Annotated in this window: 42 protein-coding genes and 1 other RNA gene (2 of these 43 running past the window's edge); 31 read left to right on the plus strand and 12 right to left on the minus strand. The window is 53.1% G+C overall.

Annotated elements, in window-relative coordinates; all coding sequences use genetic code 11:
• The 3 genes from IEY39_RS00955 to IEY39_RS00965 form a co-directional block, all read left to right on the plus strand.
• Window positions 1-533 carry the 3' portion of a succinate dehydrogenase/fumarate reductase iron-sulfur subunit gene (locus IEY39_RS00955; RefSeq protein WP_188927595.1) on the plus strand. The gene continues 232 nt to the left of window position 1, outside the view, so the window shows 533 of its 765 coding nt (coding positions 233-765); the start codon falls outside the window, past its left edge; the stop codon is at window positions 531-533.
• Window positions 534-557: 24 nt separating this feature from the next.
• The gene (locus IEY39_RS00960; protein ID WP_188927601.1) at window positions 558-2,210 is read left to right on the plus strand and encodes an ABC-F family ATP-binding cassette domain-containing protein; all 1,653 of its coding nucleotides are present in this window, start codon (window positions 558-560) and stop codon (window positions 2,208-2,210) included.
• 126 nt (window positions 2,211-2,336) lie between these two features.
• Window positions 2,337-6,251 carry a DUF8818 domain-containing protein gene (locus tag IEY39_RS00965; RefSeq protein ID WP_188927602.1) on the plus strand — a complete coding sequence of 1,305 codons (3,915 nt, stop codon included), beginning with the start codon at window positions 2,337-2,339 and terminating at the stop codon, window positions 6,249-6,251.
• 50 nt (window positions 6,252-6,301) lie between these two features.
• On the opposite strand, the gene IEY39_RS00970 is transcribed toward IEY39_RS00965, so the two are convergent.
• The gene (locus IEY39_RS00970) at window positions 6,302-7,282 is read right to left on the minus strand and encodes a DUF8428 domain-containing protein (RefSeq protein ID WP_188927603.1); all 981 of its coding nucleotides are present in this window, start codon (window positions 7,280-7,282) and stop codon (window positions 6,302-6,304) included.
• A gap of 167 nt (window positions 7,283-7,449) precedes the next feature.
• Here IEY39_RS00970 and holA point away from each other — a divergent pair, with 167 nt between their 5' ends.
• Window positions 7,450-8,448 (plus strand): DNA polymerase III subunit delta, encoded by a 999-nt coding sequence (gene holA / locus IEY39_RS00975; protein ID WP_188927604.1) that lies wholly within the window; start codon window positions 7,450-7,452, stop codon window positions 8,446-8,448.
• Here the strand turns inward: holA and IEY39_RS00980 are convergent.
• Entirely contained in the window at window positions 8,438-9,385 is a 948-nt protein-coding gene (locus tag IEY39_RS00980; protein WP_188927605.1) for a bifunctional riboflavin kinase/FAD synthetase, read from the minus strand. The genes holA and IEY39_RS00980 overlap by 11 nt on opposite strands.
• 96 nt (window positions 9,386-9,481) lie before the next feature.
• Between IEY39_RS00980 and IEY39_RS00985 the strand changes: the two genes are divergently transcribed.
• The 5 genes from IEY39_RS00985 (at window position 9,482) to IEY39_RS01005 (ending at window position 14,201) form a co-directional block, all read left to right on the plus strand.
• Window positions 9,482-10,702 carry an AIR synthase related protein gene (locus tag IEY39_RS00985; RefSeq protein WP_188927607.1) on the plus strand — a complete coding sequence of 407 codons (1,221 nt, stop codon included), beginning with the start codon at window positions 9,482-9,484 and terminating at the stop codon, window positions 10,700-10,702.
• A gap of 344 nt (window positions 10,703-11,046) precedes the next feature.
• A complete protein-coding gene (locus IEY39_RS00990) occupies window positions 11,047-11,904 on the plus strand; it encodes a sigma-70 family RNA polymerase sigma factor (RefSeq protein WP_188927610.1) in 858 nt (285 codons plus the stop codon).
• 124 nt (window positions 11,905-12,028) lie between these two features.
• A complete protein-coding gene (gene trxB, locus IEY39_RS00995) occupies window positions 12,029-12,976 on the plus strand; it encodes a thioredoxin-disulfide reductase (protein WP_188927612.1) in 948 nt (315 codons plus the stop codon).
• A gap of 73 nt (window positions 12,977-13,049) precedes the next feature.
• Entirely contained in the window at window positions 13,050-13,409 is a 360-nt protein-coding gene (locus IEY39_RS01000) for a dihydroneopterin aldolase (protein ID WP_188927614.1), read from the plus strand.
• A gap of 45 nt (window positions 13,410-13,454) precedes the next feature.
• Window positions 13,455-14,201: a tetratricopeptide repeat protein gene (locus IEY39_RS01005; RefSeq protein ID WP_188927616.1), complete on the plus strand. Its 747-nt coding sequence runs from the start codon at window positions 13,455-13,457 to the stop codon at window positions 14,199-14,201.
• Here the strand turns inward: IEY39_RS01005 and IEY39_RS01010 are convergent.
• On the minus strand, window positions 14,194-15,558 hold the full coding sequence (locus tag IEY39_RS01010; protein ID WP_188927618.1) for an MATE family efflux transporter: 1,365 nt from the start codon (window positions 15,556-15,558) through the stop codon (window positions 14,194-14,196). The two genes, IEY39_RS01005 and IEY39_RS01010, sit on opposite strands and share 8 nt — an antisense overlap.
• Window positions 15,559-15,686: 128 nt before the next feature.
• On the opposite strand from IEY39_RS01010, the gene IEY39_RS01015 reads away from it, so the two are divergent.
• Genes IEY39_RS01015 through IEY39_RS01040 form a run of 6 tightly spaced genes read left to right on the plus strand, consistent with a single transcriptional unit; the run spans window position 15,687 to window position 21,863 of the window.
• Entirely contained in the window at window positions 15,687-16,541 is an 855-nt protein-coding gene (locus tag IEY39_RS01015; protein WP_188927620.1) for a DUF3822 family protein, read from the plus strand.
• Window positions 16,532-17,080, plus strand: a complete 549-nt coding sequence (locus IEY39_RS01020) for an RsmD family RNA methyltransferase (RefSeq protein ID WP_188927621.1) — start codon at window positions 16,532-16,534, stop codon at window positions 17,078-17,080. The genes IEY39_RS01015 and IEY39_RS01020 overlap by 10 nt, the downstream gene beginning before the upstream one ends.
• A gap of 1 nt (window position 17,081) precedes the next feature.
• Window positions 17,082-17,741 carry a dethiobiotin synthase gene (gene bioD, locus IEY39_RS01025; RefSeq protein ID WP_188927623.1) on the plus strand — a complete coding sequence of 220 codons (660 nt, stop codon included), beginning with the start codon at window positions 17,082-17,084 and terminating at the stop codon, window positions 17,739-17,741.
• A complete protein-coding gene (gene lpxK, locus IEY39_RS01030) occupies window positions 17,701-18,798 on the plus strand; it encodes a tetraacyldisaccharide 4'-kinase (RefSeq protein ID WP_229688717.1) in 1,098 nt (365 codons plus the stop codon). Before bioD ends, lpxK begins: the two co-directional genes overlap by 41 nt.
• Window positions 18,795-20,888 carry a ribonuclease R gene (gene rnr, locus IEY39_RS01035; protein ID WP_188927629.1) on the plus strand — a complete coding sequence of 698 codons (2,094 nt, stop codon included), beginning with the start codon at window positions 18,795-18,797 and terminating at the stop codon, window positions 20,886-20,888. Before lpxK ends, rnr begins: the two co-directional genes overlap by 4 nt.
• 9 nt (window positions 20,889-20,897) lie before the next feature.
• Window positions 20,898-21,863: a polyprenyl synthetase family protein gene (locus tag IEY39_RS01040; protein WP_188927631.1), complete on the plus strand. Its 966-nt coding sequence runs from the start codon at window positions 20,898-20,900 to the stop codon at window positions 21,861-21,863.
• On the opposite strand, the gene IEY39_RS01045 is transcribed toward IEY39_RS01040, so the two are convergent.
• Window positions 21,860-22,969: a DUF695 domain-containing protein gene (locus tag IEY39_RS01045; RefSeq protein ID WP_188927633.1), complete on the minus strand. Its 1,110-nt coding sequence runs from the start codon at window positions 22,967-22,969 to the stop codon at window positions 21,860-21,862. The two genes, IEY39_RS01040 and IEY39_RS01045, sit on opposite strands and share 4 nt — an antisense overlap.
• Window positions 22,970-23,031: 62 nt before the next feature.
• On the opposite strand from IEY39_RS01045, the gene IEY39_RS01050 reads away from it, so the two are divergent.
• Together IEY39_RS01050 and IEY39_RS01055 are read left to right on the plus strand one after the other, a co-directional pair.
• Window positions 23,032-24,789: an amino acid permease gene (locus tag IEY39_RS01050; protein WP_188927635.1), complete on the plus strand. Its 1,758-nt coding sequence runs from the start codon at window positions 23,032-23,034 to the stop codon at window positions 24,787-24,789.
• Window positions 24,790-24,875: 86 nt separating this feature from the next.
• The gene (locus IEY39_RS01055) at window positions 24,876-25,925 is read left to right on the plus strand and encodes a Smr/MutS family protein (RefSeq protein WP_188927637.1); all 1,050 of its coding nucleotides are present in this window, start codon (window positions 24,876-24,878) and stop codon (window positions 25,923-25,925) included.
• Between the two features lie 17 nt (window positions 25,926-25,942).
• Here the strand turns inward: IEY39_RS01055 and IEY39_RS01060 are convergent, their stop codons facing one another.
• A complete protein-coding gene (locus tag IEY39_RS01060; protein ID WP_188927639.1) occupies window positions 25,943-26,665 on the minus strand; it encodes a hypothetical protein in 723 nt (240 codons plus the stop codon).
• A gap of 214 nt (window positions 26,666-26,879) precedes the next feature.
• Between IEY39_RS01060 and rnpB the strand changes: the two genes are divergently transcribed.
• Both rnpB and IEY39_RS01070 read left to right on the plus strand, forming a co-directional pair.
• Window positions 26,880-27,321: RNase P RNA component class A (rnpB, locus tag IEY39_RS01065), an RNA gene on the plus strand.
• Between the two features lie 149 nt (window positions 27,322-27,470).
• Window positions 27,471-29,885 (plus strand): ABC transporter permease, encoded by a 2,415-nt coding sequence (locus IEY39_RS01070; RefSeq protein ID WP_188927641.1) that lies wholly within the window; start codon window positions 27,471-27,473, stop codon window positions 29,883-29,885.
• Between the two features lie 4 nt (window positions 29,886-29,889).
• Here the strand turns inward: IEY39_RS01070 and IEY39_RS01075 are convergent, their stop codons facing one another.
• The 4 genes from IEY39_RS01075 to IEY39_RS01090 are packed head-to-tail and all read right to left on the minus strand — an operon-like array spanning window position 29,890 to window position 32,629.
• Complete coding sequence (locus IEY39_RS01075) at window positions 29,890-30,882, minus strand: CPBP family intramembrane glutamic endopeptidase (RefSeq protein WP_188927643.1); 993 nt, start codon at window positions 30,880-30,882, stop codon at window positions 29,890-29,892.
• Window positions 30,882-31,829: a phosphate acyltransferase PlsX gene (gene plsX / locus IEY39_RS01080; protein WP_229688718.1), complete on the minus strand. Its 948-nt coding sequence runs from the start codon at window positions 31,827-31,829 to the stop codon at window positions 30,882-30,884. Before plsX ends, IEY39_RS01075 begins: the two co-directional genes overlap by 1 nt.
• A 12-nt stretch (window positions 31,830-31,841) precedes the next feature.
• Window positions 31,842-32,033: a 50S ribosomal protein L32 gene (rpmF, locus tag IEY39_RS01085; protein ID WP_188927645.1), complete on the minus strand. Its 192-nt coding sequence runs from the start codon at window positions 32,031-32,033 to the stop codon at window positions 31,842-31,844.
• Window positions 32,034-32,074: 41 nt separating this feature from the next.
• Window positions 32,075-32,629, minus strand: a complete 555-nt coding sequence (locus tag IEY39_RS01090) for a YceD family protein (protein ID WP_188927647.1) — start codon at window positions 32,627-32,629, stop codon at window positions 32,075-32,077.
• A gap of 99 nt (window positions 32,630-32,728) precedes the next feature.
• Here IEY39_RS01090 and IEY39_RS01095 point away from each other — a divergent pair, with 99 nt between their 5' ends.
• The 8 genes from IEY39_RS01095 to IEY39_RS01130 all read left to right on the plus strand — a co-directional run bounded on the left by IEY39_RS01095 (window position 32,729) and on the right by IEY39_RS01130 (window position 47,112).
• On the plus strand, window positions 32,729-33,976 hold the full coding sequence (locus tag IEY39_RS01095; RefSeq protein WP_188927649.1) for a sensor histidine kinase: 1,248 nt from the start codon (window positions 32,729-32,731) through the stop codon (window positions 33,974-33,976).
• Window positions 33,977-33,985: 9 nt separating this feature from the next.
• Complete coding sequence (locus IEY39_RS01100; protein ID WP_188927651.1) at window positions 33,986-34,612, plus strand: hypothetical protein; 627 nt, start codon at window positions 33,986-33,988, stop codon at window positions 34,610-34,612.
• Window positions 34,613-34,800: 188 nt separating this feature from the next.
• Window positions 34,801-35,541: a hypothetical protein gene (locus tag IEY39_RS01105; RefSeq protein WP_188927653.1), complete on the plus strand. Its 741-nt coding sequence runs from the start codon at window positions 34,801-34,803 to the stop codon at window positions 35,539-35,541.
• A gap of 36 nt (window positions 35,542-35,577) precedes the next feature.
• Complete coding sequence (locus tag IEY39_RS01110) at window positions 35,578-37,038, plus strand: hypothetical protein (protein ID WP_188927655.1); 1,461 nt, start codon at window positions 35,578-35,580, stop codon at window positions 37,036-37,038.
• Window positions 37,039-37,061: 23 nt separating this feature from the next.
• On the plus strand, window positions 37,062-40,595 hold the full coding sequence (locus IEY39_RS01115; RefSeq protein WP_188927657.1) for a hypothetical protein: 3,534 nt from the start codon (window positions 37,062-37,064) through the stop codon (window positions 40,593-40,595).
• 15 nt (window positions 40,596-40,610) lie between these two features.
• Window positions 40,611-46,052, plus strand: a complete 5,442-nt coding sequence (locus tag IEY39_RS01120; RefSeq protein ID WP_188927659.1) for a DUF6443 domain-containing protein — start codon at window positions 40,611-40,613, stop codon at window positions 46,050-46,052.
• Window positions 46,053-46,081: 29 nt separating this feature from the next.
• A complete protein-coding gene (locus tag IEY39_RS01125) occupies window positions 46,082-46,297 on the plus strand; it encodes a hypothetical protein (protein WP_188927661.1) in 216 nt (71 codons plus the stop codon).
• Window positions 46,294-47,112 (plus strand): LamG domain-containing protein, encoded by an 819-nt coding sequence (locus tag IEY39_RS01130; protein WP_188927663.1) that lies wholly within the window; start codon window positions 46,294-46,296, stop codon window positions 47,110-47,112. The genes IEY39_RS01125 and IEY39_RS01130 overlap by 4 nt, the downstream gene beginning before the upstream one ends.
• A gap of 59 nt (window positions 47,113-47,171) precedes the next feature.
• On the opposite strand, the gene IEY39_RS01135 is transcribed toward IEY39_RS01130, so the two are convergent.
• Window positions 47,172-47,921 (minus strand): LytR/AlgR family response regulator transcription factor, encoded by a 750-nt coding sequence (locus IEY39_RS01135; RefSeq protein WP_188927665.1) that lies wholly within the window; start codon window positions 47,919-47,921, stop codon window positions 47,172-47,174.
• A 2-nt stretch (window positions 47,922-47,923) separates the two neighbouring features.
• Window positions 47,924-50,905 carry a sensor histidine kinase gene (locus IEY39_RS01140; RefSeq protein ID WP_188927667.1) on the minus strand — a complete coding sequence of 994 codons (2,982 nt, stop codon included), beginning with the start codon at window positions 50,903-50,905 and terminating at the stop codon, window positions 47,924-47,926.
• Between the two features lie 138 nt (window positions 50,906-51,043).
• Here IEY39_RS01140 and IEY39_RS01145 point away from each other — a divergent pair, with 138 nt between their 5' ends.
• From IEY39_RS01145 to IEY39_RS01155, 3 genes are read left to right on the plus strand one after another with little or no spacing between them, the layout of a single operon-like run.
• Window positions 51,044-52,285 carry a TolC family protein gene (locus tag IEY39_RS01145; RefSeq protein ID WP_188927669.1) on the plus strand — a complete coding sequence of 414 codons (1,242 nt, stop codon included), beginning with the start codon at window positions 51,044-51,046 and terminating at the stop codon, window positions 52,283-52,285.
• Window positions 52,282-53,289 (plus strand): efflux RND transporter periplasmic adaptor subunit, encoded by a 1,008-nt coding sequence (locus IEY39_RS01150; RefSeq protein WP_229688719.1) that lies wholly within the window; start codon window positions 52,282-52,284, stop codon window positions 53,287-53,289. Before IEY39_RS01145 ends, IEY39_RS01150 begins: the two co-directional genes overlap by 4 nt.
• Window positions 53,286-56,345 (plus strand): efflux RND transporter permease subunit, encoded by a 3,060-nt coding sequence (locus IEY39_RS01155; protein WP_188927671.1) that lies wholly within the window; start codon window positions 53,286-53,288, stop codon window positions 56,343-56,345. Before IEY39_RS01150 ends, IEY39_RS01155 begins: the two co-directional genes overlap by 4 nt.
• 10 nt (window positions 56,346-56,355) lie before the next feature.
• Here the strand turns inward: IEY39_RS01155 and IEY39_RS01160 are convergent, their stop codons facing one another.
• On the minus strand, window positions 56,356-57,474 hold the full coding sequence (locus IEY39_RS01160) for a T9SS type A sorting domain-containing protein (protein WP_188927674.1): 1,119 nt from the start codon (window positions 57,472-57,474) through the stop codon (window positions 56,356-56,358).
• A gap of 77 nt (window positions 57,475-57,551) precedes the next feature.
• On the opposite strand from IEY39_RS01160, the gene IEY39_RS01165 reads away from it, so the two are divergent.
• On the plus strand, window positions 57,552-57,671 hold the beginning of the coding sequence (locus IEY39_RS01165) for a GNAT family N-acetyltransferase (RefSeq protein ID WP_188927675.1). The gene runs 408 nt beyond the window's last position; only the first 120 of its 528 coding nucleotides appear in the window; it begins with the start codon at window positions 57,552-57,554; its stop codon lies beyond the right edge, outside the window.

Below are 57,671 nucleotides of genomic sequence, written 5' to 3' on the forward strand. Positions count from 1 at the left end.
GGCCGCACGGGCCCTGGGAGGGGACGACGACCTGCCAGCTGCATATGCGGGCTTTCAAGGACGGCGACACCATCGTGGTAGAGCCCTGGCGGGCCAATGCCTTCCCGGTGGTGAAAGACCTCGTCGTCGACAGGAGTGCTTTCGATCGCATCATCCAGGCCGGGGGATTTATCTCGGTGAATACGGGTAATGCGGTGGACGCCAATGCCATCCCCATCGAGAAGGACAAGGCGGATACGGCGTTTGCCGCCGCGGCCTGCATTGGCTGCGGAGCTTGTGTCGCAGCCTGTAAGAACAGCTCTGCTTTGCTTTTTGTCTCGGCGAAAGTGTCCCATCTGGCCTTGTTGCCACAGGGTGACCCTGAGCGCAAGGCACGGGTGGTGGATATGATCGCGCAGATGGATAAGGAAGGGTTTGGCAGTTGTACGTCCACGGGCGCCTGCGAGGCTGTATGTCCCAAAGAGATCTCTATTACGAATATAGCCCGGCTTAATGCGGAATATGCACGGGCCGGTTTGACGACGGATAAATAAAGAGAAAGTGCTACTTTTGCACCCATGATCAGAGTGAACAATGTCACCCTTTCCTTTGGGAAACGGGTTCTTTTCGATGAAGTCAATCTAACATTTACCAAAGGAAATTGCTACGGGGTGATCGGGGCCAACGGCGCCGGTAAGTCGACCTTCCTGAAAATACTGGCGGGAGATATAGAGCCTTCCAAAGGGTCGATCGAGATTGCTTCCGGGCAGCGCATGGCCGTTTTGAACCAGAACCACTTTGCCTTTGACGAGGACACCGTGCTTCATACCGTGCTGAAGGGACATCAGAAGATGTGGAAGGTGATGCAGGAACGGGATGCCATTTATGCCAAAGCGGATTTCTCTGAAGAGGATGGGCTCCGTGCCGGGGAGTTAGAGGGTGAGTTTGGTGAGATGGGCGGTTATACGGCGGAGAGCGATGCCGCGGCGTTGTTAAGCGACTTGGGCGTAAAGGAATCTCTCCATAGCAGCCTGATGAAGGAGCTGGCGGGCGTGTTGAAGGTGCGGGTGCTGCTGGCGCAGGCTTTGTTTGGCAACCCGGATATCCTGATCCTGGACGAACCTACCAACGACCTGGACGTAGAGACCATCAATTGGCTGGAGAACTTCCTGGCCGACTATGAGAATATCGTTATCGTCGTCTCCCACGACCGTCACTTCCTCGACGCGGTGTGTACGCATGTCGCGGATGTCGACCGGCAGAAAATAAAGATCTTTACGGGTAACTATACCTTCTGGTATGAGTCTTCGCAGCTGATGGCGCGGCAGCTGTCGGATAAGAACAAGAAGACGGAAGACAAGCGCGCGGCCCTGCTGGAGTTTATCGCCCGATTCTCCGCCAACGCTTCCAAATCCAAGCAGGCCACCTCCAGGAAAAAAGCCCTGGAGAAATTGACGATCGAGGAGATCGAGCCTTCCAACCGGCGTTATCCGGGGATCATCTTCAAACAGCTGAGAGAGGTAGGCAACCAAATCCTGAATATCGAAAAATTGGCCAAGAAGGCCGAAAACGGGCGCTTCCTGTTCTCCAATGTAACCTTTAGCGTCAACAAGGGAGATAAGATTGCTTTTGTCAGCAAGGATCATCTTGCCCTGAGCACGTTCTTCCGCATCATCAGCGGAGAGGTTGTTCCCGATGGCGGGAAATACGAATGGGGGACAACTGTGACGAAGGCCTATTTGCCAAATGACAATTCCGAATATTTCGAGGGCGAGCAGATCAACCTGATGGACTGGCTACGACAATTCGTGCCGCCTCATGTGACTGATGTGGACGAACCTTTCCTGCGAGGATTTCTCGGCAAAATGTTGTTTAGTGGAGAGGAGGTGCTGAAAAATACGCATGTCCTGTCGGGGGGCGAAAAGGTCCGCTGTATGCTGAGCCGGATGATGTTGCAGGACCCGAATGTGGTGATACTGGATGAGCCGACCAATCACCTCGACCTTGAATCCATTCAGTCTTTCAACGAAAGCATGAGCAATTTTAAGGGTATCGTTCTGTTGACCTCCCATGACCATACTTTCCTGCAGACGGTGGCCAATCGGGTGATCGAACTGACGCCCGGCGGGATCATCGACCGGCTGATGTCCTTTGACGAATACCTCGAGGACGCGCGTGTGAAGCAGCTGCGGGAGGAACTATATCCCAAGGAAGGGTTGGTAAAAGCGTAGGACGACCTCCGGCGCGGCAGCATATAACGCCCTGGTTTTGTCTTATTTGATACAATAAAAGTGCAGAATCAGCATTTTTAAGAAAAACCACGGTTGTTGATCAGAAGGCTGCTTATACTTGTTCTGATGCTAGGTGGCGCTCTTGCCGCCAGGACGCAGCAACAGCCGGATTCCCTGAAAAAAAGGACGGATACCGTTCAGACAGCGAGGGTGGACAGCCTGCACCAGGCTTCCGATTCCCTGAAATTAAGTGACTCGCTGCACAAGAAAGCTGATAGTTTATTGAAAATCAATGACTCACTGCGGAAGGCCAGGGCGGACACCCTGCTTTCGGCTGCGGCAATGCTGCGCCAGGTGGATTCGATGAATGCATCGCCCGCCGGCCAGGTGGATTCGCTTAAATTGAAGCTGGACGCCCAGCTGAATGCCACCGCCAACCAAAGGGTGGGGATCCAACCCGGGATGCCGGGTTCTTTGGCGCGACAGGGGTATTCTCCGGGGACGGGAGCGGGCCCCGGAGCGATCGCTCCATCCACTGCGAGGGCGGGGCCGGCACGCCGGCCAACGTTGCGTAAGCCGGCGGAGCTGTCCAACCTGCACCGGAAATACATCCCGGTGAGAAACGGCCGGGTGCCGGTTGACTCGTCCAGTCTGATACCGGGCGCTTTTTTTGTCAAGGATGTCGGCGACAGCGCCTATATGCTCGACTATATCAACGGGGCGCTGGTGTGGAAACATCCGCCGCCGGACATGGACAGTGTGCTGGTCGTTTACCGGACCTTTCCCTACCGGCTGAATGCGGTGGCAAGGCGTTTCAACTACGACAGCATCGAGAACTATTTCCTTGTGCGGCCCTATGACAAGGACAAGGATGGGCGCAACGGCAGCGACAATTTCTTCAATTTCGGCAATATCACCTACAACGGCAGCTTTGGCCGGAGCATCACCTTTGGTAACAACCAGGACGCTGTTGTCACCTCCAACCTCAACCTGCAGATGAGCGGCTACCTGGCCGACAGCATAGAGATCTCCGCCGCCATCACCGATAACAATATCCCCATTCAACCCGATGGGACGACTGCCGACCTGAATGAATTCGATAAGATATTCCTGCAGTTTAAGAAGAAGAACTGGGCCCTCACCATGGGGGATATCGATCTGCGTCAGAACCAGCTATACTTCCTCAACTTCTACAAACGCCTTCAGGGGGCCTCTTTCGAGACGACGCAACAGATAGCGCCAAAGGTGACCAACAGGACGCTGGTGAGCGCGGCTATCGCCAAGGGAAAGTTTACCCGCAACATCTTCCAGGGACAGGAAGGCAACCAGGGGCCCTATAAGCTACAGGGCGCCAACGGGGAATTGTATTTTATCGTCCTGGCGGGCACCGAAAGAGTGTTTATCGACGGGCAGCTGATGCAGCGGGGGGAGGACCAGGATTATGTTATCAACTACAACACGGCCGAGATCACCTTTACGCCTAACCGCCTGATCAGCCAGGATGCCCGTATCCAGGTGGAGTTCGAATATGCCGACCGCAACTATCTCAACGTAAACCTCTATCTCTTCGATGAAGCGAATTTTTCCAACAAGCTGAAAGTGCGGGTGGGGTTATTCAGCAACAGCGATTCGCGTAACTCTCCGATAAATCAAACGCTGACGCCCGACCAGAATAAATTCCTTGCCAAACTGGGAGACAGCATCCAGCATGCTTTTTACCCGGTGGCCAATATCGATACGTTCGCTGCGGGGAAGATCCTTTACAAGAAGGTCGATACGACCTATAAGGATCGGAACGGCGTGTTGGTGCATGACTCGGTATACGTCTTTTCCACCGACAAGACTCAAACCCTCTACAGCCTGTCGTTTGCCAATGTCGGTCAGGGGTATGGCAATTATTTGCCGGATCTCAACGGGGTGAACGGCAATGTCTATTACTTTGTGGCCCCGGTGAACGGGGTAATGCAAGGGTCTTATGAGGCGGCGGAGTTTTTGGTGACGCCCAAGACGCAGCAGGTGATGTCGGTGGGGGCGGACTATGCCATCGACAAGCATTCTACGGTGATGGCGGAGCTGGCGCATAGCCATTACGATATTAATACCCTGTCCACCATCCAGAAGAACAATGATGACGGAAATGCGATGAAATTCACGTTCAAGAATATCAAGCCGCTGGGGCCGGCTGCCAAGGGGCTGGTGCTTACGGCAACCGCGGGTTTCGAGTATGTCCAAAAGCAGTTTGCTCCGCTCGAACGGCTGCGGAGCCCGGAATTCACCAGGGACTGGGGGTTGTCGCTTTATGTCAATCCGGCCGATGAGAAGATCTACAATGCCTCTCTTATGCTCAGCGACAAGAAGCTCAACTCCATTAAATACGAGGCGGCCCGGTATGAGCGTGGCGATGGGTTTACGGGGATGCGAAACAGCATTACGCAGCGGCAGCACCTGTTGGGGTGGGATGTTAACGACCAGGTGAGTCTCACTACCAGTGACAGCAGCCATGGGTGGTCGGGGTATTATCTGAAGCCGTCCGTCAACCTGTCGCGGAAGCTTCCTTTTTTGAAGAACTATGTCATCGGCGGCGGTTATTCGCTGGAGCAGAATGTAAATAAGTCGGCGGATACAATGACGGCTACCAGCTTTGCTTTTCATACCTGGACGGCCTTTCTGAAATCCCCGGAGAAAGCGCCGAACAAGTGGGGGGTGAGTTTTGCCGAGCGAACCAATGCGTATCCTTATGGCCAGAGTCTGCTGGTGGGCGACAGGAGCAAGACCTGGTCAGCCTTTGCCGATCTGATGAAAAATCCGCACCATCAATTCCATATCAATGTCAGCTACCGGCAGATGGAGATCACCAATAGCAATCTTGCGGCGCATACGGTGGACAGCAGTACGGTCGCCCAGGGTGGGGATAAGACGTTGCTGGGGAGGATGGAGTATGTCATCAATGAATGGAAGGGTTTTTTGCGGGGCAACCTGTTGTATGAGATCGGTTCGGGGCAGCAGCAGCGGCTCAGCTATACCTACCTCCAGGTTCCGGCGGGTACGGGACAATACGCCTGGATCGATTACAACCATGACGGCATCCAGCAGCTGAGCGAGTTTGTGCTGGCGCAATTCCCCGATCAGGCGCAGTATATCCGGGTGTATACGCCCACCAATGAATATGTCAAGGCCAACTACAATACTTTTAACTACAGCTTCTCGATCAATCCAAAGGCGATCGTTTCTTCCAGGGACGGGAGTTTTGCGCAATTCCTGGCCCGGGTGCTGTTCCAGTCGTCCATGCAGCTGACGCAGAAGCAGCAGGCCCGGGGAATTATAGAGTACAATCCTTTTGCCGCGCCGCTGAATGACACGGCGCTTATCACCCGGACGATGATCCTGGTCAACACCCTGTCCTTCAACCGGACCGATCCGCACTGGGGATTCGACCTGAGCAATACGCGGAATGGCGGGAAGACCCTGCTTACTTATGGCTATGAGACGAGGCAGACCAATGAGTGGTCGATACGTACGCGGCTCAACGTCACAAAATCGGTGATGTTGACGGGTGTTTTCCGCAGCGGCACCAATCAATTGAATAATTCGAGCACCAATTTCGACAGCAGCAACTATGATCTGAAGCAATGGTCGATGGAGCCGGGGCTTACCTATACACGGCGGTCGAACCTGCGGATCGGGATGGGTTTTAAACTGACGGCCAAACAAAATGCGCTGGAGTGGGGTGGGCAGAAATACACGTCGGATGCTTTTAATGCCGACTTCAAGTACAATATCCTTCAGAGCACGTCTATCCAAGGGAAGTTTACGATGAGCTCAATACTGTATACGGCCAAGGATGGGTCGCCGAGCACTACTTCGGCTGTCTCTTATACTATCCTGGAAGGGCTTGCGCCGGGGAAGAATTATCTGTGGAATCTCGACCTCACCAAAAAGCTGGGTGGAAGCCTGGAATTAAGTTTGCAGTATGAAGGGCGCAAGGCGGGTAATACGGGGATCGTTCATACGGGGAGGGCGGCGCTGCGTGCGTTGCTGTAAATGAAAAAACCCCGGCGGATGCCGAGGCTTTTTCTATAAGGAATTTACGACTAACCGAAGATGCCGCCTTTCTTAAGTTCGCGGGTGCCTTCGCCGATCTTGAAACCATTGTGGTATATCTCGATCTTGTAGTTACCCTTCTGGAACTCGCTGTTTTGTTTCCAGGCGAATTGTACGGCTTTGGTCTTGCCAGCTTCGAAATCAACGGGAACCTTGGCGGTGTACATCTTATCGCCTTCGTCACGGGTAGAGAAGGTTCCGCTACCCAGAGCGGGCACGTTGATGGGCTTGCCATCGGGGCCGGTGATGCATACATATACATCAACCTGGCCGGTTTGTGCGATGCGGTTTGCAACGTCAAAGCCGATGACCAGCTTGTTCACTTTCCGTGCGGTGGTGGTTTCCTTGTCCTTGCCATCCTTTCTTTCGTGCATCGGAGTGATGGAGATGTTGGAAGCGTTGAGCGTAGAAGCGATGTCGACCTTTTTCGACAGGTCCTGGTTTTCAGATGTGCTCGTTTGCAGGTCGGTGGTCAGCTTTTCCTTATCCGAGGTCAGCTGTTGCTTGTCGGCGGTGAGCTGCTGGTTATCCGATTGCAGCTGGGCGACTTGTTGTTCGAGGTTGCTGACCTTGTCGTTGAGTTCTTTGATCAACTCCTCTGCCTTTTTCTGTTCGGCTTGGGTGAGGTGTTGTTTTGCGAGCAGGCCGCGGATCTGGCCTTTGAGCTTGGCGACCTGGCCATCTTTTTCATTAACGGTAGCGGTGAGCTTGTTGTTGGTGCCGGTGAGGCTATCCAGTCTTACCAGGGCATCGTCAAAATTCTTCTGCAACTGTCCCTTTTCGTCGGTTACCTTGGAGATCTGGGCTTGTTGCTGGGTTTGAACCTGTTCTTGTTTGTTGTTGTTCCAGAGCAAGTAACCCCAGGTTCCTAAGAAGCCGGCGGCCAGCAGACCGATGACCAGATTCTTATAATCCTTCTTCGGCGGCTGACTTTGGGGAGTTGCTGAGGGATAGTTGGTTGTCGTACTCATAGCTTATTGTTTTTTCAAAAGTGATAGAAATAATATTCCAAATCCTGCAAACCGATGTTTCGGCTACACAAGGCTTTTGACTAAAACCGTGCCAAAATCATTTTTATTGTGTTCAAAGCCTGATTCCTAAAGAATTATGTAATATTGCGGCATAAAATACAGGATTCATGTCTGTAGAGAAGATCCTTGGCGACTGGAAAAAATCGACTTTCAAACCTGTGTACTGGCTGGAAGGGGAGGAAGAGTTTTATATCGACCAGTTGGTGAATTATGCGGAGCATCATATTCTCAGCGAGGCGGAAGCCGGATTTAACCTGACCGTTTTTTATGGTAAGGATGCCGACTGGACGGCGGTGATCAATGCCTGCCGGCGGTATCCGATGTTTGCCGAACGGCAGGTGGTGGTATTGAAGGAGGCTCAGCAGATGCGGGATATTGAGAAGCTGGAAGCGTATGTCGATAAGCCGCTTGCCTCGACGGTGTTCGTGGTGGCCTATAAAGAGAAGAAGGTGGACGGGCGGAGCAAATTGGCCAAGCTGCTAAAGGAAAAGGCAGTGCTGTATACGACCAAGAAGCTATACGATAATCAGCTGCCCGAGTGGACGGCTGAGCTGATAAGGCAGAAGGGGTATGAGATCACCCAGAAGGCGTTGTTGTTGCTGGTAGACCATATCGGCAATGACCTGAGCCGGATCAATAACGAGATCGGGAAGCTGCTGGTCAACCTGGCCGGCAGGAAAGGGATCACTGAAGATGATATCGAACGATACGTGGGGGTGAGCAAGGAGTATAATGTCTTCGAATTGCAGGATGCGTTTGCCAAGAAAGATAAGGCAAAGGCGATACGCATAATCCAATATTTCGAAGGGAATCCCAAGGCGGGACCCATACAGCTGATACTGCCTTCCATCTATAATTTCTTCAGCAAGGCCTATATGATCTTCGGGCAGCCCGCGCGGGATGAGAAGGGGGTTGCGGCGGCGATTGGGGTGAATCCCTTTTTTGTAAAGGACTATCTGGCGGCGGTGCGTAACTATAATTATGAGGGTATCGAGAGCGGGTTATTGCTGCTGCATGCCTATAATCTAAAGAGTGTAGGGGTTGGCAGCGCCGGTGTCGAGGATGCATCCCTGTTAAAGGAGCTGGTGGTGAAGATCATGGGTTGAGGGCCGCCAACGAGTCGATCTTATCCTGTCCCAGGGCGGCTTTTAGTTCTTCGAGTCCATTAAATTTCAGTTCGGGGCGAAGGAATTTCTTTACGAATACCTGTAGCTGCTTTCCATAAATATCTTCCTCAAAGTCGAAAAGATTGACCTCTATGGTCCGGTGTTTGCCTTCGATGGTCGGGCGAATACCGATTCCCATCATGCCTTTTAGTTTTGGCCCCGTGAAGAGAGGGGCGGGCAGCAGCTGTGCTTCTACGGCATAGACGCCGTCGGCGGGGATCAATTTTTCTTTGTTCTCCGGGTCGAGGTTGGCGGTGGGATAGCCGAGGGTCCGGCCCAGCTGGTTGCCTTTTATGACTTTTCCGGAGAAGAAAAACGGGTAGCCCAGCAGTTGGTTGGTTGTATCGACGTCTGCATGGAGGATGGCCTGGCGGATGCGGGTAGAGCTGACGGATATCTCGTTGAGCAGATGAACGGGTATTTCCTGGAGGACGAAGCCTTCGCTGCTGCTGAATTGTTCGAGCAGGTGATAGTCGCCCTGCCGGCCTTTGCCGAAGCGATGGTCATAGCCGATGATGACGGTGTGTGGATGGAATTTCGCCAGCAGGAAGTCCTTTATGTATTCTTCTGCCGTGAGGCGGGAGAAGGCTTCGGTGAAGGGGACGATGACCAGATGGTCGATCTGCTGCCAGGACAACAATTCGATCTTCTCTTCGAGGGTGTTGATCAGGCGGACGTCTTCAGAGCCTCCTTTGACTATTTTCCGGGGATGGGGAAAAAAGGTAATAATGACGGTTTCTCCGTTGATGCGGGCAGCCTCCTGCCGGAGCTGTTGCAGGATACGGGCGTGGCCGGTGTGAACGCCGTCAAAGGTGCCAATGGTGACGACTGCGCGCTGAAAAAGAGGAAGTTGGTCCGTGTTGCGATGAATTACCATGGGGGGCAAATTTATTGTTTTCCGGTGGATTCCAATGGGATCGGTGGGTTGCATTATCCAATGAAGTCGGCTTGTTGCCCTATATTTGCATCCACTATGTCACTTTATGCCCAACGCGGGGTCTCCGCTCAGAAAGAAGAAGTTCACCAGGCAGTCGAGAAGCTGGATAAGGGGCTCTATCCGAATGCTTTTTGTAAGATTTACCCCGATTATTTGGGAGGGGACGCGGATTGGGTCAATTTAATGCATGCTGATGGCGCCGGAACAAAGAGTATCCTGGCCTATTTGTATTGGAAGGAGACGGGTGATATCAGCGTTTGGAAGGGTATTGCCCGGGATGCGATAGCCATGAACCTGGACGATCTGCTTTGTGTCGGGATCTTTGATAACCTGTTGTTCTCTTCTACGATAGACAGGAACAAGCGCAACATTCCCGGGGAAGTGTTGTCGGCGATCATCGATGGCAGCCAGGAATTCTTTGACGAGCTGAAGGCCTATGGAGTGGGTATCCGGTATTTGGGGGGGGAGACGGCGGACGTCGGCGACGTGGTGCGGACGATAGCTGTTAATGGTACCATGACCGCCCGCTGGCCAAAGGACCGGCTGGTGACCAATGACAAGATCAGGCCCGGGGATGTAATCGTCGGTTTTGCGAGTTTTGGGCAGGCCAGCTATGAGACGGCCTTTAACAGCGGCATCGGGAGCAATGGGCTGACGAGTGCGCGTCATGATGTGCTCCACAAGACCTATGGAGCTCGTTTTCACGAGTCTTATGATACCAGCCTGGATGAGCACGTGGTATATATCGGGCCCCACCGGATGACCGATGCGGTCGGGATCTCGGCGGCGGAAGCCTGGGGAGCCACTGTGGGAGAAACCGCGGCGAAAAAAGAGGCGCTGACGACCGATATCGGGCATCTGCTGTTGAGTCCGACCCGTACCTATGCCCCTTTGCTGAAACAATTGCTGACCGGGCAGTTTGACAGCATCCATGGGCTTATCCACTGTAGTGGCGGCGGGCAGACCAAGTGTATGAAATACCTGCCGGGTGAGTTCAGGATCATCAAGGATAATCTTTTTGACCCCCCGACGATCTTCCGATTGATCGAAGAAGCTTCGGGGTCTGACAAGCGTGAGATGTACCAGGTGTTTAATATGGGTCACCGGCTGGAGGTGTTTGCCGATGCTGCGGACGCCGACAGCCTGCTGCAAGTGGGGCGGGCCTTTGCTATCGATGCTAAAATCGTCGGCCGGGTTGAAGCTGCAAGCGCGAAAAGCCTGGTTATAAAGGCCGGTGGAGAAGAGATTGTTTATTAGTTTTCGCCCGGTGATGGTTGTTAAAGGCAAGCTAAAAATGTGCGCGAAGCGGCTCCTATGCTACCGGCTAGCCTTATCTGCAAAGGGTACTGCAGCATTGAAAGGCGACAAATTTGCTACGTGGATTCTCACACTTTGGTAAAAAAAAGTTTAAAAAGCTCTCAATTTAATCCACAGGGCTATGAATTTCCATTTTTCATGACTACTTTCGCAAACGGTTCTGGACGGATTGACATTAATTTATTTTTATATCTTTTTTGCCCCTCCGTGAACTCTCCCGGCTGTGTTTGTGTTTATTAGTAGTACCCGACAGATTTTGTCACTTTTTTTTATTTTTATCCGATATGAGGCAACTTAAGATTGCTACACAGATTACGAACCGTGATTCCCAGGCGGTTGAGAAGTATTTGCAGGAGATCTCCAAGATCCCGATGATCACTCCTGAAGAGGAGACGGTCCTCGCTCAACGGATCAAGATGGGCGATCAGAAGGCGTTGGACAAGCTGGTTCAGGCCAACCTTCGCTTTGTGGTCTCCGTTGCAAAGCAGTATCAGCACCAGGGGTTATCACTGAGTGATTTGATCAACGAGGGCAACCTCGGCTTAATTAAAGCGGCTCAACGCTTTGATGAAACCAAAGGTTTCAAGTTTATTTCTTACGCGGTATGGTGGATCCGCCAGTCCATTTTACAGGCGTTGGCAGAGCAGGGCAGATTAGTCCGCCTGCCTCAAAACAAAATTGGCACTTATAACAAGGCTAACAAGGCTTATATGGCTTTCGAGCAGGAGCATGAGCGGGAGCCAAGCACTGAAGAATTAGCCGAGTTACTGGAAATGAGTGAGACGGAGATCAACAACATTTTCCAAAGCAATACCCGTCACAGCAGCCTGGATGCCCCGGTGCATGAGGCTGAGGATGTAGCGATGGGCGATCTGCTGGAAGGTGGTGATGAGACGGATGATGACGTTATGAAAGATTCCTTACGCGCCGAGATCCGCCGCGTGCTCAAGTCACTGAGCCCTCGCGAAGCGGAGATCGTCAATGCGTATTTCGGCCTTGACGGCGAAAATGGGGTTACCATCGAGCAGATTGGCCAGAAGTATGATTTGACGAAGGAGCGTATCCGCCAGATCAAGGAAAGGGCGATTAAGCGCCTTCAAAAGGCCCGCTACAGCAATGCGCTGAAGGCCTATCTTGGATAATTGATATAACTCATTCAGGATCAATATAGTCCCGGTCTTTCGGCCGGGATTTTTTGTTGTCGGTAAAACGACGTTTATGTAAGTTGATTTGTATTAGCTTTGTCCGCTAAAAAATAGACCTAGAATGGAGCAAACCCCAAGCGAAAAAGTACATTGCCTGATAATCGGTTCGGGGCCGGCAGGGTATACGGCCGCCGTATATGCCGCCCGCGCCAACCTCCGGCCAGTCCTGTATCAAGGGATTCAGCCAGGTGGACAGCTGACCATTACCACCGAAGTGGAGAATTACCCGGGTTATCCGGACGGGGTGCAGGGACCGGAGATGATGGTACATTTCGAGAAGCAGGCGACCCGGATGGGCGCTGATATCCGGTATGGCCTGGCGACGAAGGTCGATTTTTCCGGGCATCCCCATAAGGTGTGGATCGACGATGAAAAGCTGATCGAGGCAGATGCCGTGATCATCGCAACCGGCGCTTCCGCCAAATGGCTGGGACTTGAATCCGAGCAGCGGCTCAACGGGTATGGAGTGAGCGCTTGCGCGGTGTGTGACGGATTTTTCTTCCGCAATAAGGAAGTAGCGATCGTTGGCGCCGGGGATACTGCGGCCGAAGAGGCGTTGTATTTGTCGAAGCTTTGTACGACGGTGCATATGCTTGTCCGCAAGGACAAGATGCGTGCTTCGCGGATAATGCAAGAGCGGGTGCAGCAGACGCCGAATATCAAAATGTATTGGAACAGCGAAGCCGATGAGGTGCTTGGCGAGAGCAGGGTAGAGGGGTTGCGCATCCGGAACAACAAAACGGGGGAGAAGAAAGACGTTCCGCTCAGCGGGTTTTTTGTGGCCATCGGTCATCAGCCCAATTCCGGGATCTTTGCGAATTTTGTAGAAATGGATGAGGCGGGTTATATTAAGACGTTGCCAGGGACGAGCAAGACCAATATAGAAGGTGTCTTTGCCGCGGGGGATGTGCAGGACAAGATCTACCGGCAGGCGGTGACGGCGGCGGGCAGTGGATGTATGGCGGCGTTGGATGCGGAACGTTATCTCTCGGCGAAGGGGTTGGCATAGTTGGGTGGAAGGTGGGTGGAATCCCGTTGGCCCGGAAGGTCGAGGCCGAAGGCGCAATAAAAAATTTTGGCGAATGGTTACGGTTCAATTACACAATTTACTTTTTTCCGGGCGCCACGGCGTTTTTAAAGAAGAGTTAGCGACGGGCAACACCTTCGAGGTGAGTCTGGATGTGTCTTATGACGAGAGCGGGCGGCCTTTCAGCGGATTGGATTCGATCGTTAATTATGTTATTCTCTTCGATATTATCAAGGAGCGGATGCATCAGCCTTCACCTTTGCTGGAGAAGATTGCCGAGGAGATCATCCTAAAGATAAGGGACCAGTATCCTTTTGTGCTGGAAGTCGTCCTATCCATATATAAGTTGCAGGCCCCCATCGGGAATTTTCAAGGCAAGGCGGGGATGACGTTGCGCAAAAAATTCACCAAATGACGATGGAGGGCCAACTACCGGGGCCGCGCGCACGTTATTGAAGGTATGAGGTGGCTTCTTATTCTATTTCTTTTGCCGTGCCGGTCGTTGGGCCAGGATGTGTCTGTGCTGATGGCAAAGGCCGCACAATTGGAAGCTGCTTTTAAGGAAGAAAAGGCCTTGCCCGTATATCAGCAAGTGTTGCAACTACAGCCTCGTAATATTCCCGCGCTTTGCCGTTGCAGCGACCTGAACTGCCGGATCGGCAACCGGGAGGCCGATCAAGGGAAGAAGATCGACTATTTCAAGGCGGGATATCGCTACGCCCAAAGTGCTTACCGGCTGGACTCCACGAACAGCGAGGTCAATGTCGTCATAGCCTTTTCGCTGGCCCGGATGGCGTTGATCCAAAGCGGTAAGGAGAAGGTGGCCGCGGCAAACGAGATAAAACGATTCGCCGAACAGGCTATCCGGTATGATCCCACCAATTTTAAAGCCTATCATATTCTTGGACGCTGGAATTACGAGGTGAGCAACCTGAATTTTATCGAGCGGACGCTGGCCCGATGGTTTTTTGGCGCGCTGCCGCAGGCTTCTTTGGCCGAGGCCATTCGCAATTATGAGAAGAGCAGGTCGTTGCGGCCGGATTTTATGCTCAATTACTTCGAGCTGGCCAGGGCCTATCGCCGGGAGGGGAAGAAGGACAAGGCGATAGCCTTGCTGCGGCATATGGAGACCCTTCGCGATGGAATGTATGATGACCGTATGGTAAGAAAAGAGGGGCGGCAGCTGCTCGAGGAGTTGACTAGATGACCTTGCCTTTCCACCGGCCGCTGCGGATATACAAAAAGGAGAGGGTGAAGATGGATATCCAGTATAACCATTCCGAGAGCCAGCCCATTTCGATGGACAAGTTCCATTTTTCCAGTATGAACCAGACATAGAGGCTATATATAACGATGGTAATGACCTCGATGAGAAGGTTGATGCGGGTGTTGCCTGTGCCGGTGACGGCGCTGAGCCAGACGATGGAAAAGGACATCAGGACGACGGCTGCTGAGACGATGCGAAGAACGGGGATGGCGGCCTGGATGAATGCCTCGTCCTGGCCATAGATGGACAGCAGCAGGCGGGGAAAGCAGTTGAGCAGGATAAAGATGAGAACAGAGATGGAGAGGCTCAGCTTCATGATCTTGACGATGAGAGTGATGACCTTGTCCTCCATTTTCTGCCCGATGATATTGCTTACCATGGCATTGGTAGTGGAAGCGAAAGCCCAGGTGAAGACGCCGAATAGCCCGAAGATGTTGCGCATGGCGTTGCTGATGGCCAGAGCCTGGCGGCCATGGTGTTCGATGAGGATATAGAAGAAGACCCAGGCTACGATGCTGACCACGTACTGGAAGACCAGGGGGGAGGACTGGATGATGATCAGCCGGGTGTTGGCCACGTCGACGACCCAGTGTTTATAGAGTTGGAGCTCTTTGCTGATGCCTTTTGCCTGGATGACGGCGAAGACGACGATCATGCCGGAGGCTTCGGCGATGATGGATGAATAGGCGGCGCCGTTGAAGCCCATGGCGGGAAGACCGAAATGACCTAAGATGAGGGCATAGTCGAGGCCAACATTGACAATGGTTTCCGCCAGGGTGCCATAGACCAGGAATTTGCTTTGGTTGGTGCCGACGAGCAGGGCGTTGCGCATCTGGTAGATGTAGAGACAGGGGAGGCCCCAGATGCGGATGCGCAGGAAGGAGATGGCCTGGTCGCGCAGGGCGGCGGAGTGCAGGGACCAGGAAAGGGCGATCGGGGCGATGAGCCAGGTGACGAGGATGCCGGTGAAGGCCAGCAGAATAGCGATGATCATCCCCTGGGAGAAGAGCTTGCCGATCTCTTCCACGCGGCCTTCTCCTGCCCGTCTTGCGATAAGGGCCTGGAGGCCGTTGTTGAGCCCCTGGCCGACCACGGCAAACAGGAGGTAGTAGACACCGGTGATGCCTGCGGTGGATAGGGCATTCCCATCCTGGTCGAGATGGCCGAGAAAGATGTTGTTGGTGATGAAGTTTATTTGCGGAACAAGAATGGCCAGGCTGATGGGAAGTGCCATACGGAGGATGTCCCTGTTGGTGATGCCGACTTTGTATGACTTGGCGTTGTTAGCGAGGTCCATTGCTGCGGTCCGTCTAAAAGGACGGCAATTTACGGCTTTTTCCGGGTCAGAGGCAAAATCCCGACTTTTGTAGTATTATTGCACATAACCAGGAGCCGCCGGAGGCGGCTCGCCGATTTTTGCACATTATGCTCAAACCAGCTTTCCAAATAGAAGTTTCGGATATCTCTGCCGAAGAAATGCTTCAGTCGCGGCTGTTGGTAGAGGTGACCCCCAACGCCTTCACCTATGTGCTGCTGAACCAGCGGAACATGAGCCCCCTGGTAGTCAAGTACTTCCAGCTCGAGCCCACCAGGGATATTCCCCTGACAGGGACGCTGCGGGAGCTGATGGAAGGGGATAGCCTATTGCAAAGACCTGTCAAGGAGACCCTTCTCGTCTATAATTTCCCGGAAAGCAGCCTGATACCCGAACCTGTCTTTACGATGGATACCAACCGGGAGATAATCGATACCCTGCATGGCAACCTGCAAAAGGGGTTGATCCTGACGGAGAAGATACCCTGGTGGGAGCTGTTCAATGTCTATCGTATCCAGCCCGAATTGCACCACCTGCTTCAGCAGACCTTTACGGCTGGTAAGTACTGGCATTATTACAGTCTGCTGCTAAAGAGCTTTAAGATGTTCGATTCTACCGAGCGGGAGGATTGCATCAAGGTGATCTTCTATTCCGACAAGATGGTGGCCCTGGTGGTGCGGGAGGGGAAGGTGCATCTTGTACAGACCTTTTTGTATCGGGACAGCAAGGATGTCGCCTATCACCTGCTGAACTGCTGTCATCAATTAGGGCTCGACCAGGAGTCTGTCCGGTTGCTGGTGGGCGGGCTTATCGACCGGCAGTCTTCGCTCAGCGAGGAGCTGCATAAATATTTCCTGCGGATACAATTCGATGAGATTGACGAAAGCATCAAAGTCACGGACGAACTGAAGGAATTGCCCCTGCATTATTTTTCCTCTATTTTGAAAATGGCGGTATGCGCGTAATCGGTGGATACCTGGGGGGACGGCGTGTCAACCCGCCGGCGAAGATGCCCTATACCCGGCCGACGACGGATATTGCAAAAGAAGGGCTTTTTAACATCCTGGAGAACAACCTCGATCTTGCTGCGCTGCGGACCCTCGATCTTTTCGGGGGTACGGGGAGCATCAGCTATGAATTAGCTTCGCGGGGGGTGACGGACCTCACTGTGGTGGAGAAAGACCCCGCCATGTTCAGCTTTATCCAGAAGACCTCGAAGGAGCTGGGGCTTTCGACTATCTACAAGGTGGTTCGGATGGATGTGTTCAAATTCATCGAGCAGTGTACGGAGACTTTCGATCTGATCTTTGCAGGGCCGCCCTATGCGCTGGACACGATCGACGAGCTGCCCAAACTGGTCGTGAGCCGCGGGTTGCTGACCGAGGATGGGTGGTTTATCCTTGAGCATACGCCGCGTAACCACTATGAGGGGTATCCGCTGTTTGTGACGCAGCGGAATTATGGGACGACGGTGTTCTCTATTTTTGTGAACAAGAAAAGTTGAGATGAATCCTTTTTTTATAACAGGTATCGGTACGGGGGTTGGCAAGACGCTGGCTGCGGCCATTGTCGCCGAGGCTTTGGGTGCTTATTACTGGAAGCCGGTGCAGGCGGGTTTTGATGAGGGGACGGATGCGCAGTGGGTGGGCGCGCGGCTTAGTAACAGCGAACGGGTGCTGCCGGAGGCGTATATGCTGAAGCTGCCGGCATCTCCGCATATTGCAGCACGGGAGGAGGGGATGCTCATCAGAGTGGAGGATATCGCTGCGCAGCTGCCTGCCGTCCGGCCGCTTGTCGTGGAGGGGGCAGGGGGATTACTGGTGCCGTTGAATGACCGGGAATTCATGGCCGACCTCGCGCTGCGGCTGGATGCGACCGTCATCCTGGTGAGCCGTAATTATCTTGGCAGCATCAATCATTCGCTGCTGACGGCGGAGGTCTGCCGGATGCGGGGTGTGAAGGTTGCGGGTTGGATCTTTAACGATCAATACGGGCATTATGAGCAGGAGATCGCCGAATGGAGCGGGTTGCCGGTGCTTGGGTCGGTGCCGTTCGCTCCGTCGCCTGACCGGGAGTTCGTTCGGGCCCAGGCGGCGCGATTGAGACCAAATTTGATGTATCTTTATGAAAGGCATCCTGGTGCCGTCGAAACCGATGAATTTTAATATCCCATTGTTGAGGCCGATTCGTATTCTATTGTTCCCTTTTTCCCTTGTTTATGCTCTCGTCGTAAAAGTCCGCAACTGGTGTTTTGATAAGAAGATATTTACTTCAACCTCTTTCAATCTCCCCATCATTTGTGTTGGAAACCTGGCCGTTGGCGGCACGGGGAAGTCGCCGATGGTGGAACTGCTTATCCGGATGTTGAAAGACCGGTATGCCATCGCGGTGCTGAGCAGGGGGTATAAGCGTAAGACCAGGGGATATGCGCTGGCCGGCGAATCGACCACGGCGCTGGACATCGGTGACGAGCCGATGCAATTCCATAGTAAATTCCCCGATGTAGCGGTGGCAGTGGGGGAAGAGCGGATCGTAGCGATACCCCAGCTGCTGCACGACCGGCCCGGGACCCGGGCGATCATCCTGGATGATGCTTTTCAGCACCGGGCGGTGAAGGCGGGACTCAATGTGCTGTTGACGGACTATTCCAATCTTTTTACACGGGATTGGTGGCTGCCGAGCGGTGATTTGCGGGATGCGCCATCGAGCTATCGCCGGGCCGATATCATCGTCGTCACCAAATGCCCCGAAGCCATGGATGAAGATCAGCGCCGGGCCATTGAGATAGAGATCGATCCGAAGCCGCATCAGCAGATCTTCTTTTCGACGATTAGCTATGGGACACCGTACCATATTACCCGGCAGACGGCGGGGGTGGTGAATGAGGAAGTGGAAGTCCTGCTGGTGACCGGCATTGCCAACCCGGCGCCGCTGAAACGGTGGTTGAACGAGCATTCCAGGACGTATTATGAGTTGGCTTACAGCGATCATCATATCTTCACGATCGATGATCTGCAGGCGATGATCAGGCGATTCACCGGGATTACTGCCGGGAAGAAGCTGATCCTCACCACGGAGAAGGATGCGGTGCGGCTGATAAAATTCAAACAGGAGCTGGAAGACTGGCCTATTTATGTTTTGCCGATCAGCCCCGGGTTCCTGTTTGGAGAGGAAGACCGCTTTGCCAATGTGATTACAACATTTATCAATGAATTCAAATGAAAAACAAGAAGAAGAGTAAGAAGAAGGCTGTCGCCGACACCGCCCATCTGTATGAGGGCCGATTGGATGTCACGCGCAGCGGAATGGGTTTTGTCATCATAGAAGGTCGTGACCAGGACATCCTGGTGCGGCCGGCGGATTTCCATACGGCCCTGCATGGGGATACCGTGCGGGTGCGTGTAGTGAGTGCGGGCGGCCGGAGTGGCCGGGCACAGGGAGAGGTGACGGAAGTCGTGGAACGTAAGCAATTGGAGTTTTTGGGACGGATAGAGATCAGTCAATCCTTTGCTTTTTTTATCGCCGATAGTGATAAACCGATGCCGGATATCTATGTGCCGCTGTCGAAGCTCAACGGAGCCACGAACAACGACAAGGTGATCGTCAAGATAGTCGAATGGGAGAAGAATAAGAAGCCGCAGGGCGAAGTAGTGCAGGTGATGGACAAGAGCGACGAGAATGACCAGGCGATGAAAGAGTTGCTGCTGGAGAATGGTTTTCCCATCTTTTTCCCCGAGAATGTGCTGGAAGAGTCCGAGCGGCTGCCCGATCTTATCCCGGGGGCGGAGATTGCCAAACGCCGGGATATGCGGAGCGTTCTCACCTTTACGATCGACCCTGTCGATGCCAAGGACTTTGACGATGCGATCTCCATCCGCCACCTGGACAAGGGGGAACTGGAGATCGGGATACATATCGCCGATGTCAGCTATTACGTGGAGCCTGAGACGGCGCTGGACAAGGAAGCCTATACCCGCGCGACCTCCGTTTACCTGCCGGACAGGGTGAATCCCATGTTGCCGGAGCGGATCTCGAATGAGCTTTGTTCTCTGCGGCCGCATGAGGATAAGCTGACCTTTTCCGCCATCTTCCGGATGACGCCGAAAGGCGATGTGAAAGCATCATGGCTGGGCCGGACGGTGATCCATTCCGACCACCGGTTTACGTATGAAGAGGTGCAGGAGATCATCGATCAGCAGACGGGGTTGTATCAGCCGGAGATCGGGTTGCTGAACGACATCGCCCAGCGGCTGCGCAAGCACCGTTTCCGGAAAGGCGCCATCAATTTTTCATCAGCCGAAGTGCGGTTCAAGCTGGATGAAAAGGGAAAGCCCATCGGCATCGTCGTAAAAGAAAGCAAGGAGTCGCATCAGCTGGTGGAAGAGTTTATGTTGTTGGCCAATCGCAATGTCGCGGAGGCGGTGGGCAAGATAAAAGTGAACAAGAAGCCCCTTCCTTTTCCCTACCGGGTGCATGATACTCCTGACAAGGAAAAGCTGTTGCCTTTTGTGGAGTTTGCCAAAAAATACGGGCATGTCTTCGACATCCAGTCGCCGCAGGCCATTGCCCGGTCGTTCAACCAGATGTTGCAGGATGTACAAGGCAGGCCCGAGCAGCATGTGCTGGAGCAGCTGGGCATCCGTACGATGGCCAAGGCGATCTATACGACGGAGAATATCGGCCATTATGGCCTGGGATTCGAACATTACTGCCACTTTACATCGCCCATCCGTCGTTATCCTGATGTGCTGGTGCACAGGGTATTGCAGGAAGTGCTGGATGGAAAGATCGAGCCGGACAAGAAAATGGAAGCGAAGTGTAAACAATCCAGCGAGCGGGAGCGGGCCGCGATGGAGAGCGAGCGTGCGGCGGGCAAGTACAAGCAGGTGGAATACATGCAGAATTTCCTGGGGGATGAATTTGAAGGGGTGATCAGCGGGGTGGCTTCCTTTGGGTTCTGGGTAGAAACGGTGGAGCATAAGTGTGAGGGGCTGGTGAGTATCAACAGTCTTCTGGAGTATGATGATTTCCGGCATATCGAGAGCGATTATGCGTTGGTGGGCCGGCGAAGCGGACGGCAATTCCGCATGGGCGACAAGGTTACCATCAAGGTGGTGGCTGCCAACCTGACCAAGCGGCAGCTGGACTATGAATGGGTGATCACGTCGGCGGAGAAAGAGGCTGTCCGGGGCGGGCTGGAAATAGCCGCGGGGGACGGACAGGAGGGGCATGCGGCAAAACGCAAGACCGCGCGCCGGAAACCGGGCGCTGGAAAACCGGCGACGAAGCACGGGCGAAAGAAAAAGAAATAAACTATTATTATGCACAGTTTTGAAGAATTGTCCGCTGCCTTTGCAACCCGGTTTGCCAGCCGGCATTTCCCAGACCATCCTGCCAGTCTTTACGATCCCGCCGTCTATTTTCTCGACCTGGGTGGGAAAAGGATACGACCGGTGCTTTGCCTGATGGGCAATGAACTATTTGGACCTATCGAGGACGATGCATGGCAACTGGCGATAGCGCTGGAGCTTTTTCACAATTTTACGCTTATCCATGACGATATTATGGACAGGGCCCCGCTGCGCCGGGGGATGCCAACCGTCCATGCCAAATATGGGTCTTCTACGGCCATCCTCAGCGGCGATGTGATGCTGGTGGTGGGGTATGATTATATCAGCCGGATCCAGTCGTCGCATATCCGGCGCATCCTGCAATTGTATAACCAGACGGCTGTCAAGGTGTGTGAAGGGCAGCAGCTGGATATGGATTTCGAGGGGCGCGAGCAGGTGACGCTGGACGAGTATTTACAGATGATAGAGCTAAAGACCTCCGTGCTTCTGGCCGCCAGCCTGCAGATCGGGTCGATCCTTGGCGGCGCGGGTCTTAATAACCAGCAGACCATTTACCAGTTTGGGATCAACCTGGGGCTGGCTTTCCAGATACAAGACGATTACCTGGACTGTTATGGGGATGCGTCGAAGTTTGGCAAGCAGGTGGGCGGAGATATTGTCGCAGGCAAAAAGACCTTTTTGCTGATCAAGACCCTCGAAGTGGCCAGCGAGGCGCAGCGCCGCGAGATAAAGGCATTGGAGCAGGCGTCGCCCGACGAGAAGGTGGCCGGGATGCTGCGGATCTACCAGGCCTGCGGGGTGGACAGTTGGGTGCGGGAATTGAAGGAGCACTATCGCCAGGAGGCGTATCGCAGCCTGGAGGATATTGCGGTGTTGTCAAAGCGGAAGGAGCCGTTGCAGCATCTGGTGGACCTGTTGCTGTCGAGGGACCATTAGACGGGAGCAGACTGAAAACGGCTCATGGTGCGCCAGTATTTGTCCTTATAGATCTCATATGAGCAGGATAATTCCTTTTTCCAGGCTTCTATCAATTCCTGCACTGTCGCGGAGGCGGTCCTGAATTCCCGGCAGGCAAGATAGATCTCGGTTGTCCCTTTACCGGTATGCCTTCCCAGGCATAGGTAACCCGCACCGTCTGTGAGTTGGGCCGTCAGGTCGTTCTGGAACCTGTTCATGGCCTCATAGTGTTTCTTATCGGGTAGGCCATTATTGCCATTGCTCCGGGTCTTTTCATAATCGATGGTGATCACTGTCATCCAGGGGTGCGAAGCTTTTGCATCCCAGTCGAGGATATGCGTATTGATGGTAGCGATAGAAACAAATCCGTCTTTGTCCTTTCCTTCGAAGACGGCATGTCCATCATTTTCCGTGTCATGACGGATGCCCTCGTATCTTTCCACGAACTCTTTTTCTTTCCACAGGAGGAAATCGATCAGTTTTTCCATGGGGATCAATTCCTCGTTGCCGGGTTGTGGACCCGTTACGTGGAGGTTGTCGATGAGAGTGGCGGCGTTTAATTCCCCGAGCAGGGTATCCAGGTAGAGCAGGCAACCGTGGGTGATGGACTGCCGGTTGTCCTCCCCGAAATCTTCATGGACCATGGTAAGGTCGATCTCATCGGGGAATTGCGGGTCATCTTTATAGAAAAACCGGATGCTTTCGCTGCCAAATATGGTACCGTACATTTCTATCCGGCAGCCGGCGCCGGTGGAGGGCTTCAGGGCCGTGAATTTCCAGTGGGGAAGGGTGGGGGCGGCGGCGATGAGCTTTTCCACGAAGACGAATGTCTTGATATCGCCCTCTGCGCTGATGACCAGTTCGGCCGTTGTATCATCAGACATCCCGGTTTCACAGAAGAACCGTGGGTTCAGGACATGAAGCCGGGGGATCACTTTGTCCAGGAAACGGCCGCTGATGCTGTGGCTGTCCATGGTTTTTATGGTGCCATAGAAGGCCTGTTCGTTGCGGAGGAACCAGGTCCAAAAGTCTTCGATGGTGGCCGGAGCGGCTTTTTTGCCGAACAGTTTTTGGAAGAAATTCATAGTGTGGAAGATCGGTTTTTTTAGCCAAATTTCGCTAATTTCCCCCCTTAATTGCTTAATCAATGTCCAATTCGCTTTTCCGCAAAAAATCATTAGAGAGCATTGTGAAAGATAGTGCAGACGGGTTGTCGGATGGACATGGCAGCAGTGGACTGACCAAGGTGTTGAATGTCCGCGACCTGACCTTTATGGGTATTGCGGCTGTCGTGGGGGCGGGTATTTTCTCGACGATCGGGGCGGCGGCGTATGATGGGGGGCCGGGCATCTCCCTGCTTTTTATCCTTACGGCGGTGACCTGTGGGTTCTCCGCCCTTTGTTACGCGGAATTCGCGAGCCGGGTCCCTATTGCGGGGAGTGCCTATACGTATGCATATGTTGCCTTTGGGGAAGTGGTCGCCTGGATCATCGGTTGGGCGTTGATACTGGAATATGCTATCGGCAATATCGTAGTGGCCATCGCCTGGAGCGGTTATTTCAATAATTTATTGCTGGGTTTTCATATTCACCTGCCGGGGTGGATGCTCATCGATCCCGGGACGGCCAAAACTGCTTTCCTGTCGGCACAGCATACCCTTGCGCAGGGGGGCGTGCTGGGTGAGAGCGCCCGCGCGGCCATCCAAACCTGGAATAGTGCACCGGTGATCGGCGGGAGGCATATCTTCATGAACATCCCGGCCTTTATCATCGTCTGTATCATTGCCTGGATCACCTATATCGGCATCCGGGAGAGTAAGAAGACCACCAATTTTATGGTGATCTTCAAGATCGCGGTGGTGATCCTGGTGATCATTCTTGGGTTCTTTTTTGTCCAGCCGGCCAACTGGAGTCCTTTTCTGCCAAATGGGTTTGCGGGGGTGTTGAAGGGGGTGTCGGCGGTGTTCTATGCCTATATCGGCTTCGATGCTATTTCCACAACGGCGGAGGAATGCACGGATGCGCAGCGCGATCTGCCCAAGGGCATGCTCTATTCGCTTGTGATATGTACGATATTGTATATCCTCATCGCACTGGTGCTCACGGGGATGGTCAGCTATAAGGAGCTGATGGTGACCGACCCGCTGGCCTTTGTGTTCAACCGGGTGAATCAAAAGTGGATCGGGTACTTCATTTCCGCCAGCGCGGTGGTCGCTACTACCAGTGTGCTGCTGGTATTCCAGCTGGGGCAGCCCCGCATCTGGATGAGTATGAGCCGGGACGGGCTGTTGCCGAAGGCTTTCGGAATGATCCATCGCAAATATCATACGCCGTGGTTCTCTACGATCATCACGGGGATCATCGTTGCCGTGCCCACCCTGTTTATGGACAGCGGACTGATGACGCAGCTGACCAGCATCGGCACGCTGTTCGCCTTTGTACTGGTCTCGTGGGGTGTGCTGGTGTTGCCGCGGAGTAACAGGGCGAGAGGGTTCAAGCTGCCGTATGTCAACGGGCGTTATATTGTTCCGGTTTGTTATGCCGCCTTTATTTTTCTTTTCCGTGAGCGGCTTGGCACGGCGTTTCAGCAGCTGTCCAAGGCGGGGTTGGAGGAGGTGCTTTTCCTGGTGTATACCGTGTTGGCGACGGGGTTTACAGTGGCCACCGTTATCCGAAAATATTCCGTCATCCCCGTCCTGGGGGTGCTGTTCTGCGCCTATCTGCTGATAGAGATCCCCGCTATTGCCTGGGAATGGTTCTTTGTATGGATGGGGATCGGGCTGATCTTATATTTCTTTTATGGATACCGGAAGAGCCGGTTGACGGCGAAGCAGGTGCGGCGCGATGGTGCTGCGGAGGAGGGCGTGGGCCAGAAGGAGAAGCAAAACGGACCCCAGGTCCGTTGACCGAAGGTCAATCATAAGCGGATGTTGCGCGGAGGGCTATTTTCGACTGAGCCCGGACGCGCAACATAATTTCGTAACTTTGCCGCATGAAGTTCGAAGTCGGCGACAAGGTCGTCATTCAGCATTCCAATGATGAGGGGGAAGTAGTAGAGATCATCAATGACAAGATGGTCCTGGTCGACGTGCGCGGGGTAAAATTTCCGGCGTATACGGATCAGCTGGATTTCCCTTATTTTAAGCGATTTACCGAAAAAAAGTTGGTTCCGCCCGAGAAGAAGCCCAAAAAATATGTCGATCAGCTGCCGCCCGAGAAGCCCGCGCCCGGTAAGAAGAAGGAGCGGATAGCGCAATTGGCCGAGGGGGTATGGCTGACTTTCCTGCCGGTTTTTGATACCGATGAATTCGGCGACGATGTGGTGGAGAGTCTGAAGATCTATCTTGTCAACAATACCCCGCTTGGGTATGGGTTCTCCTATCACCTCAGCTATTTTGGGGAGCGTGCCTTCGACCTGGACAACCAGCTTCCTGCAGGGGTGGATTTTTACCTGCATGATATTCCTTTTGCCAATCTGAATGACAACCCGGTGTTCAACTGTGAGTATACGCTGCTCGTGCCGGACAAGATGCGGGCGGAGCATTATGAGACCTCACTGAAGCTGCGGGCCAAGCAGGTCTTCAGCCGGATAGAGGAGATCAAGAAGAAGGGGGAAGCGACCTTTTCCTTCAAGCTGTTCGATTCCTATCCCTTCCGCGAGGTGGAAGAGCCGGTGAATCCGCGGGGGCTTTTGTCGGGTTCGGGTTTCCGGATCTATGAGGCGTCACGGGCGCGGCAGCACCTGGAGCCGGCACGGTCTGAACTGGATCTGCATGCGGAGAAGCTTACCGATAAGGCGGCTTCGCTGGATAATTTCGAGATATTGACGCTGCAGCTGCAGACGTTTGAAAAATACTTCGACCTGGCTGTTGCGCATCATCTGCCGTCGATGATCGTCATCCATGGGGTGGGGACGGGGAAGCTTCGCGATGAGATACACGAGGAATTGCGGACGAAGCGGAATGTGAAGTCTTTTGTCAACCGGTATGATCCGCGGTATGGGTATGGGGCGACGGAGATATTCTTCCAATATGGGAAATAATGTGTCAGCCGCCCGAATCATTGTTTTTGCTCCAGCTTGCTCAGCCTTTCTTCAAAGCTTTTGAGCTGTGTTTTGAGCTGCTTATTTTCGGCTTCCGCCTGAATCAGATAAAGGGTTAACTCTTCGATCTTTTGTAATAACAAAGCCTGGTTGCGTCCAAGGTCGATGCCGTTCTTCCTGACCTCATCGGCCGAAGGGATATCCGGCAGATGCCTGTACTGTTGCAGGAAGGCCGACACACTGTCCAACGGGATGAGCCTGTAGGATTTGTCAAACACGAAATCTGACCAGGTGGATTGGTTAACTACTACCTGTCTGGCTCCTAGCGTTCCTTCTACCGCCAATTTATACCCGTTTGTGGTTTTGGTGCCGATGCCGATGTTGCCGCCGGGGAGGATGGTCATATAGGGAGAGGACTGCCAACTGGTGCCATCAAAATACCAAAGCGCCAGCGCATCGTTCTCGTAACTTGGTCTTTTGCTGAATTGAAACGCTTTTTGATTGGACTGGAGCGTGAACTGGGCATAGCCATCGCTTTGCGTCTGGATCTTCTGTTCCGCTACAGTGGTAGTTGAGTAGAGATGCAAAAGGGTGGAAGGGGTAAAGGGACTGCTATTGCTGATGCCGACGAAACCATTGTTGGTATTGTGGATAGTATTTGAAGCATCAGGCGCAGACCATTGGGCGTTTGCAACAAAGCATAGGAGGGGAGCGAAAAGGGCCAGGAAGGTTTTTTTCATTTTATCAGGTTTAGGCGAGAAGGATAGTATTCAGGTTCCAAGGTAAACAGGATTTGGAAGGGAATGGGTAGTGATTTCCTGGGTGTGCAAAATTGCCCTGTTTTCGTGTCGATCGATGAATATCCGTGATGGGCGAATGGCCAAAAAACTGCCCCAAATGACATTTTGAAGTGAGTGGAATGGATGGCGGGTTTTTTTGGGTACCTTCGCAGATGCTACCAACCGGGTCATCGCTCTTCGCTAAAGTGCGGAGGGAGGAAAGTCCGGACAGCACAGGGCAATGCACCGGTTAAGAGCCGGGAGGCGCGAAAGCGCTTACAGATAGTGCCACAGAAAATAACTGCCCGCCCCTTCGGACCGGGTCCGAGGGGCCACGCGTCAGGTATGCGGTGGTCCGAAGGGGCGGGTGAGGATGAAAACGTGGGGTAAGAGCCCACGGCGCCGGTGGGTAACTGCCGGGGCGGGTAAACCTTGCATGCTGAAATGCCACGTATACCGGCGATTGAGGGCGGCTCGCCCGAAGCTTCCGCGAGGGGGCTGCGCCGGAGGGTAGGCAGCTAGATCCCTGTAGTAATACAGGGGCCAGATAAATGATGACCGCTGCGGCGGCGTTAGCCGCCGCGGAACAGGATCCGGCTTACAGGTTGGTAGCTTTCTTTTTGCTTTGTGGCTGCTGCCCGGCAGCGAACAGTTTTCGGTGCGAAAGCGGACAGGGAGGGGCGCGCGGAAAACATTGTGCGTTGATCCTGATTTGTTTATAAAATTGGCATTGTTTTGTGGGCTAGGCGGGAGCAATCTCCTGCCTATGCTCGCCAACTACTACAAGACGGCTGTCCGCAACCTCGCCCGGAGCCGGTTTTATGCCTTTATCAATATTTTCGGACTTTCTGTCGGCATTGCTTTCACACTGCTGATCGCAGCCTATTGCTGGAGCGAAAGCCGGGTGAATCATCAGTTGCGAAATGCCGGCCGGCAGTATATCCTTACCAGTGAGTGGAAGAACCCTGCGATGGGCTACCCGGTGGCTACCCTGGGTCAGCTGGCCAGGGCGTTGAAGGAGAACTATCCCACCCTGGTGGCGAACTATTACCGGTTTGACGGTATTACTGTGGTCGCCTCCTATGGAGACAAACATTTCCGGGAGGGATTGCAAGTGGGGGACAGCACCCTGCTCGCGATGTATGGCTTTTCCCTTTTGCAGGGGGATGCACGCACGGCGTTGAACAACCCTTTCTGCGCCGCGATAACGGATGAGAAGGCGATCAAATTCTTTGGCACGACCGATGCGGTGGGCAAAAACTTAACGATCGATAATTTTGCCGGGCAAAAACAAGATTTCCGCATCACGGCCGTCTTGAAAAAACCGGCGAGGAATTCGGTGACGCAATTGGTCTCCACCTTTGAGAACGGCATTTTTGTACCCGCCTCGAATCTAGGCTATTTTGGCCGTAACATGGACTGGGCTAATGTCTCTATCGCCAACTATGTAGAATTGCAACCGGAGGTGCATCCGGAGTCTCTGCAAGGCCCCATCGAACGGCTGGTGCGGATGAACTGTTCTCCGCAGATCGCGGCCAATCTGCACGTACGGGTGGAACCGCTGACTTCCTTTTATCTTTCTGCCTTCGGGGGCAGCGTACAGAAGATGTTGTATACGCTTTCCTTTATTGCCGTCTTTATTCTGAGTATGGCGATCATCAATTTCATCAACCTCTCGGTGAGCCGGTCGACGGCACGGATGAGGGAGATCGGCATCCGGAAAGTCCTGGGTGGACTGCGGCGGCAATTACGAGTGCAGTTCCTTACCGAATCTATTCTCGTTGCCCTGGCATCCACTGTCATAGCGCTTATCCTGTATATGGTGCTGGCGCCTTTTCTGGCAGGTATTCTTGGGAGCAAGATCCCTGCTTTGTCGGCGATGCCTGCCGCCGGATGGTTGGTGATCGTGCTGTTCGCCCTGGTCACGGGATGGCTGGCGGGGCTTTATCCAGCGGTGCTGTTGTCCTCGCTTTCTTCCGTAGAGGCGTTGAAGGGCAGGGCGGGAGCGGTGCGGGAGAACCTCCGCCTGCGAAAAACGCTGGTCGGTCTTCAGTTCGGGGCGGCGGTAGTGGTCTTTACCGGGGCCCTCATTGTATCCTGGCAGATCGATCTTTTTTTTAGCGACCGGTTGGGTTATAATAAAGAATATATCCTGTCTTCCCAGCTTCCCCGGGACTGGTCGACGCAGGGAGTACAGCGAATGGAGACTATCCGGGCCGTCTTTGCCGGAATGTCGAATGTGAAAGATGCGGCGCTTTCCTATGAGATCCCTAATGGCATGAACGGCGGGAATATCAACGCTTACAGGGAGGGAGGGGACTCCACGAGGCCGGTGGTGGCACAGTCGCTGGTGACGGACGCGCATTATGCTTCTACTTATCAAATACCACTGGCGGCAGGCGTTTTCTTTCATGCGGCCGGGGAAAGCGGCGACAATGATTCGACGCGTCTGGTGCTCAACGAAACGGCTGTAAAGGCTTTGGGGTGGAACACGCCGGTCGAGGCGGTAGGGCAGCGGATGCGCCTGGTGGGTTTTACCGGCAAGGTCTTTACCATCAGCGGCGTGGTGAAGGATTTCCACTTTGATGCGATGGGCGCCCCTATCCAGCCCGAGGTGTTCGGCCCCGTGAGCCTGATGCGGACCTACCGCTATTTTTCCTTCAAATTGAATCCCGGGAATATCCCTGCTTCGATCAGTGCGCTACAGCGGCAATGGGCCAGACTGATGCCGGGGGCGCCTTTCGAATACCGGTTTATGGATGAAAATCTGCAGGCTGTGTATTATACCGAGCTGCGGCTGCGGGAAGCGGCTTCTATGGCAACGGGGGTGGCCTTTGTTATCGTGCTGCTGGGTGTTGTCGGGCTGGTGGCCAATAGCGTGCGGCGGCGGACGAAGGAGATCGCGATAAGGAAGGTGATCGGGGCTTCGGCGCCGGGCATTGTACGGCTTTTTATCCGGGATTATCTGCCGGTGTTGCTGGTGGCGGGTGTCGTGGCTAGTCCTTTCGCGTATTGGATCATGCATCGTTGGCTGGATAATTATGCAACGCGGATCACGATCACGGTGTGGCCGTTTGTGCTGGCGATAGGTTGCCTGGCGGGGGTGATGGTGCTGCTCATCGCGGTGCAGACGATACGGGCGGCGCTGGCTAACCCGGTGAAGGCGTTACGAAGCGAGTGAAGTATTAATGCTGCCAAAGTGATCCGAGCCAGCCGCCGAGTTCCATCAGCCAGGCGAGGCCCAGGTGGACGATGAGGCCGCCGAGGATGGTGCGGGTGCGGGCTGCCAGGACGCCGAGGATGAGACCGCCGAAGAAAGAGGAGATGCATTCGCCGAGGGGTTTCCCAAAGTGAATGGTGCAGTAGAAGGCGGCCATGGGCAGGATCGCCGCCTGGCCGACATAGTTGAAGAAGGCGACGACGAGCAACCCGCGGAAGAAAAGTTCTATGCTCAGGAAGTCGAGGCCATAAGAGAGCTCATATAATAACCGCCAGGGCCACATCGGTCGTGCATAACCGTTGAGAAAGGCCAGGTTCTTTACTTTCGGATAGACCCGGAGGAAGTCGGGCTGGGTCGAGGCCAGGGCGATGAGGGGGATCAACAACAGCAATAATCCAAAATAAGGCAGGGCGTTGAAGTTGCGCCGGGTAAGGCCGACGGCATCGGTGAGGTTGTCGCCCGGCAGGAGACCGGTTTTGCGGCAGAGCTGTAGGAAGCCGAAGAGTAGGAGGAGCTTCAGGGGCAACTGCAGGATGAGCAGGATATAGTGATCCCAGGGGAAGGGAAGGCTGTGCGGCAGGAGGGGCAGCAAATCCCAGTGTACCATTTTTAGTGCAAAGTAGAGGGGGGCCAGGCCAAGCAGGATCAGGAATTTTGGTTGGCCGATGGGGGTACGATTCCATTCCGGGGACGCGACGGAGTCCGGACCGCCCGCGAGGCCGAAGGCTGAAGTGGGCCAACATTGTGCTTGGAGTCCCCAGACGAGGGCCAGGACGGCGCCATAAAAAAGAAAGAAACCGGCGAGGGCCAGATACCAGGGCAGCGCGTGGATGCGGCTTTCGATGCCGATGGTGTAATTGACGGCGACGAGCGAGGCGACAAAAAGGATGGTGATGATAAAGGCGGGGCGGGAGGTACTACGCAGGTAGGCGGTCAGATAGTCGATGAAGGCGCGCATCAGGAAAGAAAACTTTCTTTCATCTTTCCGAGCAGATCGGTCTCGAGCATCTTTTGTGCCAGCTTAACCATGTTGAGGAAGGATTTGCTGCGGGAGATGCCATGACCGATGATGACGGGTTTTGTCACCCCGAGCAGGGGCGTGCCGCCATAGTATTCGGCGTCGAAGCGATCGAAATATTCGCTTTCCGTCTTATGCTGACGGGTGATGTCGAAGAGCGATTCGGCCAGTTTGAGGATGACGTTGCCGGTGAAACCTTCGCAGACCGTGACATCGGCTTTGTCCAGCAGCAGGTCGCGGCCTTCGATGTTGCCGATGAAGTGAATATGGCTGTTCTCTTTCAGGAGGGGATAGGCAGCCTGGGCGAGGATGTTACCTTTGCCTTCCTCTTCTCCGATGTTGAGCAGACCGACACGCGGTTCTCCGATGCCCAGGATATGCTGAGCATACAGGGAGCCAAGGGTGGCGAACTGGTTCAGGTTTTCGGCCTTGCAGTCTGAATTGAGGCCTACGTCCAGCAGCACGCCGGTTTTCCCGTTCTCTTTTGGAATGACGGTAGAAATGGTGGGGCGCTGAATGCCGTCGATGGGTTTCAGGCTATAGAGGGCGCCAACCAGCATGGCTCCGGTGTTGCCGGCGCTGATGAAAGCGTCCATCTTACCGGTGGCCAATAAGTGAAAGCCGATGGCGATGGAAGACTGTTGCTTTTCCTTCAGGGCTTTTGTAGGATGTTCGTGCATCCCGATGACCTGGCTCGAATGTACGACCCGGACCGCTCCCTCGGGAATAGCGTATTCCTGGAGTAAGGGCCGAATTTTGGATTCGTCACCGACCAACCATAGGGTAGCCGGATTCGTAACCTCCTTCAGGTAGAGCTGGACACCTTTTACTGCTTCCAGTGGCGCCAGGTCTCCACCCATCATGTCGAGACCAATGTTCATACTCATTGGTGCTGCGACTTACTTTACAGGAGATGTTTCAGCAACAACTTTGCCCTTGTAGAACAGTTTGCCTTCGCTGACGTGGGCACGATGACGTACGTGCATTTCGCCGGTGGTGCTGTCTTTGCTTAGCGTTACTTTCTCAGCCTTATAATGCGTCCTTCTCTTGGCACCGCGCTGCTGGGAATGTCTGCGTTTCGGATTTGGCATTTTCTGTTTATTTTACAGTAACTAATATAAATTGTTATCGATCAAGCGTTTCCGGGTGGTAAGTCTTTGAATTTCTCCAGACCTTTCCACAATGGATTGCCGGACGCGCTTCTTTCGTGTTCGAGCTTTTTGAGCATTTCCAGCACTTCCTTGTTGCAATGGGGGCCACCCATTTCTTCGGGTTTGCACATCCGTTGCATGGGGATGCTGAGGTTGATAAACTCATAGAGCCAGTCGGACAGGTAGAGGTGGCTTTCTCCCTTGGATATATAATATACATCCGGGTCTTCCTCTTGTACGTTCATGATCTCGGGGTCTTCCACCAATTTCACGAGGATGTTGAACTCGTCCCAGAGATCGAGGGGGAGCTGATTCCCGCAGCGGTCGCAGGCGATCTCGATCTTCCCCGTGATCTCGAATTTCAAAAGCATGAAGCTGTTCTTTTTATCGAGGGTCAGCTTCACCTGGGCATCACAACGGCGGAAGTCCTGCTGCTGGTAGGCCTCAAAGAACTTATCGGTAATCCGATAGCTAAACTCATGAATACCAGCCTTAAGGCCCACAAACGCTATTTCAAATTCCCGGCGGCTGCTCATGAGTGCTTTTTAAAGAGCTTGCAAAGGTAGTGATAAATTATCAGAAAAAGCGGGGTGTGATGATCTTTTTTTCACCGTCAACTACTTAAATTACAACGAATGAGGCTTTTTACCAAATACAACCGTGTGAATCTTGTCGCCAGTATACTGGCGTTGCTGCTGGGGAGTGTCAGCTATTATTTTACCGTTCGATATGTCCTTGTATCAGAACTAGATGATAATCTGCGGACCGAAGAAGCCGAGGTATTGGACCATGTGCGCACCCGGAATGAGCTGCCGGAACCGGCCAGCTACCGGGACCAGCGCGTTCGATTCGAGCCGGCAGAGGAGCCGGTAAAACGAGAATTTACCCATACCCGTCTGCCGCAGCGGCGGGGCCGGTGGGAACCTTTCCGGGAGCTGCGGTTCTCCGTAATGGTGGCCGGCGGGTTGTATACGGTGTATATCGATGAGTCGGAGGAAGAGACGGAGAGTCTGCTGATGCTGATCATGCTGATCACGGCGGGGATGATCGTGTTGTTGCTGACCTTCCTTTTTATGGCCAACCGGCTGCTGCTGCGTCGCATGTGGCAGCCTTTTTACCAGACACTGGGGGGCATCCGGAAATTTAATTTATCGAACCGGGAACCCTTGCCCGTACAGTACACCGATATCGATGAGTTTCGGGATTTGGATGAGGCCATCCGGCAGATGACGAATACCATCATTAAAGATTATGAGATGCTGAAGGGTTTTGCCGATAATGCCTCGCATGAGATGCAGACCCCGCTGGCTGTTATCAATTCGAAGCTTGACCTGCTGATACAGGATACCGCGTTGGGGATCGAGCATCACCGGCCGATTCAGGCGATGTATGATGCCATCGGGCGGCTGCGGCAGCTGAACCAGTCATTGTTGCTGCTGACGAAGATAGAGAACAACCAGTTCGATCAGACGGAGACGGTAGACCTGGCCCCCCTGATAGAAGAGAAATTGCAACAGCTGGAAGACCCGGTGAAAGACCGGCGGCTGACCGTGCACACCGACCTGGACAGGCTGCAACTGCCGATGAATGGTTATCTTGCCGATATCCTGCTGAACAACCTGCTCAGCAATGCCATCCGGCACAACCAGGATGGAGGGCAGGTGGATATCCGGCTGCGGGAGCGCAGTCTGCGGGTGAGCAATTCCGGGGCAGCTCTTGACTTCGATGCGGCGACGATCTTTGACCGGTTTACCAAGGGGGCGCACTCCGGTGGGACGGGACTTGGGCTGGCCATTGTGCGGCAGATTTGTGACAATTATCATTATGGGCTGAACTATTCGTATGCGGATGATGTGCACACGATAGACATAACGTTTAATTAATACATAGCTATGAGAAAACCAGTTCTCCTGTTATTTTGTTGCCTTGCGGGTCTTTGTCTGCATGCCCAGTATTTCGAGGGAAAGGTGATCTACAAGAATACCTTTACGAGCAAGGTGCCCGGGCTTACCGATTCGGCCCTTGGCGCGATGATGGGTAGCGAGGAGAACTATTATATCAAGGGTGGGTTCTATAAGTCGTTCCTTAATGGAGCTGCGATCGCGATGCAGCAGTATGATCACCGGACGAACCGGATGTATTTTATGAAACCGGATATCGATACCCTGTATTGGGTGGATGCGGGCAAGAGCCAGGATAAGGTTCTGTCGTATGAGACGAGAGAAGATGCGGAGGTGATCCTGGGGAAAAGCTGTGATGCGCTGGTCGTTCAGACGGCGGCGGGAACTACGATCTTTTATTACAGCCCCCGGTACAAATTAGATGCTGCGCTATTTTCCCGGCATACTTATGGGGGATGGGCGTTTTTTCTCGGCAAGACCGGGTGTCTGCCGTTGAAGACGGTTATCGACAATGACCGGATCCACATCGAGAGTGTGGCGACGGAAGCGCTGGAACTGGAGTTAAAGGACAACTTCTTCGAGGTTTCGCCGCTGCTGCCGTTGGTGAAGGCGAAATAGGAGATGGGCCATCCTTCCACCTGACGGAAATGCGAACCGACTTTTCATTTATTCAACTATTGATGCAATTATTCGGGAAATGCTGCAATTGGTAAATCAGCTCTGCCAGAGTCGGATATTCGCTTAGTTTTACGCCATCCGATCCCGATCAATCCCGATAATCATTCCTTTCACCAATTCCCAAATCCATGCAGCCAAGACTATCCAGGGCAGCCACCCTGCTATGCATTCTCGTGACTCAAACTCTTCATGCCCAGTGGCAGACCAGCGGTTCGAACATCTATTACAATAACGGAGATGTCGGCATCGGAACTACCAATTTCTCTCATAAGCTGGAGATACTGACTACGGCCGACAATGATGGAATACGGTTGTCCACAGGGACGGGCGTTGTGATGCTCCATACTAATTCCCTTGTATTGGGGGGATACAATAATATTACTGCCGCTGGTGATGGCGGCATCGTGTATGGATCGACAACGCCTCAGACTACGAACAATGGTTTTGTCATTACGCCCTGGTCTCCCGGCATTACGGGTATCCGATTGGACCAGAACGGGAATGTGGGCATCGCCACAAGAAATACTTTCGGGTACCAGTTGGCTGTCAACGGCTCGGCCATATTCACCAAGATCGTGGTAAAACCATATGCGAACTGGCCGGACTACGTATTTCAAAAAAATTATCATCTCCCGTCCCTGAATAGCGTTGCGGCCTTCATCCGGACTAACCATCATTTACCCGGTGTGCCTTCCGCCGACAGTGTGACCCAATCGGGCATCGATGTCGGACAAAACCAGGCTCTCCTGCTGAAAAAAATAGAGGAGCTTACCCTGTATGTGATCCGCCTGGACAAGGAAAATCAAAGGCTGCGGCGGAAGATCGATCGCCTAAGCACGGCTGTACCTGGGAATGTCCGGAAAAAATAATATTCAGCACAAAATTACCTATTAAACCGGATCATTATGCGGAAGCTTGTTTCCCTTCTCACTGTCTTCCTGGTGATGCAGACGGCACAATGCCAATGGGCCAATAAAGGGCCGCAGCCAGGCGACACGGTAAGCAACCTGCCGCCTGGTCTCTCTGCCCGGTTCTTGCGGCATGTCAGGGATAAGACGGCGGGACTCGACCGGCAACTGATGCGGGAGACGGAGAAATATCTCCGCGAAATGGAAGGAAGTGAAGTCGGGTTAAAAAAGAAAGTGTCGAGGATGGATGCCGATGCTGCTGACAGGATATTTGGCGACATCAGGGAAAGGTATCGACAATTGTCGGCAAGACTTCAGGCATCGGGCACTGCGGGTGATGGTCCCTCCCTGGGAGGGTATGTTCCATCATTGGATTCTCTGCAGAACGCCCTCTTATTCTTCCGGCAGAACAAGGACCGGTGGGCGGAGGGTTCGGGGCTTGCAAACGAAGACCTGTCAGCCGCCCTTGAGAAAGCCAGGATATTGCAGGGAAGGATCGGAGCGGCAGACCAATTCAAGAGTGTGTTAGATCAAAGAAGACAGTTTCTTGAACAGAAGTTGCAAAGCTTTGGCATGGCTAAGCAATTGAGAGGGATGACGAAAAAAATCTATTATTATAAACAACAGCTAGCCGATTTCAGAGAATCGTTGAAGGACGCTTCAGTGCTACAGCAAAAAGCCATGATGCTGTTGTCACGGCTGCCAACCTACCAACAGTTCATGCGACAACATTCTTTCCTCACTTCGCTTTTTGGGCAGCCGGAGCGTTACAACTTAACCGATTCCGCCTTGAAGGGCCTCCAAACGAGAGCCGCAGTGCAGGAGATGATCAAGGGTAAGATGGCCGCCGGCGGCGAGAATGCAGGACTGCAGGTGTCGCAGCAGATGAGCGAGGCAGTGGGACAGCTAAGCCAACTGGGGGTGTCACTGGCAAAACAAAGAGAAAAGGGTCTACCGGATGATCCGGATTTCAGGCCGAACACGCAGAAGACCCGCCCATTTCGAAAGCGCCTCGCGTTCGGGGCAGACGTACAATTCCAGAGTAGCAACAACTTTCTTCCGTCTATGGCCGACCTGGCTGTCTCCCTTGGCTACAGGTTGAATGATAACGGCACCCTCGGACTGGGGCTTTCTTATAAGGCCGGTCTGGGCAATGGGATAAGAGATGTCCGAATTTCCGGGCAAGGCGCCGGGTTCAGGAGTTACCTCGATTGGAAGTGGAAGAAAAACTTCTATTTCTCGGGCGGATATGAAAGCAACTACCTACCTCAATTGCAAACCATCGGCCAATTAAAAAGCCTTTCGTCGTGGCGGCAAAGCGGGTTGATCGGGCTGAGCCGCAGATACCGGGTCTCTTCCCGGGTGGAAGGCAAGCTCCAATTGTTGTTCGACTTTTTGAGTTATTACCAGAAACCCCGCTCTCAGCCCCTTTTATTTCGGGTAGGGTGGGCATTTTAAGCAAAGAAACTTTATACCATCATATGAAGGCAGTGATTCTTTTCTTGGCCATTATTGTTCTTATATGCCCTGGATCTTCCTTTTCGCAGGTGAATCTGCAGACAGGAGCCGCACAGGTGAGCATCCCGCTCTACTCCTATTCCGACCCTGGCAACCGGCTGGGACTTACTTCTTCCTTAGCCTATGTTGACGGCAATGGCATGAAGGTTTCCGAGATGGCTTCGCAGGTCGGTACGGGCTGGCAACTGGACTGCGGCGGGACGATCACCCGGGTCCAGCACGGTGAGCCGGATGACCAGAAGCAGAAGGGGTACTATAATTATAATACGGACTATCTGGACTATATGTTAAGTTACTATCCCAACGGCTATATGTATTCCGAATACAGCCCTTCGGATAATATTGATGACGGCGGCGGCTATTCTACTTATAAGCAATACCTTCCGTACATTATTACAGGCACGGGAAATGTCACCAAATCCACCTATAGGATGCCACCCCAATACCTGGCCGACAGAGAACAAGACGTGTTTGCCTTTACTTTCAATGGGCGGAGTGGCGAATTTATTATCGGTAGGAACAAGCAAGTAAGGATCCTTAGCGATTCCAAATTGCAGGTAAGCTTTGTCGAGTCCGACATGAGCAGCAGCAATATCCGGACCACCATTTCTTCGTTTACGATCACGGATGAAGCCGGGATCCAATATGTTTACAGGGACCTGGAGCTTGGATACGTCTGCACTTACAATGATATCAGGGTATATAATAACAGCACCGGCGCCTTTGACCCCACCTCCTATTACACCCCTCCCACGTATGGTTCGTGCACCAGTTGTCCGAATCAATATATCGAAGTGGTGAAAGGCAGGCCTGAAAACCAATTTGTTGTCAATAAATGGTACCTGTCACAAATTATTAATCCGTTGACTGGCAAAAGCATCGGATTCAACTATGACACCTACGAGGTGGATGTGGATGGTGAAAAAACCCTTGACTATTCAGTAGCCAATGGTTATGGCAGCATGGCCGTTCTCTGGCAAAAGCACAAGGCCAAAGCCCGGAGATTACTAAGCGTCAACCTTTCCACGGTCGAAACATTAAATTTTCAGTATTCCACAGGCAGCCGGGTAGATATTTCCAACGAGAAATACCTGAGCCAGGTGCAAGTGGTCTATAATGGCAACCCCCTTTATTCATGGAACTTCGGATATGGTTACTTTGTCGGCATCGATCCTGGCATCAAGGGGGTGAATGATGCTTTTACGGCCCAGGAGCAGCAATGGTCGAGATTGTGTCTGCAATCGCTGCAAAAGACGGGTAGTAATGGTATATCTGAACCAGCGTATGCTTTCCAGTACAATCTGGGGAATTATCAAAGCCTGGACCGTATCCCGCCCATGTTCAGCATCTATCAGGACCATTTCGGGTATTACAATGCCGCAGTAGCCACTTACGGTGACTTCGAACCCGGACCCGCTACTTTCTACAACAGGACCTGGCTCGTCACTTACCTGCAGAATCAGGCCACCTTCAAAGTGCCATCTTCCACAACGGCCAAAAATGGGATCCTTAGCTCGATCACCTATCCCATGGGTGGTGCCCTATCTTTCAGTTACGAGCCTAACTATGCGCTGGTAAACGGACAGGCCGTACAAATGGGCGGGGTCAGGGTTAACTCGACCACGCAGTACGATGGTATCGACCATAAAAATGACATCATTAAGCAATACAATTACGTCAACGCGGATGGTTCGTGCTCCGGTTGGGGAAATGAATCGTTCACGTATGCTTTTAGCAAGGCATTGCGGGCATGGAATTGCGGTGGTGACCTTACGCCGGCTTTTTCTATAGCCGAATTTGCCAAGAGCTATGCCGTGAATTCCGCCAAATATGAACTGGGGCTGACTACAACACCAGCCCTTGACGCCACGCTGGCTCAGTCCTTTGGAACTATCGCTGTCACTATGGTAGTCAGTATACTGGTCGAACTGCTCCAGCCGGACTACCAAGATTTTACCATACAGGAATATCGCAGCGCCAGTCATGCTGCACATAATCCGCTTCCCATGGGATACAAGCGGGTAGAGGTGGTCAACCTGCTTTCGACGGATAATATCGGCAAATCGATCTATGATCTGACCGGCCCGGATGACCATGCTTTTGAGGTCCCGGCGCTTTCCCTGCCCTATTCGGATAAACAGCGCTGTCCTTCCTGGGTTTATGGCCTGCCCAAGGCCATCACTGTACAGGATAAATTGAAGAACACGGTCAAGCAGACTGTGAATCATTATAACTTTATTGTCAATACCCTTGCCGACAATAATTTTCTGTCGAAGTCCTGGACGGCTGTCAAAAATGAGTACGCCTGTAGCTTTACCGAAACAACGGCGGATAATTCCTATATCAGCCAGGAGACGTACTATCCCCTCACCGGACACACCGAATTAACGAGCACCGATGAATATACGTTCAACAGCGCCGGGCAATCCACGGTAGTTACTACCAATTTTGAATACGATGCCAATTACCAGCTGAAGCACAAATATGCAACCAATTCAAAAGGGGAAAAGGTAGAAACCTTTTATTATCACCCATATGACTATACGGCTGCGCATGGGGCGATAGGTACCATGAATGCCCCGGGTGTCAATATCATCAGCCCGGTGGTGTCCGCAGAAACGTATATCAACAAGAGCGATGGGAATTCTTACCTTGTTAGTGGGACGGCCACCGATTTCGATGTGTATAACGGGGACGTAAAACCAAAGACAAGCTATGCTTTCCAGGGCGTTCAGCCGGTGTTAGGCAGTTCGCTGGCCCCCTTCAACACTTCGAGTGCTGTGCGGGACCAGTCGTGGTTCAAGCAAATAAGTACTTTCGGCTATGACAACTTTGGCAACCTGGCCCAGATGGTTACGGGGGGGAATAAAATAGTAAGTACGATCTATGATTACAACGGCAAACTGCCCGTTGCAACCGCGGTGAATGCGGCCTACAATGATATCGACTATTCTTCTTTCGAGGCCGATGGCGGTAAACCAGGATCCTGGGTCAATGCTGCCGCTATTGTTTCGTCTGATGCCCGAACAGGGAACAATTCCTTTAACCTTAGTGATCCTTCCAACGCCATCAACGGCTATTTCGGTTTTAGTGGACTGAACAGCAGCCTTACCTACGTCGTTTCCTATTGGTCGAAGAACGGCAGCGCCTGTATCAGCGGTTCTCTGGCGGGTCAATCCACGGTATCTACCTGTCAGGGCAGCAGTGGTTGGCGACAGGGGTCCACCGTCAATGGCTGGACCTATTACGAGGTGCAGGTAAGTAATCTCGATAAGATAAGTGTATCCGGTACGGGCTTGCTGGATGAGTTCAGGGTCTACCCGGTGGGGGCCCAGATGACGACCACCACGTATTCGCCCCTGGTGGGTAAGACGTCCGAATGCGATGTGTCAGGAAGGGTCACGTATTATTGGTATGATGAACTGGGCAGGCTGATCAAGGTAAGTGACGATCAGCGTAACGTGATACGCACTTACGAATATAATTATAAGCAATAAACAATAACGCATTACATGCAGCCCTTACTTGTGCGACTACTACATTTGGGAATCTGCTGTCTTCTGGGTATTCCCGTCTATTCCCAGTATGCTCAGCTCAGCGGGCCGAACCACGTACAGCCGGGGGAGACGGATTACTATACGATCGTGAGCTGGCCGCAGCCGGTAGATCCGTCTTCCAATATCATCTGGCAGATCACCGGAGGCACTGTGCTGTATTCCGACCAGTATTCGTGCCAGGTGCAGTGGGGGAGTGCCCCAATGATCGGACAGGTTTATGTATATGAAGATCTCGGCGGGCAGCAAGGTTTTCTGTCTGTCCAGATCGGTGACCCCCAGGTGACTGTTTCGCCTGCCATCCAGCAGGTAGATTATGGCGGCTCAGCCCAAACCCTGACTGGGGGAGTCTCCACCTTGGATGCCATCACATCCACACAATGGCAGGGATCATCCGATGGGGTCAACTGGAGCGTAATCTCTTCGGCATCTGGTAACACCTATACACCGCCTGCCACACAGGCCGGCTATTACCGGTTTTTGGCTGTCGTCAATGGAAATACGTATTATTCCAATGCAGCCAACGTCAGTATCACTCCGCTGACGCCCGGGACGATCAGCCTGGGGCAGCAACCCACCTATAACAGCGTGCCGACAGTAACCAATACGCCTGCGTCAGGCGGGATGTGCTACGCATCCGATCGCGTATATACCTGGGAGGCTTCCGTCGATGGGCAGCCCTGGACGGTGATTGGCACGGGCGTCAATTATCCTTCGGCGGCCCTGATAACGGGGAAGACCTATATACACAGAAAAGTCTCCTGCGGCGGCACGACGCTGGTATCCAATACGCTGTATATTGTGCCAACGTACACGTCAGTGGATTATGAGAACCTGAATTATGTGCGGACGATCGATGTACATGTTACGGGCATCAGCACCTGGTACCAGGCCGATCAATTGGCCATGACCAGCAAATACCAATCTACGACCTACCTGGATGGGTTGGGTCGAAGCATCCAGAAGGTAGATAAGGCGGCGAGTTATTCGGGCGGGGCCTGGGTCGACCTGGTACAGCCGATCGTGTATGACGCCGCGGGGAGAACGACGCAGAAATACCTGCCTTATCCGACAGCAGACAATCCAGGCAAGTACAAATCGGCCAATGTGTTTACAGAGCAGGCTAGTTTCGTCACCGGCAAGTTCGGAGAACCTTCGGGGGCGCCCACTTATGCCCAGATACAATACGACAATAGTCCGCTGAACAGGGTGATGGAAATGTTCGCCTCCGGACAGAGCTGGGGCGGCAGCGGGGTAGGGCAGTCGATGGCCTATGATTTTAATACTGCAGCTGAGAATGTTCGCATCTGGCAGCTTGGTTATTCCGCTTCGACCATTCCTACAACAACCGGATCCTACGCAACCGGAAGCTTGTATAAGTCGATTGCCACGGACGAAAAGAACCACCAGGTGATCACTTACACAGATTTCTCGGGCAATCAGGTGCTGAAGAAAGTGCAGGAACTGGAGTCGGGTAGTGGGCTGACCGGCCAGCATGCCGGCTGGGAGTGTACCTATTATGTATACGACGATCTGAACCAATTGCGCTTCACCATAACCCCCAAAGTAGTAACGTACCTGGATAACAATGGCTGGAGCCTCACGCAGCAGCTGGTAAACGACCTCTGCTATGTCTATGGCTATGATACCAAAGGAAGGACCATCAGCAAGAAGCAACCGGGCATCGGGGAGACGGACTATGTATACGACCAGCGAAACCGGCCGGTCTTTGTGCAGGACGCTAACGGCCTTGCCAATTCGCAATGGCAGGTTTCCCAGTATGACCCGTTGGACAGAGTCATATCCACCGGAATGTTGAACCTGAGCATCAGCCAGGCATCCCTTCAGACCAATGTCGACGCGAATACGGGTCAGATAAACGTTATCAGCGGTGCGCAGTCGCTGTCAGACCCGGTGTTCTACACCCGACAGACGGGCGTTGCCAGCTATGTGGGTTCGCACAGTGTTACTTTTGACGCCCTCACCAATACTTCCTTCGTGTCGGAGGATGGAGCCTCTTTTGTCGGCTATGTAGACCCCAACCTGGTCAATATTGTAAGCGAGGTGGTGGCTGTTGCCGACAACCCTATCCCTTCCTCCGGCACATATATTCCTCTCACCTATGCGTATTATGACGACTATTCCCAGTCTACCCGGAACTATACTACTGCAGACAATAGCTTGTTTGATCCTTCAACCAACCAGCAGGCGCTGCCGTTGCCGGCCCAGGCCAGTCTCCGGACGCGGGGGCTGGTCACCTGCAGCAAGGTAAAGGTGATTACGAATCCCGCCGATCTCACGCAGGGCTCCTGGCAGGAGGCCGATACCTATTACGATGAGTTCGGCCGGGTGATCCAGGTGCAGAACACCAATGCGTTGGGTGGCACCGACATCACGACCAGCCGGTATGACTTCCAGGGAAAGCTATGGGGTTCCTGCGTGAAGCACATGGCTGGGGCGTCTACCCAATTTACGGTTGTCTCGAAAAATTCCTATGACCAGCAGGGGAGGCTCACTGATCTGGCTAAGAATTTCAACAACACTTTTTTCAAACCGCTGGTAAACTATACCTATGATGAATATGGGAAAATGGTAAAGAAGCGGCTGGCACCCGGTTATACACCGCCCAATACTTCGAAGACGGAGATGGAGAGCCTGCAATACGATTACAATATACAAGGCTGGCTTATAGGGATCAACAAGAATTACGCCTTGAGCACCAATACCTATGACCAGTGGAACCAGTACTTTGGCCTTTATCTGGGATACGATAACCGGGATAACCAGTTTGCCGCCGTCCGGCTGGACGGAAAGATCACCGGCGCGATCTGGAAATCGCAGGGCGACAATTCGATGCGGAAATATGATAATACGTACGATGCTGCGGGCAGGTTCACTTCGGCGCTTTATAACCAGCGTAAGACGCCTGCTGACAGTTGGTCGAATGCCACGGTGGACCTTTCGGAATATGTGACGTATGCCGATGGCAACGGCAACATTGGCACTATGAAGCATATGGGCATCGTGCCGGGGGTCACTTCCGGTATCGTGGTCGACGATCTGCTTTACAATTATGGAACATCCACAAATCCGAATACCAACCAACTGAGCCGGGTGGACGAACGGGCAAATTTTGCGGGTAATGGCCAGTTGTATGATTTTGCCAACGGCAGTAATGCCGCCGGGACAAACGACTATCAATATGACCCGAACGGCAATCTGCTCCAGGATCTGAATAAAGGCGTAACGGACGGCGGCAACGGTGGGGTAGTGTACAATTATCTGAATAAACCGGTGAAGATTACTATCGCGGGCAAGAGCATCATCCAATACACCTATGATGCCACGGGCATCAAGCTGAGTAAGACGGTGACGAACATTGCGGTGACCCCCAATACTTCGACCACTACGACATACGCCGATGAATTCGTGTATCAAGACAATAGCCTGCAATTCGTGCTGTTTGAAGAAGGGAGGCTCAAGCTCATCACACCGGTGAATACACCTCAGGCGGTGTTAAATGCCGGCACGGCCGGGACCAATTTTTCTTCTACTTCGCAGGGGGTATTCGAATATTTCGTTAAAGATCAGTTGAGCAACACCCGGATGGTGCTGACAGAGGAAGCGCAGCGGGAAGTGTATACGGCAACGATGGAATTGAGCAGCACTTCCGACCCCAACCTGGGTACAGACGAAGCAAAGCTGTTTGGGAAAGTGGATCCCAATACCGGCGCCCCGGCGCCGGACAACGAGCTGGTTAACAGCAGGACTGACAGGCCCTCTACCTGGTCGGGAAATACCTCCGCTAAAGTGGCCCTCCTTACGGCGACCGGGCAGAAGGTTGGCCCTAACCTGATCCTGAAAGTATCGGCGGGTGATATAATCAGCGCTCAGTCCAGTTATTTCTATCTTACCAATGACCCTACGGGCTCTTCCACGGGCGTGTCGGACGTGCTCACTTCCCTGCTGGGCGCGTTGCTGGGCAACAAGGCATCTGCCCTGACGAAAATGAACAGCAGCCTGATCAACACCAATCTGAGCGCCAGCGGCAGCGATTTCAGTAATTTTATTACCAACCAGTCGAATACCGGATCTGCGAATGCCCCTAATGCTTTCCTGAGTGTGGCTTTCTTCGACGAGCAGTTCAATTTCATCCCATATGATCTCAATGCTGCTGCGGTGGGTAGCAATTCCCTGCGGGTGTCCAGCGCCAATAATCAGAATGCCAGCCTTGTCCTCCAGCAAAAAGCGCCGAAGAACGGCTGGGTCTTTGTTTACCTGAGCAATGAGAGCAACCAGAACGTCTATTTCGACAATTTCACAGTGACGGACGACCATGGGGCGATCTCCGAGGAGACACATTATTATGCATTCGGGCAGAAGATTGCCGGACTCTGTACGTCGGCTTTTAAGAAGCTGCCGAATAAATTCCACTACCAGGGCGACTATAGTGAAGAGGAAGAGAATACCTTGTGGAATGAGTTCGATCTGCGGATGTATGATCCCCAGATCGGGAGGTGGACGGGTGCAGACCCGTATGATGAGTTTGCGAGTCCGTATGTGGGGATGGGGAATGATCCGGTGAATACGGTGGATGAGAACGGTGGGGATGTAGATCCGAGCGGATTTTTGGGCGCCGGCCTGGGAGCATTGGGTGGGGCGACTTTCATGTACTTTGTGGCAAGAAACAACCATTTGAATTGGTGGGAGACAACCGGAGCGATCATTGGCGGGGCCCTTGGCGGAAGCGGGCTGGGATATGGGCTAGGGGAAGCGTTGTTTGTGAGTCCGCGGGAGGGTGGAGGCCATTTCGGGGCACAGGTACGGGCTTTTTATAAGTCACTATTCACCGGTGATGAGGCATCTGTCGACGCCGGTTATACTGCGGTCTTGCGTACGAGAAATGGGACTAAGATTTACGCGGATATCTGGGGTCAGTTAAAGGATTTCATGCCTAAATTGGAATGGGAGACATTTACGAGGACCCTCATCGATTTTGACTCAGAAGATCCAGCTACGAGAACAGTAACGACAGCGATTGTTAAGGGGATAACCGTAAACAGAACGACTTGGAAGATACCGGATTACCCGGCTAGCCAAAGACAATATCTGGAGACACATGCCGATAGGATACAAAGAATACTTACAAGTAGAGTCTCTGGGCTGGGAAATGACGCGGTTTTTGATAGAAACGGCAATCCTTGGCCGGATATTGGTCCTAACCTCTTTCCCGTTTGGCCTGGCAATACGATCAATTTTGATAAGAGTGCCCGAGGCGATAGAGATCCAAGCTTTCATTATACGCAAAAGGTCACCTACAAGCGAAGGGTTTTGCAGCTTTTCAGAGAAAAAGGCGCTGATAAGATTGTCCTGTCAAAATGGAAACTCGCCCGACAATAAAGACGCGAGTAAACCTTGCAGGCGGATTGATGGTGAGGAGAAAGCCTGTTAGCCGGCTGTATTTCAAGAACCCGGACGTCGACACGGTCTATTGGGTCGATGCGGGCAAGAGCCAGGATAAGGAGCTTTCGTATCAGACAAGAGAGGATGCGGAGGTGAATATTCGCTTAGTTTTACGCTTTCCGAACCTGATCAATCCCGATAATCATTCCTTTTCCTTTGTAACATTAAATAAAATCATATGATAAACCGCCTCATTGGCTCTATCGGACTCCTGGTACTTCTATTCTTGTTTTCTGTGCCTTTTTCCAGATGTACGAGGAGCAAAACGATCATCACCGACACCGTTGCTCTTAACAATGACACCGATGTTAACCTATCCAAAGGGCTTTTAGTTTACTATGCATTCAATAATAGTCTTGCGGATTCCAGCGGCAATGGACATAATGGAACGGGTGGTGGAAATCTCCGATTTACATCGGATAGGAACAACAATGCCAATGGCGCAGTCTCATTTGATGGCAGCAGCTCGTATATTATGCTGAAAGATTCCGGCAGCCTGTCTCCCGGCTCTTTGACGGTAGCGGTTCAGTTCTACACCGATACTGCTGTGCATGAAAGCCTGTTCGGCAAGTGCGATTTCTCCACAGCCAACAGCATAGTATGGGGCGCAACCATTTTTGGCGAAGACCCGTATCCCAACTCGGTCAGCTTCGGCGTTCAGGGCCCCAGCGTAGCGTGCGGACAGTATGATCCGTTTAGCCACTCGGATCTGGTCTATTCAATCGTACAGATCCAGCCTAAGAAATGGTACCAGGTGACTCTTGTATTCGATGGCGGAGTAGAAAAAATATACCTTAACGGCGTATTGAGGAATGCTATTACCAAAAGCTTTACCACCGCAAAACAATGTACGGATGCGTCGATGATACTTGGTGCATTTTGGCGAAGCAATCCTTACTTTTTCCATGGGAAAATGGACGAATTCAGGTTTTACAACAGGGCTTTGAATGAAGAGGAAATAGCTCAACTGAGCCTGGGATTCGATGCAGTAAATTGATTTCCGTCGTGGAACTGATGGATGGATGGGAAAGGGCAGCCGGTGCGGCGCGGGCGGCCTCACAGCTGGAATTTCTCCAGGAATTCGCCCTTGCGGCGCTGCGAGATCTCCAGTTCGGTGCCGTCGGTGAGCACTACGTATCCGCCTTTGCCTTTGATGTAGGTCTTGATCCAGCGCATGTTGATAATGGCGCTGTGGTGGATGCGGAAGAAATTGTTGTGGCTGAGCATTTCCTCATAGGCGCCGAGATTGCGGGTGGACATGATCCGGGATTTGTCGATGAGATAGAAGGTGGTGTAATGGCCGTCCGACTTGCACCATAGGATGTCCTTCATGTCGATGAAATCGCAACCGTTGATGGTTGGGATGCCTATCTTCTGATCCTGGCTGTTCTGCTGACCCTGGTTGCGCAGCAGTGCTTCTACCGCTTTATAATGCACCTTTTCTTCCACCCTTTTCCGGACCCGCGCCACCGCGTCCTTGAATGGCTGAATGCCCAACGGCTTCAAAAGATAATCGACGGCTGCATGCTGGAAGGCATCGATGGCATAATCGTCATACGCCGTAATGCAGATGAGTTCGAAATTCCCCTGGGGCACCCTTTTCAGTACGTCAAAACCCAGACCGTCCGCAATGCAGATATCCAGGAAAACAAGGTGCGGCGCTGTAGAGAGAATAAGCCCGACGGCATCATCGATGTGCCCGGCCGTGCCGCAAACCTGCAGGTCCGGGGCCAGCCGATCGATGAAATCTTTCAAAACACAGAGACTTTTTTCTTCATCCTCGATAATAACGGTGTTAATAGGCATGGTTAGATGGTTGAAATGGGGAAAGAGAGGTTAATAAGGGTGCCGGTTTCCGGAAGTCCGGATTCTCGCTTATCAGTCACTTTTACCTGTATCTTATTCCTTTCAATGGCATTGATCGTATCTATGCGCCTGGCAGTAATGCTGGTGCCCAGTGAAATATGGCCGGCTCTCCCCGGGACACCATTGAGATGGGACGCATGGATGCCAGGCCCATTGTCGTCGATGCAGCATTCAATATATCCGTCGGAACGACTGATGCTTATCCGGATGAGGCCGGTGGTATTCTTCAGCGGAGCAACCCCGTGTTTGATGGCGTTTTCGATATAAGGCTGAATGATCATGGCCGGGATGCAGAGAACATCCGGGTCCAGGTTGTTGGATACCTCGATGTGGTATTCCATTTTATCGCCCATCCGCAGCTTTTCCATTTCCAGGTACAACTCAAGGGTCTTTATTTCTTCCTTCAAAGAGATGGTGGAGGCGGTGCTGTGTTGCAGGATCTGCCGCATCAGGGTGGAAAATTTATACAGGTAATCGTTTGCATTATCTATATCGGTTCGCAAGATATGATACTGGATGGAGGAGAGACAGTTAAAAATGAAATGGGGATTCATCTGTGCGCGCAGGGCCATCATTTCCAATTCGTGCATTTTTCTTTTCAACAGGTATTCTTTTTCTCTTTTTTGTTGCTGCCGGCGGTGAACCAGGTAAAAACCCAGGCCGATGAGGGCAGCCATGATCAGATAGGACAACAGGCTGAACCAGGCGGTTCGCCAGAAAGGAGGCGGGTGAAGGACGACGATGCGCCCCGGCAGCAGGCTCTTATTGCCCCACCTATCCACGGCACGGGCTTCGAAGGTAAAATTGCCAAAAGGCAAAGCAGGAAATTCGATGGTGTTGTCTGCGAGGTTGCTCCAATTGCTGTCCAATCCTTTCAGGCGATATTCAAAGTGCATCTGTTTGCCGCTGCGGAAAGAAATACCCGACAGTTCCATGAATAATTTATTCCTGGAAGTGGGGATAAGGATTGTGTCGGATATTGCTGTTGGTACGCCGCCGGCAATGATCCGGGTGATATTGATCAGCGGATGCCCCACGGGGTGGCTCCTATACTCCTTTGGAAAGTAGGAGATGCCTCTGGCGGTGGCCGCCCAGATATAGTCGCCGCTGACGGCGGTTCGGTTCACGTCGTCGGCGATAAGCCCGTCTTGTTCTGTAATGGTCGATATGGAGCAGGATAGGCGACCACCCTGCCAACGGTAGTCGATGCGCGCAATACCTTTATCAGTGGCCACCCAGGCGGTCCGTTTGTCAAAAGACACCTGCTTGCATAAATTGGTCGGGAGGCCCTGCGCTTTCCCGATGTGTTGTAGCCGCCCGCCTTTCAGTATTGCGATGCCGTCAGGAGTGGCCACCCAGATCGCCGAATCGGGAGCGATATCGATGTGATGGATAATCCCTGCCAGTTCTGGGTATTGTCGCCCAAGATCAAGGATGATACCCATGTGGTCAAGATACATGCCGTGCTGGCTACCCCAAAGCCAATCATCCCCCAGGCCGCTGACGCAAGTAGCCCGACCCAAGTCCATCCTTCTTCCGGCGCCTAGTGCAGGTCCTTCCAGCAGGATGCCGTTCACGAAACCTACCAGCACTGAATCGTCCCGCCGAACAAAAATGTCCTTGATAGCGCCAGTCCACCATCCCCCTTGTCTCCTGAAAACACCGGTTTCCGAGCCCTGATACAACCCCACATCCGTCGCTATCAAAAAGGTATGATGCGAAAAAGGTTGGATATCCAGGACCCGGTAGTTTCTATTCCGGGCTGCCCAACCGGGGAACGACCGGTAACGCATATCCGTCCGGTCGATGATCATGAAATTGCCATCCGCAAAGCCGGCGGCTATTCGTTGTGTATCCAGGGACCTGATGCACTGTACGCTGGTGCCGGCAAAACCCCGACAGGCGACGGAATGGAAGGAAAGATTGGGCAGATAATAAACGCCATCGTTATAAGTAGTGATCCAGTAGCCTTCTTCCCTGTCTTTGAGGATGCTGGTACAAAACACGCTATCGAATAAATGATAAATGGACCGGTGTGATCCCAGTACGTTCCGGATGCATAGCAAACCACTGCCCCTTGTACAGAGCCATAGTACGGAATCAGACTCGCTGAATAGGGTATTGATGGCATCTTTCCTTTTGACGTTGGAGAACAGGTCGGGAAGCGCCAGCAGGGGATTCAATTGATGCAGGTTTGCATGGTATAGGGAATCACCGGCGAAGAACAGAATGCCCGTATTGTCATGCGTGAGGCCCATGCAATATTCCGGGTTGAAGTTCAACCCATATCGTCGTGGATCCTGGCGGAAATCGTACCACTTTTCCGACACGGTGTCCCTGATGAGCAGCCTTTCATCCCATTCAGTTGGACCGAGCGAAAAATAGAAGTTGACTTTCGAGGGGGAGGAAGCCCTCAGGCTGGGAATGGTGGCTGCTTGTATCACTGGTTGAAGAACAGGTGAAAATTTCCAGTGGCCGGGAGTATTGGCAGAACGGTAATACCCGCAAAGATTGGTGGGAAAATCCCTCATCAGCAGGTGGATGGAACCGGTGAGCCAATCCTCACAGATAGACCGCACCCGTCTGCAGTCGGGAAAGTGAATGATGGAATCCTTATACAACACGGCCGGCTCGCCATTGAGGGGAATAAACCAGATGTTATCGGATTTGTCCAGGTAGAGCTTCAGGATCTCGTTATCCGGCAGGCCATCTTCCCGGGTGTAATTACGGAATGTCCGCCCGTCGAACCGGCTAACTCCCTGGTTGGTGGCAAACCAGATGAACCCTTTGCGGTCCTGCAGGGCATGATAAACGACCGCCCCCGGTAATCCATCCTTGACGGTGAATTGTTTATAGGTAAGCTGTTGGGCAAAGCCCCCGGCGGCGGCAAGCAGGAAAAGGAGGATAAACAAGGGGCGGGACATCGGTGTATTTCACGGTTTTGATCGGCGAAGTGAAGGTAATGAAAATCATGTCCGGTTGGTCCAGAGAGGGCATCCAGAATTTCGACAGGATGCTGGAATACTTTTGCCATGGCCGATTATAGGGGCCTGACAAATAATATGTTGCGCAATTTACTTCTCGGATTGGCATTGACGGGTTGTTTGGTAGTCAAGGGACAGCCCGTTACCCGGCTGGATTACTACATCGACCAGGCCTTGCAGAATAGCCCCCTGCTGAAGGATTATCAGAACCAGGTGTTGGCAGGGCAAGTGGACAGCCAGATCATCCGGGCGAGTTACCGGCCACAAGTGACTGGCTCCAGCGTCAACACATGGGCGCCTACCCTCAACAGTGGATGGGGATATGACCAAGCCATCTCCAATGGCGGTAGTTTTACGACCGTGGTAGGAGTGAATAAGACTCTTATCGGGCAAAAGCACCTGGACGCAGAATACCAAACCATTCGTTTGCAGGGCCAGGGCATCCGGAATTCGTCCAAGGTTTCGGAGCAGGATCTGAAGAAGAGCGTCACTGCTCAATACATTACCACCTATGGCGATCTCCAGCAATTGACCTTCAACCGGGATGTCTATGCGCTGCTGCAGCGGGAGGAAGTGTTGCTGAAAGACCTGACGGAAAAGAATGTTTACCGGCAGACCGACTATCTCACCTTCCTGGTAACGATGAAGCAGGAGGGGTTGCTGCTGCGACAGCTGGAGATCCAGTTCCGCAACGACCATGGGACGCTGAACTATCTCTGCGGCATCGTCGATACGTCGGCAACCCTGCTCGATGATCCGCGTATCCAGCTGCAGTCATTGCCGGATATTGCCAACTCCGTCTTCTTCCGGCAATTTCACCTGGACAGTCTGAAACTGCGCAACAACCGGTCGCTGGTCGACTACAGCTACCGGCCAAAGGCCAGTCTTTATGCGGATGGCGGTTTTTCCTCGACATTCGCCTATCAAGGGTATAAGAATTTCGGAACGAGCTTTGGTGTCACGGTGACGGTTCCCATCTATGACGGCCACCAGCGGAAGATGCAATACAGCAAACTGGACATCGCCGAGCGTACGCGGAGCAATTATAAGGATTTTTTCACCAGCCAGTATAGCCAGCAGATAGCGCAGCTGCGGCAGCAGTTGCAGGCTACGGAGGACCTGATCGGGCAGATAGACGAGCAGGTGAAGTATTCGCAGACGCTGATCGATGTCAACGGGAAGCTGCTTGGGACGGGGGATGCGAAGATCGCGGATTATATCATCGCGCTGAGCAACTATCTCAGTGCAAAGAACCTGCTGACGCAAAACAATATTACGCGGCTGCAGATCATTAACCAGATCAATTATTGGAATCGATGAATACAAACTTACGTATAGGGCGATGGGTGATCATCTCACTGGCAGCGGCGATGCTGGCGGCTTGTGGGGCACAGGGAAAAGGCGGACCCGATAAGGCGGAAGGCGGAAAGGATTCGGCCACTGCGGAAAAGCCGGCAGGCGAAGGTACGGACTCCGTAGACGAGGGGACACCCGTCACCGTCACCACGGTCGACCGCAACAGTCTCGACGACTATATCGAGCTGAATGCCGTCTCCGCGTTTTTGCAAAAGAGTTATGTAAAAGCCAATGCCAACGGTTATCTGCAGTCAGCGGATGTCTATCCCGGCAAGTACGTGGAAGTGGGGCAGCCCCTGTTCACCTTGCAGACCAAGGAGGCCCGGAGCATCGGCAACAGCATCAAGATACTCGACTCGACACTGAAATTCTCCGGTGTCAATACGATAAAGGCCAACCAGCACGGCTATCTCACACAGCTGAACCACCAGTCCGGGGATTATGTACAGGACGGGGAGCAGCTGGCTGTTATCAGCGATCGCAACAGCTTTGTGTTCCTTCTCGATCTGCCTTATGAGCTGCGGCCCTTTGTGCTGGGAAAAAGAAGCGTGGAGCTGATCTTGCCCGATGGTACGAAGCTGAATGGCACGATCGGCGAGGTAATGCCGACGGTGGACTCGGTCTCCCAGACCCAGAATGTAGTGATCAGGGTATCGACTTCATCGGCTATCCCGGAAAATCTTGTCGCCAAGGTGAGGATCCTGAAGACCGCGAAGCCCAATACGCAATCCCTGCCCAAGGCCGCCCTGCTCACCGACGAGACGGAAAGTGATTTCTGGGTGATGAAACTGATCGACAGCACGAAGGCCGTCAAAGTTCCTGTGAAGAAGGGCATAGAGACGAAGGACAGGGTGGAGATACTCTCTCCGCAGTTTGCCCCGACCGACAAGATACTGGTTACGGGCAACTATGGGCTGCCGGATACGGCGAAAGTGAAGGTCGAGACAGAGAAGGAGGCAAACCCATGAAAAATTTTTTTGTCGCTTATAAGAACCCGCTCACCGTTACGCTGGTGCTGATCATCTTTGGCGGGATGTTCGCCTATAGCAGGCTGCAGACCTCTTTGTTTCCCGAGATCACTTTTCCGAAGATAAAGATCATTGCGGATGCCGGGCTTCAGCCTGTCAACAAGATGATGGTCACCGTCACCAAGCCGCTGGAGAACGCCATCAAGCGGGTGCCCGATCTGTTATACGTCCGCAGCACCACCAGCCGTGGCAGCTGTGAGATCTCGGCCTTTATGGACTGGAAGGCGGATATCAATCTCGCCCAACAGCAGATAGAGTCGAGGATTGCCGAGATAAAGAATGATCTGCCGGCGGAGGCGCAGATCACCGTGGAGAAAATGAATCCTTCCATCCTGCCGGTGATGGGCTATACGCTGGAAAGTCATAACAAGAGCGCAATTGAGCTCAAGATGCTGGCGAACTATACCGTCAAGCCATTCCTGTCCCAGGTGGCGGGCGTCTCCGAGGTGAGGATCATCGGGGGGAGAAACAAAGAATACTGGATCACGCTGGATGCCCAAAAGATGAGCACCTTGTCGATCACTCCCGATATGCTGAATACGGCGATCGGGCAGACGGGTTTTGTCAAATCGAACGGTTACCTGGCGGACTATCATTTTCTCTATCTTACGGTGACGGATGCCACCGTTCACACCAAGGATGATGTGGGGAATATTGTCGTCCGTAACACCGGTAAAAGGGTGGTGCTGTTGCGCGATATTGCCGCCATCGATATAAAGGAAGCCGTGGAATATACGCGGATCAACGCCAACGGAAGAGATGCTGTGCTTGTTGCCGTCATCAAGCAGCCCGCGGCCAATCTCATCGACATGTCGAAGGCGATGGAGGCGAAGGTGGCCGATCTGCAGAAGATACTCCCGAAGGGGGTGACCATCCAACCATACTATATTCAAGCGGATTTTGTCAATACCTCGGTGAAGAGTGTTACGGACAGTCTTTGGATAGGGCTGGCCCTGGCTATTATTGTTGCAATTATCTTTTTGCGCAGTCTGAAAGCCAGCACAACGATCCTCATCACCATTCCCCTGACCCTTTTCCTGACGCTGATAGTCCTTTATGCTCTTGGGTATACCTTCAATATCATGACACTGGGCGCTATTGCCGCAGCTATCGGGCTTATCATCGATGACGCCATCGTGGTGGTGGAGCAGATACACCGCACGCATGAAGAGCATCCGGACGAGTCGTCCATGACGCTGGTGCAAAAGGCCATTCACTATCTCTTCCCGGCCATGCTGGGTTCCTCTATCAGCACTATCGTCATCTTTGTGCCTTTTGTGCTGATGAGCGGGGTTGCGGGCGCTTATTTCAAGGTGCTGACGAACACGATGATCATTACACTGGTCTGTTCATTCTTCGTGACGTGGATCGGGCTGCCGGTGGTGTACCTGCTGTTGACCGGGGAGCGGAAGAAGCCGCGCAAGCAGCTGAAGCCGCACAATGTGAAGAACCAGCGCTGGGTCGCCTTCTTTATCCGCCGGCCCTGGCTGAGCCTTATCATCATAGGGGCGCTGGGCTGGTCTATCTGGTATATCCTGCCGCAACTGGAGACGGGTTTTTTGCCCGAGATGGATGAAGGCAGCATCGTGTTTGATTATAGCTCGCCGCCGGGCACCTCCCTGCAGGAGACGGACCGGATGCTGCGGGAAGTGGAGAAGATCATCGTGGCGACGCCGGAAGTTCAGGCCTATTCCCGGCGTACCGGGACGCAGATGGGATTTTTTATCACCGAACCCAATACGGGGGATTACCTGATACAGCTGAAGACGGACAGGACGAAGTCGACGGATGATGTGATCAGTGATATCCGTAAGCAGATAGAGGCCACGCAACCAGCGTTGCGGGTGGATTTCGGGCAGGTGATCGGGGATATGCTTGGTGACCTGATGACGTCTGTTCAGCCGATCGAAATAAAGATCTTTGGGGATGACCAGACCAGGCTACATGACCTATCGATGCAGGTGGCCGGCCTGGTGTCGAAGGTGGAGGGCACGGCTGATGTGTTCAATGGGATCGTCATTGCCGGTCCGTCGGTGAGCATCGAACCGAACTATGCCCGCCTGGCGCAGTTCGGTCTTACCCCTGCCAACCTGCAATACCAGCTACAGACCGCCCTGGAAGGAAATATCGTGGGCACGCTTCCTGAAAAAGAGCAGCTGACCAATATCCGCATGGTCTATCCCGGCAGCAGGACGCTCAGCGTGACCGATATCGGCCGGCAACAGATATTTCTGCCGGATGGAAAGCTGAAGCCTATCACCGAATTGGCTACTGTGACCATCAAGGCCGGTGATGCGGAGATCCAGCGGGAGAACCTGCAATCCATGGGTGTAGTTACGGGCCGGCTGGAAGGGCGCGACCTGGGCAGCACTATGCGCGATATCCAACAGGAGGTGAGTTCGAAGATCGTATTGCCGCAGGGCTATCATATCACCTATGGCGGAGCTTATGCCGATCAACAACAATCCTTTGGTGAGCTGCTGATCATTCTCATCACCGCCAGCCTGCTTGTCTTTGGGGTCATTCTCTTCTTATACCGGCGGTTCCTGGTGGCCCTGGTCATCCTGCTGGTCGCGGTACTCGGCATCTCCGGCAGCTATCTGGCCCTCTATTTTACACATACCCCACTTAATGTAGGCAGCTATACCGGACTGATCATGATCGTTGGTATCATCGGGGAGAACGCCATCTTTACCTTTTTGCAGTTCAGGGACAGCCTGGCTACGAAAACGGTAGACGAGGCCGTGATCTATGCCATATCCACCCGGTTGCGGCCAAAGCTGATGACGGCCCTGGGAGCCATTATCGCCCTGATGCCCCTGGCCCTTGGCATCGGTGCGGGAGCGCAGCTGCATCAGCCGCTGGCGATTGCCGTTATCGGTGGTTTTGTGATCGCGCTGCCCCTGTTGCTTATCGTGTTGCCGTCGCTGTTGCGGTTGCTCTATCACCGGCGTGGTGCGAATGTCGCCCCGGCGGCGCCCACGGCGGAGAGCTGATAGGTGCAGACTATAATTTTGTCAGTCGTTTTATGGAAGTGTTGCCGTCATCGGTGATAACGAGCATCAAATACGTGCCGGTGGCGAGCCCCGACAGATCGTATTCGCCGCTGGGATTGCCGGGCAGGCGGAGGATGGGTTTGCCGGTGACGTCCAGCAATTGCAGTGTATAGTGACGGGATGTTGTGGTGCGCACCGACAGCGTCGAATGGACGGGGTTGGGTTCGATGATGATGCCGTGGGAGTCCGTAGAGTTATTGTCGAGTGTGATTACGGAACTATAGCTGCTGTTGCCCACTGCATCCTCATAGCGGAGGTGGAAGAAGTACCGGGCGGCCGGTGGTGGTGTCGCCAGCCAGGAATATTGGGCCACCGGATTATTGTCGATGCCGGGTATCTTTTTCGAAAAGGGTTTCCAGGTGACGCCGTCAGTGGAATAGTCTGCTTCGAACCAGGAGCCCTGGTCCAAGCCCGGTGTTGTCCACGTGAGTAGGATGGAAGCACCCTGCCAGGCGGCGGTAAACTGCTCTAATGCTATCGGCAGCACCGTGTTGCTGGGATAGCCGGTGATGGTGCATGGCCCGTTGCTGACGGTGTAGCCAAGCCCGGTAGCGACGACACCGAAGGGCGCATAACCGTCTGCGAAATGGGGTTCGCATGCGCTGCTGTTGCAGCCGCCGACGGCGGTGGAGGCGGATGTGCCGGTTGCGATGTCCGGGTCTACGGCGGACATATGAATATTACAGCTATATGTTCCATAGAGGTTCATACGGCCGCCGCCGCCGATCTCGATATTCCCGGTGCCGTTGATGGCGCCATCGAAGCTAAAGGTAACGCCGGGGCAGATGCGCAGCGTGCCGTTGATGGTGAGGGTGCCGGCGCCGCTGTTGGGGCAGGTGGCCGGATAGGTGGAGGTGGCGCCGAGGCAGGTGTTTGTCGTGATGCAGACCACTGTACCGGCGGGGATTGTGCTCATTCCACCTGTGGTGAGTTCGGTCTCGGTGTAGGAACAGCCACCGCATTGTGCATCAGTGGAAGAGGGGAGAAGCAGGGCCTGTAGGAGGAGGAAAAAGAAAAAATGCGCTCGTAGGATGTCGAGGCCAGGATAAGGGATACCAGAGGTTTTCATAAGATGGTTTGACAGGAGGTAAAGATAATCACTAAGCGGCGTTAGTGCAAGTGATGCGTTTTATGTAGTTTGCAACAATGGAAAACACTGATATCCAAATACGTGAAGCTGGGCCGGCGGATGCGGCGCTGATTGCCGACGTGGCCAGAAGGACTTTTATCGACTCCTTTGCCCAATACAATACGGCGGAGAATATG

The organism is Puia dinghuensis, from assembly GCF_014642875.1.
GTDB classification, from domain to species: Bacteria; Bacteroidota; Bacteroidia; order Chitinophagales; family Chitinophagaceae; genus Puia; species Puia dinghuensis.

Excerpts from the sequence above, each read along its gene's own strand:
- IEY39_RS01090 (WP_188927647.1), bottom strand. The coding sequence starts at position 32,629 with ATGAGCAGCCGCCGGGAATTTGAAATAGCGTTTGTGGGCCTTAAGGCT.
- IEY39_RS00990 (WP_188927610.1), top strand. The coding sequence starts at position 11,047 with ATGAGGCAACTTAAGATTGCTACACAGATTACGAACCGTGATTCCCAG.
- IEY39_RS01095 (WP_188927649.1), top strand. The coding sequence starts at position 32,729 with ATGAGGCTTTTTACCAAATACAACCGTGTGAATCTTGTCGCCAGTATA.
- IEY39_RS01010 (WP_188927618.1), bottom strand. The coding sequence starts at position 15,558 with ATGGACCTCGCTAACAACGCCAAGTCATACAAAGTCGGCATCACCAAC.
- IEY39_RS01130 (WP_188927663.1), top strand. The coding sequence starts at position 46,294 with ATGATAAACCGCCTCATTGGCTCTATCGGACTCCTGGTACTTCTATTC.
- IEY39_RS01155 (WP_188927671.1), top strand. The coding sequence starts at position 53,286 with ATGAAAAATTTTTTTGTCGCTTATAAGAACCCGCTCACCGTTACGCTG.
- IEY39_RS01045 (WP_188927633.1), bottom strand. The coding sequence starts at position 22,969 with ATGAATTTCTTCCAAAAACTGTTCGGCAAAAAAGCCGCTCCGGCCACC.
- IEY39_RS01150 (WP_229688719.1), top strand. The coding sequence starts at position 52,282 with ATGAATACAAACTTACGTATAGGGCGATGGGTGATCATCTCACTGGCA.
- IEY39_RS00960 (WP_188927601.1), top strand. The coding sequence starts at position 558 with ATGATCAGAGTGAACAATGTCACCCTTTCCTTTGGGAAACGGGTTCTT.
- IEY39_RS01050 (WP_188927635.1), top strand. The coding sequence starts at position 23,032 with ATGTCCAATTCGCTTTTCCGCAAAAAATCATTAGAGAGCATTGTGAAA.
- rpmF (WP_188927645.1), bottom strand. The coding sequence starts at position 32,033 with ATGCCAAATCCGAAACGCAGACATTCCCAGCAGCGCGGTGCCAAGAGA.
- IEY39_RS00985 (WP_188927607.1), top strand. The coding sequence starts at position 9,482 with ATGTCACTTTATGCCCAACGCGGGGTCTCCGCTCAGAAAGAAGAAGTT.
- IEY39_RS01105 (WP_188927653.1), top strand. The coding sequence starts at position 34,801 with ATGCAGCCAAGACTATCCAGGGCAGCCACCCTGCTATGCATTCTCGTG.
- IEY39_RS01100 (WP_188927651.1), top strand. The coding sequence starts at position 33,986 with ATGAGAAAACCAGTTCTCCTGTTATTTTGTTGCCTTGCGGGTCTTTGT.
- IEY39_RS01075 (WP_188927643.1), bottom strand. The coding sequence starts at position 30,882 with ATGCGCGCCTTCATCGACTATCTGACCGCCTACCTGCGTAGTACCTCC.
- IEY39_RS01135 (WP_188927665.1), bottom strand. The coding sequence starts at position 47,921 with ATGCCTATTAACACCGTTATTATCGAGGATGAAGAAAAAAGTCTCTGT.
- IEY39_RS01115 (WP_188927657.1), top strand. The coding sequence starts at position 37,062 with ATGAAGGCAGTGATTCTTTTCTTGGCCATTATTGTTCTTATATGCCCT.
- IEY39_RS01070 (WP_188927641.1), top strand. The coding sequence starts at position 27,471 with ATGCTCGCCAACTACTACAAGACGGCTGTCCGCAACCTCGCCCGGAGC.
- IEY39_RS00965 (WP_188927602.1), top strand. The coding sequence starts at position 2,337 with ATGCTAGGTGGCGCTCTTGCCGCCAGGACGCAGCAACAGCCGGATTCC.
- IEY39_RS01015 (WP_188927620.1), top strand. The coding sequence starts at position 15,687 with ATGCTCAAACCAGCTTTCCAAATAGAAGTTTCGGATATCTCTGCCGAA.
- IEY39_RS01040 (WP_188927631.1), top strand. The coding sequence starts at position 20,898 with ATGCACAGTTTTGAAGAATTGTCCGCTGCCTTTGCAACCCGGTTTGCC.
- IEY39_RS01110 (WP_188927655.1), top strand. The coding sequence starts at position 35,578 with ATGCGGAAGCTTGTTTCCCTTCTCACTGTCTTCCTGGTGATGCAGACG.
- plsX (WP_229688718.1), bottom strand. The coding sequence starts at position 31,829 with ATGAGTATGAACATTGGTCTCGACATGATGGGTGGAGACCTGGCGCCA.
- IEY39_RS01120 (WP_188927659.1), top strand. The coding sequence starts at position 40,611 with ATGCAGCCCTTACTTGTGCGACTACTACATTTGGGAATCTGCTGTCTT.
- rnr (WP_188927629.1), top strand. The coding sequence starts at position 18,795 with ATGAAAAACAAGAAGAAGAGTAAGAAGAAGGCTGTCGCCGACACCGCC.
- IEY39_RS01160 (WP_188927674.1), bottom strand. The coding sequence starts at position 57,474 with ATGAAAACCTCTGGTATCCCTTATCCTGGCCTCGACATCCTACGAGCG.
- IEY39_RS00980 (WP_188927605.1), bottom strand. The coding sequence starts at position 9,385 with ATGGTAATTCATCGCAACACGGACCAACTTCCTCTTTTTCAGCGCGCA.
- IEY39_RS01000 (WP_188927614.1), top strand. The coding sequence starts at position 13,050 with ATGGTTACGGTTCAATTACACAATTTACTTTTTTCCGGGCGCCACGGC.
- IEY39_RS01020 (WP_188927621.1), top strand. The coding sequence starts at position 16,532 with ATGCGCGTAATCGGTGGATACCTGGGGGGACGGCGTGTCAACCCGCCG.
- IEY39_RS01005 (WP_188927616.1), top strand. The coding sequence starts at position 13,455 with ATGAGGTGGCTTCTTATTCTATTTCTTTTGCCGTGCCGGTCGTTGGGC.
- trxB (WP_188927612.1), top strand. The coding sequence starts at position 12,029 with ATGGAGCAAACCCCAAGCGAAAAAGTACATTGCCTGATAATCGGTTCG.
- bioD (WP_188927623.1), top strand. The coding sequence starts at position 17,082 with ATGAATCCTTTTTTTATAACAGGTATCGGTACGGGGGTTGGCAAGACG.
- IEY39_RS01140 (WP_188927667.1), bottom strand. The coding sequence starts at position 50,905 with ATGTCCCGCCCCTTGTTTATCCTCCTTTTCCTGCTTGCCGCCGCCGGG.
- IEY39_RS01145 (WP_188927669.1), top strand. The coding sequence starts at position 51,044 with ATGTTGCGCAATTTACTTCTCGGATTGGCATTGACGGGTTGTTTGGTA.
- holA (WP_188927604.1), top strand. The coding sequence starts at position 7,450 with ATGTCTGTAGAGAAGATCCTTGGCGACTGGAAAAAATCGACTTTCAAA.
- lpxK (WP_229688717.1), top strand. The coding sequence starts at position 17,701 with ATGAAAGGCATCCTGGTGCCGTCGAAACCGATGAATTTTAATATCCCA.
- IEY39_RS01060 (WP_188927639.1), bottom strand. The coding sequence starts at position 26,665 with ATGAAAAAAACCTTCCTGGCCCTTTTCGCTCCCCTCCTATGCTTTGTT.
- IEY39_RS01055 (WP_188927637.1), top strand. The coding sequence starts at position 24,876 with ATGAAGTTCGAAGTCGGCGACAAGGTCGTCATTCAGCATTCCAATGAT.
- IEY39_RS01125 (WP_188927661.1), top strand. The coding sequence starts at position 46,082 with ATGGTGAGGAGAAAGCCTGTTAGCCGGCTGTATTTCAAGAACCCGGAC.
- IEY39_RS00970 (WP_188927603.1), bottom strand. The coding sequence starts at position 7,282 with ATGAGTACGACAACCAACTATCCCTCAGCAACTCCCCAAAGTCAGCCG.